Below are 57,434 nucleotides of genomic sequence, written 5' to 3'. Positions count from 1 at the left end.
CCCCGGCGGCAGCGGCAGTACCGCGAGGACCAGGGCTCCGAGCAGCGCGCACACGCCCGCCGCCGTACGGCGGTCGGGCCGCCCGCCCCCCTCGCGCCGGTCGGTTCGGCGTCTCATCGTTCGTCCCCCTTGCGCCGGGCCCGGCCGGCCAGAGCGCGGGCCACGACCGGCGGGCCCACGACCACACCGAGCAGCAGGGCCGCCGAGAGGGCCATCAGCGCGCCGCGCAGTCCCATGGATCCCCCGGACGCCAGGGTGACCGGCGTGCCGACCACGCTCGCGTCGCCCGTCCCCGCCTCGCTGCCCAGCGGTTCACCCGTATCGGGGTCAACCGCGCCCCCGGTCCCCGTCCCGCCGGACGCCGCGGCGCCCTCGGAGGCCGGGGAGCCGCCCGTGCCGTTCCCGTCGGCGTCCGCGGTGGCGCCCGAGCCGGAACTCCCGCCCGTGGCGGCCGCGTTGCCACCGCCCGTGGTGCCGGATCCCGAACCGCCGCCCGTACCACGGGAGTTGGAGTTACCGCCACCGTTCCCGCGGGCCGCCGGGACGACCGGTGTCTCCTCGCGGGCCGCGCCCGCCGTACCGGTGGAGCACTGCGTCGGCCCCCGCTTGTCGCACTCCTTGGGGTAAGGGGCCTTCTTCGCCAGCGTGTTGGAACCGTCGGAGGAGAACGTGGGGTTGCGGCAGGTGCTGATCTTGATGTCCGCGACCGGCGCGCCGGGGATGCGCCGGACCTGGTTGAAGCCGGCCTGCACCAGGTTCATCGGCAGCGGCGAGTAGCCCAGCTCCTCCGCCTGCTGCTGGCCGTCACAGAGGAAGTAGTTGGCGAACGTGCCCAGCGACTTGCCCTTGCCGGCCGTGAAGCCGAGTTCCGTGGAGGTCGGGATGATCATGTAGCTGTAGCTGGAGAGCGGGTACGACCTGCGGTCCCGGTTGACGTACACGCCGTCGAGGATCTGGGTGAGGTAGTTCGGCGAGTTCTTGTTCTCGTTGATACGGGCCTGCTGCAACGCCACCGCCACACTCGACGAGGTCGGCTCGACGTAATACCCCTCGCTGTTCAGCATCTTGGCGACCGGGAAGCCGGTCTTGATCGCGTACGAGTACTCCACGTACGTGATCGCGCCCTCGAAGCTGGACTGCTTGGTGAAGCCGGACACACCCAGCGAGCCGGACTTGGCGACCGTCGAGGACCCGGGGATCACCGGGTAGTACGACGTCATCCCGCACGGCGTGGACCGGCCCGCCCTGCGGCAGTAGTCGTTCCACAGCGCCCCGTGCTTCTTCGCCATCCAGGTGGTGAACTGGGCCGTCGTACCGGAGCCGTCGGAGCGCACCACCGGGACGACGCGGCGGGCCGGAAGGGTCAGGCCGGGGTTGTCGGCCTTGATCTCCGGCGCGTTCCACATGGTGATCCTGCCGGTGAAGAGCTTGGTGATCACCTCACCGGACAGCCGCAGATTGGTGACCTTCTTGCCACCGATCTTGAGGTTGTACATGAACGAGGTGCCACCGGCCACGATCGGCATGTAGGCGTAGCTGCGCTTGGTGGGCGGCACGTCCGTGGTCCGGCCCTCGGTCAGCCCGTACGGGATCTCCGAGACGCCGAAGTCCGAGACGCCGTTCTTGAACTCCTCCCGGCCCACCGAGGAACCGGACGCCGAGAAGTTCACGGTCAGCCCGATGTTGGCGCCGATGTTGCGCCGCCACTGGTCCAGCGCGTTCGAACTCCAGGTCGACCCCGAACCGCTGAGCTTGGTGTACGACTCGGCCCACGCCGGTGGATGGACGGCGGCCAGCGCGCAGGCCAGCGCCGCGAGGAGCACGAGCGTACGGGTGAGCGGTACGGCTCTCACTGGGAACTCCCTGGATCTGTAACGGATTTCGGGGCGGTGTGCGCCCTGTCACGCGCGGCGAACCGCTCGGCGTCCTTGCGGGACGCCTGGACGCGGCGGTGCTCCTGGCCGCGGCTGAGCCGGCCGGAGTTACGGCCGCCGATCACCCGCGCGAGGATGAACAGCAGCAGGACCAGGCTCATGAGGGCCGCCGCCGTGCCGAAACCCCGGGCGATCATGGTGGGTTCCGGCGACTTGACGAACTCGAAGACGGCCAGCGGGAGCGAGACCTGCGCCCCGTTGAAGGGGTTCGCGTTCAGCTCGGCGGTGAACCCGGCCGTCAGCAGCACCGGGGAGGTCTCCCCGACACCCCGCGCCGTACCGAGGATCACCGCCGTGGTCAGTCCCGACCGGGTGGTGGGCAGGACGACGTGCCACACCGTGCGCCAGCGCGACGTACCGAGGGCGTACGACGCCTCGCGCAGGGTGCCGGGGACGAGCCGGATGACCACGTCGGAGGCCCGGATGATGATCGGCAGCATCATCACCGCGAGCGCGAGCGAGGCCGCGAACCCGGACCGGCCGAGGCCGAGCGTCAGGATCACCGTGGCGTAGATGAAGAGGCCGGCGACGATCGACGGCAGCGCGGTCATCGCCTCCACCACCGTCCTGACCAGCCGGGCGAACCGGCCGGGCACCTCGTTGAGGAAGACCGCGCACACCAGGCCGACGGGGACGGTGAAGGCGAGCGCCAGGGCGATCTGCTCCAGCGTCCCGACGACCGCGTGCAGGACACCCCCGGCGGACAGCGGGTCGAGCGGGCCGGCCGTGCGCATGTCCTCGGTGTAGAAGTTCAGGTGCGGCAGCGCCTCGCGGCCCTCGAAGAGGGTGTAGACGACCACGAACACCAGCGCCACGAGCATGAGCAGCGCGAGGCTCTGGATCACCACCCCGGCCACCTTGTCGCGGACGGCGGGTCCCGACTCGTCGAAGGACACGAGCAGCGCGTAGACCCCGAGGAACAGGAGGTACGCGACCACGACGAAGCCCACGAGGCCGTTGAAGGGCAGCAGCCGCGTGAAGAGCAGGCCGGTGAGCGCGAACGACGCGGCGGCGGCCCCGACCAGCGCGTACACGTCGCTGCCGCGGGTCAGCGACGTGTCGCGGCGGCGCTCGCCCAACGGGTCTGCGGGCGGCGGGCGTTCGGCGGCCAGGGTGGTGCGCGGGCGCGGAGGTGCTGTGGTCATGACGGGGATTCCCTACTCGCTCGCCGCGCCGGAGCGGCTGCGGGCGACGATGGAGGACGCGGCGAAGTTGACGACGAGGGTCATCAGGAAGAGCGCCAGGCCGGCGGCCATCAGGGCGGACATGCCGAACTCGCTGGCTTCTCCGTACCGCAGGGCGATCAGTGAGGAGATCGAGCTGGTACCGCTCTGGAGCACGTGCCACTGGATGTCGAAGATCGGCGAGATGACGAGATAGACGCCGATGGTCTCGCCGAGCGCCCGGCCGAGCCCGAGCATGGTCCCGCCGATCATGCCGCCCTTGCCGAACGGCAGGACGACGCTGCGGATCATCCCCCACCGGGTGGCGCCGAGCGCGTACGCACCCTCCCGCTCGCCCACCGGGGCCTGCGAGAACACCTCACGCATCACCGAGCAGACGATGGGCGCGACCATGAGCGCGACGACGATGCCCGCGATCAGGGTGGAGGAGGCGTAGACGGTCGCGTTGGCGAGCGGGTCGCGCGGGTCGGCGCCGTCGACGGTGAAGAAGGGGATCCAGCCGAAGTACGTGGAGATCCAGCGGGCCGTGCCGAGAACCTGGTTCTGGAAGAAGAACAGCCCCCACAGCCCGTAGACCACGGAGGGCACGGCGGCCATCAGGTCGACCACACCGATGAGGGTCTGCCGGATGCGGGGCGGGGCGTACTCCGAGATGTAGAGCGCGCCCCCGACCGCGAGCGGTACGGCGACCAGGATCGCCACCAGGGCGATGAGGACCGTTCCCACCAGGACGGCCGCGATGCCGAAGCGCCCGGCGTCCGGCTCCCAGGTCTCGGTGGTCAGGAAGGACCAGCCGGCCCGGGAGAGCGCCTGCCAGGCGCGGTAGAGCAGGAAGCCGCCGACCAGGAGCATCACGGCGAGCACGAATCCACCGCCGGAACGGGCGACACCACGGAAGATCCGGTCCGGCAGCCCCGGATCCACGTACAGCCGTCTGGGCCCCTCGGACCCCTCCCCGGGGCGCTCTTCGATGTGTGTCGTCACACCGGTCACCCTCGGGGCGCGTCATTGACACGTGTGCTCCGGTGTGTGAACGAGGTGTGCCCTAGGGGCAACTTCCGTTCACATCGCCCACTTCGCGTCCCCGGAGCGCTTCAAATCCCTCATCCTCAATCCCTCGCCTGCCCCAACTCCTGCTCGGCAGCCGCGAATTGACCAAGCAGCCCGACAAACCGGCCCAGCGCCGCACGGCAGGTGGAGTACCTCTCGTACGTACGTGAGGACGCCGCGACGGCCGTTCCGTCGGGCATGCGTAACCACCAGGCCCACCCGTCACCGCCCGGTCCGTGGTGTACGCCCCCGGCCGCCTCGTCCGCCCGGGCGCACATCTCGCCGAACGCCCGGGCGCAGGACCGGCTGTCCGTGAAGCTGCCCGCGGACACCCCCACCACCCGGCCGTTGTGCGCGATGAGCCGCCAGCCGAACCCGCCGGCCGGGTCGGTGTCGATCTGACACCGCGCCCCGCCCACGGCGGCTCTGCCTAACTCGTCCGATCTCTTCATGACCTTCAGCTCCCCCCGCCCTTCCCGGGGTTGGGAACGGCAGGAGCAACTTATTGAGACGAACGGGACGGTTGCGGTTTCAACGGATCACCGGCCGAACACTTCACTCGAATGTTGCCCCTATGTCCCCCCGGAGACCTCTGACGCCGGGCCGGGGAACGTCACGGAGGCGCGGCCCGCGCACGAACACGCCCTCGTCAGCGCCGGTTCGGCGAGGATTCCCGCCGGCCGTCCCGCCGCCCCTTGCCGCTCTCGGGGCGCCGCGTCAGCACGAGCGGGCCGGTCTCGGTGATGGCGACGGTGTGTTCGGAGTGAGCGGTGCGCGAGCCGTCGGCCGAGCGGATCGTCCAGCCGTCCGGGTCATAGACGATCTTGTTGGTGCCGGCCGCGAACCAGGGCTCGATCGCGAGCGTCAGGCCGGGCCGCAGCTTCCAACCACGGCCGGGGCGGCCGTCGTTGGGGATGTGCAGGTCCTCGTGCATCGTGCGGCCGATGCCGTGGCCGCCGAACTCCAGGTTGACCGGGTACCCGTACGCGGCGGCGACCCCGCCGATGGCCGCCGAGATGTCCCCGAGCCTGTTGCCCGGCCGCGCGACCTCGATCGCGGCCTCCAGGGCGACCTCGGTGGCCTCGATCAGCCGCAGATCCTCCGGGGCCGGGGTGCCGACGACGACGGAGTGGGCGGAGTCCGCGGCCCAGCCGTCCACCCGTACCGCCATGTCCATGGTCAGCAGATCCCCGTCGCGCAGCTTGTAGCTGTGCGGCAGTCCGTGCAGTACGGCGTCGTTGACCGAGAGGCACACCACGTTGCGGAACGGGCCCTTGCCGAACGAGGGCGCGTAGTCCCAGTAGCAGGACTCCGCGCCGCGCTCCTTGATCCGGCGGCGGGCGTGATGCTCCAGGTCCATCAGGTTGACCCCGACGGCGGCCAGGTCACCCAGTTCGGCCAGCACCTGGCCGAGGAACTGTCCAGTGACGTGCATACGCTCGATGTCCTGGGGAGATTTGAGCTCGATCACTGCGTTCCTCGATTTCTCCGGGGCGGCCTCCGGCTCTCCGGGGCACCCTCCGGCCCACTGACAGGTATATTTATACCAGCCAGGAGGACGGTTGCCGCCGCACACCCGCCCCCCTAGCATGAGCGCATGGTTCGCTACCCGCTCGCCCCCGAACAGATCGAGGCGGGCCGACGCCTCGGAGCGGCGTTGCGCGCCGCCCGAGCCGGACGCAGCCCCGTCGAGGTGGCCCTGGCGGCGGAGATCTCGCCGGAGACCCTCCGCAAGATCGAAACGGGCCGCCTGCCGACCCCCGCGTTCGGCACGATCGTCCGCCTCAGCGAGGTACTGGACGTCCCCCTGGCGGACCTGGCCTTCGTCTGGCGCACCGACCCCGCACTGAGCGAGGCCTCCTAGGACAATCCCGCGGGTATGCCTCCTGAGAGGTTCCCGTAGGGCGGTCGCCTCACTTGCCGGTCTACCTTCTGGTAGGTAGCGTGAAGGCATGAGTACGACCACGCGCACCCAGCTCCTCGACGCGGCCACGTCCGTGGTGCGGCGCCGGGGCTACGCCGCGTTCAGCTACGCGGATCTCGCGGAGGCGGTCGGGATCAGGAAGCCGAGCGTCCACCACCACTTCCCGGCGAAGGCGGATCTGGCGCTGGAGATGGTGTCGCGGTACAGCGGCGACTTCCTGGCCCGGCTGCGGTCGGCCCGGCAGCACGCCGCCGAGCAGGGCGGACCGGGCACGGTGGGGCTGCTGGAGTTCTACGCGGGCCTGTACCGCGAAGGACTCCAGGACGGCCGGGCGTGCCTGTGCGCGACGCTGGCGGCGGAGGCGGAAGCGGTTCCGGAGGAGGCCCGCCGGGCCGTGGCACGGTTCTTCACCGCGAACGTCGACTGGCTGACCGGTCTCATCGCCCAGGGCATCGCCTCCGGCGAACTGGCCGCGACCACGGATCCCGGGCGGGCGGCGCGCGGATTCCTCTCCGCGGTGCAGGGAGCGATGTTCACGGCCCGCGCCCTGGGTGACGTGTCCTACTTCGACGGGGTCGCCGCCTCGGCCGTCGAGGCGTTGCGCCCCCGCGCGGCGCGCTGACGGGCGGCGCACCGACGGAGCGGAGAGGACGGCGGGCCGTGAACATCGAAGCACTGCGGTACGCGCGAGCGGTCTCCCAGACCCGGTCGTTCAGCGCGGCGGCCCGCGCCTACGGGGTGACCCAGCCCGCGCTCTCCAACGGGATCGCGCGCCTGGAGGAGGAGTGGGGCCTGAAGCTGTTCGACCGCTCCCCGCGCGGGGTCAGGCCGACGGCGCACGGGGCACGGATCCTGCCGCTGGTGGAGCGGGCCCTGGCGGCCCTGGACTCCGTCGGCGCGGAGGCCCGGCGACTGGCGGACCCGGCACCGGAGAGCATCCGCGTGGGCGTCTCGCCCCTGATCGGCCCGGACCTCGTCGCCCGCGTCTTCGCCGCGGCCCGCGCCCCAGGGGGTGCCGCCGTGGTCCTGCGCGAGGCGGACAGGGAAGTCCTGCTGGCCGGACTGACGGCCGGGGAGCTGGACGTCGTCCTGCTGCCGGCGGTGGAGCCGCTGCCACGGTTCCAGCACCGGGTCGTCCACCGCGAGCCGGTCGTGGTGGTCGACCCCGCGTCCACGACCACGGGCACGCCGCTGGAACTGGCGTCCGCGGTCGACGCCTCGTACATCCTCGTTCCCGACACCTGCGGCCTGACGGCCTTCACCATCGCGCTCTTCCACGACCAGGGCCTGCCCCTGCGCCGGTATCCCGGCGAGGCGTCGAACGTCCGGGTGCTGGAGGAGTGGGCCGGTCTCGGCCTGGGCGCCGCCCTGCTCCCGGCGTCGAAGGTCTCCGGTGCGCACGTACCGTGCCGGCCGCTGGTGCGCTCCGGCAGGCCCGTGGAGATCCGGTACGAAGCCGTGTGGAGCGGCGACACACCGCTGAGCGCCGACCTCGGCCGGCTGGTCTCGCGGCTCGCCTCTCCACTCGCCGCCGCCGAACAGGCGCCACCGGACCCGCCCCTCCGTAGAACCCACGGCCAGTAGCGGCCGCTATGGCCCCATCACCGAAGAGCGTCTACCCGGGCGGGGACGGACGGCGTAGCGTCGAGCCGTACCAGCTTCGCCTACCTACTAGTAGATAGAGAACCCTCATGAGCCAGGATTTCGACGGCAAGAAGCTCATCGTGATCGGCGGCACCAGTGGGATGGGGCTGGAGACGGCGCGCCTCGTGATGCGGGAAGGCGGCACGGCCGTCGTCGTCGGACGTGACCCCCGGGTGGCGGCCTCGGCCGCCGGGGTGCTGGAGAAGCTCGGCACGGTGCACACCCTCACCGCCGACCTCACCGGCGCGGAGGACGTCGACGCCCTGCGCGAGCGGCTGGCCCGGGAGCACGCCGACGCGGAGCTGCTGGTGAACGCGGCCGGCGTCTTCACCCCGAAGCCCTTCTGGGAGCACACGGAGGAGGACTACGACCGCTACCACGCCTTCAACAGGGCGGCGTTCCTCCTCACCCAGACCGTCACCGCGAACATGGCGGCCAGCGGTGCCGGGGGCGCCGTGGTCAACATCGGTTCCATGTGGGCCCATCAGGCCGTCGCGGCCACCCCGTCCTCCGCCTACTCCATGGCCAAGGCCGGGCTCCACTCGCTCACCCAGCACCTGGCCATGGAGCTCGCCCCGCACCGCATCCGCGTGAACGCGGTGGCGCCGGCCGTCGTCAGAACCCCCATCTACGAGGCGTTCGTCCCCCAGGACCAGCTGGACGGGGTACTGGACTCGTTCGACGCCTTCCACCCCGCCGGCCGTACCGGAACGCCGACCGATGTCGCCGGCACGATCCGCTTCCTCCTCTCCCCCCACACGGCCTGGGTCACCGGCGCCGTCTGGAACGTGGACGGCGGCGTGATGGCCGGACGCAACTGACCCACCGGGCCGCCCCCGGGCCGCTTGTGCTGCTCCGTCAACGGCCGGCGGTTCGGCGGCTTCCGGCGCGGAGCGTCTCGCGGAGCAGGTCGCCGAACGGGGCCGGGTGGGTGGTCAGGCCGATGTGACCGCCGGGGAAGTGCACGAGGTCCGTGCCGAGGCGGTCGGCCAGGAAAGCGGCCGGACGGTACGCCAGTTCACCGCGCGAGTCCTCCCCGGCGGCGAGGACGAGCCGGTCCGACAGCGCCTCCAGCCGGTCCAGGTCCGGGGTGTAGGACATGAAGGCGGGAACGATGCGCCCGACGAAGTAGGGCAGCCCCGCCATGGTCTGTTCGGCCCGCGCCGCCGCCTCCGGCGGAAGCCCGACCTCGGCCTCGACCTTCACCTCGGCCTCGACCTTCACCTCGGCCTCGACCTTCGCCTCGGCCTCCGCCTCCGGCCCCGCGGGGTCGTCGCCGTCCCCCTTCAACCCCGCGGCGAACACCGCCATCGCCGGCATGAGTCCTTCCGTACGAAGCGTCTCCCCCACTTTCGCGAGGAGCCGGCGATGCTCGGCGGCGTCCGGCAGCACCATCACCACCGGAGGCTCGTGCACCACGACCCGCTCGACGCGTTCCGGACGGGCGGTCAGCAGGTGCAGGGCGGCGATCCCGCCCGAGCTGGCGCCGAAGACGCGGGCGGGCTCGCCGGGCGACAGCAGTTCCAGCAGGCGGAACGCGTCGTCGGCGTGCTCGGCCACACTCTGCCCGGCCTCGGGGTCGTCCAGCGTGCTCCGGGCCATGCCGCGCGGATCGTACGTGGCGACGGTGTACTCGCCGGCGAGTCCGGACGCCAGGCCGGCGAGGGAGGCCGCGCCGCCCGTCCCGCCGGGGATGAGCAGCAGGAGCGGGCCGTGGCCGCGGACTTCGTAGTGCAGGGTCGCGCCGTTCACGCGCAGGCTGCCGGCGGTCGGGGCGGTCATGAGGGTTCTCCTTCGAGGGGCGGCCAGTGCTCCAGGAGGACGTGCAGGGCGTCGAGGGCGCGGAGCCAGGACCGCTGCGGCGCGCGCCGGTGCGCGAACCCGCCCGCGGCCTCCAGCGCGACGAACCCGTGGAACGTGCTGCGCAGCAACCGGACGGCGTCGGTCAGGTCCGGCTCGGCCAGTCCGTACCCGCGCAGCATGTTGTACGTCAGCTCCACCGCACGCCGCGGTCCCGGCGCGGCGGCCGCCAGCTCGGGGTCGATCCGGATCGAGGCCTGCGTCGCCGCGTAGCGGCCCGGGTACCGGTGGGCGTACTCCCGCCAGGCGTCGGCGAACGCGACCAGCGCGTCCTTGCCCGACCGCCCGGCGGTCGCCTCGGCGATACGGATGGTCTTCTCGTCCGCCGCGAGCAGCGCGATCCGGCCGCGCAGATCCTCCAGACCCCGGACGTACGTGTAGAGGCTCGCGTCCTTCACACCGAGCCGCCGCGCCACCCGCGACATGCTCACCTGGTCGAGCCCGACCTCGTCCGCCACCTCGGCGCCCGCGACCGTCACCCGCTCCACCGTCAGCCCTGCCCGCGCCACGCGCCGCCCCTCCCCGCCTTCCATGTCTTCCTAGGGGTCCTAGTTTTAACCTAGGACCCCTAGGAAGAGCAAGCGGTTCTCTCCGGTCACGGACGACGGGCGCCCGGGGCGGCCGCCTCCAGGTCGGCGACGCTCCCCGACATGATCGTCCGCACATGCTCGGTGAGGTGCTCCGCCGGCCAGTCCCACCAGGCCACCGCGAGCAGCCGGGCCACGTCGTCCTCGCTGTACCGCAGGCGCACCAGACGCGCCGGGTTGCCGCCGACGATCCCGTAGTCGGGCACGTCCTTGGTCACGACCGCGCCGGCGGCGATGATCGCGCCGTGCCCGATCCGTACGCCGGGCATCACCGTCGCGCCGTACCCGAACCAGACGTCGTTCCCGACCACGGTGTCGCCCCGGTTCGGCAGCCCGCTGAGGAGGTCGAAGTGCGCGGCCCAGGAGCCGCCCATCGTCGGGAAGGGGAACGTGGACGGGCCGTCCATGCGGTGGTTGGCGCCGTTCATGAGGAACCGCACGCCGGTGCCCAGCGCGCAGAACTTGCCGATGACCAGCCGTTCAGGACCGTAGTGGTAGAGCACGTTGCGCGTCTCGAAGGCGGTCGGGTCGTCCGGGTCGTCGTAGTAGGAGTACTCCCCGACCTCGATCAGCGGGGACGTCACCAGCGGCCTGAGCAGCACCACCCTCTTCTGGCCGCGCATCGGATGGAGCACGGACGGGTCGGCGGGCACGGACGCGGGCGGAGGCGTGGTCATGGTGAACGTTCCCCAGGGGTCGCGGGTCGGTGACCGGCCCCATGATCGCGCCACCGCGCCGGGGAGGACACCGATTTACGCGGCCCGTCAGTCCCTGCCGCCTCCGCCGTCGCTCGGCCAGGTGCCCGTCGCCCGCTCGATCGCCTTGGCTCCCGACCGGTCGACCGCACTCCGTACCACCGCGAAGATCGCGCCCTGGACCGCGGCCGCCAGCAGGACCTCGCCCCAGCCGCGATCGCGGTCCAGGGCGTCCGGGGCGTCGTCCTCGTGGCGCAGGACCTTCCAGGTCTGCTGGAAGGCGAGTCCCGCCAGGGCGCCGCCCGCCCAGCCGAGGACAAAGCCGACGGGCTTGTACGCGAGGGTGAGTTTCCGCTTCTTCTTCGTCACACCGGACGGATGCCCGCGCGGAGCGGAAGCACACGGAGCGGAAGCACACGGAGCGGAAGGAGACGGAGCGGCCCGTCGTGAACCGGGAACACCCCGCCATGAACCGGCGGCGGACTCCGCCCGTGCCATCAAGTGACATGCTCATGGCCACGATGAGAGGGACCTCACCCGCTATGAACAGACCGCAGTCACTCCGCCGCGCCCGCCGCGCGAGCACCCTTCTCGCTCTGACGCTCACCGCCGCCCTCGCGACCCCGGCCGTATCGCAGGCGGAATCGCGGTCCGGGCCGGGGACCGCGTCCCGGACCGCGTCCGCCGCGGCGACCACCCAGGTCGTCACCTGGGGCGCGAGCGCCGACCGGCTCGACGCGGCGGTGGCCGGGCGGACGCACCGCCTCATCATCCGCACCAGCACGGGCGGCAGCGCCCTGCGGATCCGCCTCTCCAACGCCTTCGGCGAGCAGCCGGTCACCTTCGGCCGCGCCTACGCCGGGGTACGGGCGTCCGGGGCGGCCGTCGCGGCCGGCACGAACCGGGCCCTGACCTTCGGCGGGGCGGCGGCCGTCACCGTACCGGCCGGAGGGTCGGTGTACAGCGACCCGCTGCCCGGTACGGTGCGGGCACAGGCCGATCTCGCGGTCAGTATCTACGTCCAGAGCGCGGCCGGTACCGCGACCGGCCACCAGATGGGCCGTCAGACCTCGTACATCGCACCGGCGGGCAACCACGCGGCGGCCGAGGCGGCGACGGCCTACACGCAGACCACCGGCTTCCGTTACTACCTCGACGCCGTGGTCGCCGACGCCCCGGCGGGCACCGGGGCGGTGGTCGCCCTGGGCGACTCGATCACGGACGGTTCGAACTCCACGCCGGACACCAACCGCCGCTGGCCGGACCTGCTGTCGGCCCGTCTCCAGGCCACCACGGGGACCACCCTCAAGGGCGTGGCCAACGAGGGCATCTCCGGCAACAAGGTGCTGACCGACGGCGCGGGCGTGAGCGCGCTGAAGCGGCTGGACCGGGACGTCCTGTCGCAGCGGGGTCTGCGTACGGTGATCCTGCTCGAAGGCGTCAACGACATCAAGGCCAACCCGGCCCCGACGGCCGCCCAGTTGATCACCGCGTACCGGCAGATCATCGACCGGACCCGGGCGCGGGGGGCGTGTGTCGTGGGCGCGACGGTCATGCCGTACGAGGGCTGGCCCGAGTGGAACGCGAACGGTGAGGCGATCCGCCAGGAGGTGAACCGCTTCATCCGCAGCGGCGCGTTCGACGCGGTGGTCGACTTCGACGCGGCGATACGGAATCCCGCGGCGCCGACGAAGATGCTCCCCGCGTACGACGCGGGCGATCACCTGCACCCGAACGACGCGGGGATGAAGCTGATGGCGGACACGGTGAACGTGAACGCCCTGAGGTGCTCGCGCTAGGGCTTGTTCGCTAAGCCCTCCCGCGGCGGGGCGGCGGCGTCCACCGGCACGGTCGGTCCGGGCCGGCCTGATCCGGACTGATCCGGCCCGGTCCGGCCCGGTCCGGCCCGGTCCGGCCCGGTCCGGCCCGGTCCGGCCTGGGCGCCGCCGCCCCCACCCCGGCCGAACGGCTCCCTACGCTCCTCAGGGCGTGACGACCGCGCCGTCGTAGACGTGGTCGGGGGTGGCGATCGCCGTGACCGCGCGGGCGAGGAGGGTGGACGGCTCCTGGCCGTCACTGGTCGCGTCCGTGTTGATCATGATCACCAGGGTGGCCTTCTCCGAGGGCAGATACACGGTCACCGTCTCGTACCCCGGGATGGAACCGTTGTGCCCGATCCATCCGTTGGTCTCGAAGATGCCCAGACCGTACGTGGTCCCGGGGAAGCCGGTCGGCAGCGTCTTGAGGCGTTGCGCCTGGGTCTCCGGGCTGAGCAGTTTCCCGGTGGCGACGACCTCCGCCCAGCGGCGCAGGTCACGCAGGTTCGAGATCATCGCCCCGGCCGCCCAGGCCCAGCTGGGATTCCAGTCCGTGGCGTCGGCGACCGCTCCGCTCAGCGTCTGGTCGGTGTACCCGCGCGGGTGCGGTTCCGGGAACTCGGTCCCGTACGGGAACAGCGTCGCGCGCAGGCCCGCCGGGCGGATCACCCGCCGGTCGATGACGTCCGCGAGCTGGTGGCCGGTCACCTTCTCGATCACCAGGCCGAGCAGGACGAGGTTGGTGTTCGAGTACTCGAAGCGCGTACCCGGCGCGGAGGTGTTCGCGTGCCGGAAGCCGTACGCGAGCACCTCCCGGGGGGTGAAGGTACGTTCCGGGTCGCTCAACAGGTCGTGGATGAAGTCCGGGTCGGAGGTGTACGGGAACAACCCGCTCCGCATCTCGGCCAGTTGACGGAGCGTGATCCGGTCCCCGTGCGGCACCCCGTGGACGTAACGGGAGATCGGGTCGTCCAGCCGGATCCTGCGGTCGTCCACGAGCCGGAGCAGCGCGGTGACGGTGAAGGTCTTGGTCTCGCTGCCGATCCGCACGAAGGGGTCGACGGTCATGGGCTCACGGGTGACGGTGTCGGCGACGCCCGTCGCGCGGACGTAGCTTCCCCTGCCCGGCATCCACAGGCCGACGACCACACCGGGAATGCCCGCCTGCTCGCGGGTGTCCTCGATCGCCCGGTCGAGCCGGGCGGTCAGCTCGGGACCGTGACCGCCGGCCGGGTCCTGATCGCCCGTGGACCGGCCGGCGGTCACGGCCTGGACGGTCGCGGCGGGGGCCGCCGTCACCGGAATCAGCACGGATGCCACGAACAACGTCGCGGCGAGCAGCCGGCGGCGGGAGGTACGTCGCATACGGTGGCACCTTTTCCAGTCGGGTCTTCGCGTCCGGGCTCGAACGCCCTCACATCACCACCGCACGAGTTGCCAAAGGTCGTATTTACTGACGTGTCATCTGAATCCACCCGTTCGGAGCCGCGAGGCCGCCGCTACCAGGGCACTTCACCGTTCTCGTCCTGGAACGTCCCCGTCGGACCGTCCGCGCCGAGCGTCGCGAACCGGACGACGACCCTGGCGCTCTCCTCCGGCGCCCTTCCGATCCCGAACGCCGCGGTCAGGTCGGTCGCCGTGGTGCCGGGCTCGACGGCGTTGAACCTGATGCCGGGCTGGGACTTGGCGTACTGGACCGTGAGCATGGTGGCCGCGGCCTTGGACGCCGAGTAGAGCGCCAGCGGCAGGTGGAACTCCGGCCGGTCCGGATGGGTCACCGCCCAGAAGGACCCGGCACTGCTGGAAACGGTGACCACGGTCGGGTTCGAGGACCTGCGCAGGAGGGGCAGCGCCGCTTCCGTGACCCGTACGATCCCCACCGCGTTGGTGTCGAACGCCCGGAGCGCCGTGGGGCCGTCGGTGACCCCGTCCTCCAGGATGCCCGCGTTGTTCACGAGGACGTCGAGCCGGCCCTCGGCCGCGTCGATCGCCGCCAGCGCGTCGCGCACGGACGCGTCGTCGGTGACGTCGAGCCGTACGAATCGCGCGCCGAGCGCCGCCGCGGCCTTCTCGCCGCGCTCGGCGTCGCGAGCGCCGACGTAGACGACGTGGCCCAAGGCGATCAGCTGCCGGGCGGTCTCGAAGCCGATGCCCTTGTTGGCCCCGGTGATCAGTGTGATGGTCATGCGTTTCCTCACGAGGTAGGTGGTACGGGTGACCGATACGAGGTAGGTGGTACGGGTCGCCGGGCGGCCGACGCCGGTCAGGAGGGCCGGCCGGCCAGCTGCCGGAGGAGTTCACCGGCGTCGTGCAGGGCGGTCATGTGGGCGAACCGTCCGTCGCGCACCTGGTAGATCGCGTACTCGACGATCTCGAACGAAGCGCCGGTGGGGGTGACGCCGAGCCATTCCTTCACCGGGGTACCGGTGTTGACCAGGCGCGCGGCCAGCCGGTCACCGTCGAAGAGCAGCTCCTTGAGCTCCCAGTGGAGGTCCGGGACCGCGTCCACGTCCCGCTTCTGTACGGCGAGGAGATCGTCCCGGGTGGCCGGCTCACCGTTCAGGGTGGTCCGGTCGCCGATGAACGCGTCCATACCGTCGAACTCGTGTGCGTTGAGCGCCTCGATGTAACGCAGGTAGAAGGCGCGCAGACCACTGTCGGACATGAGACAACCCTTCGAATTCCGCAGCGATCGCTACGGAACTCGAACGGTAGCACTTCTGTAGCGATCGCTGCGGAAGAGGTACGCTTCAGGTGTGGAGACGAAACAGACCGGCCCCATCGGCCGCCCGCGAGGATTCGACGCCGACGAAGCCCTCGAGCGCGCCATGCTCTTCTTCTGGAAACACGGCTACGAGGGGGCCGGCACGGCCGGCCTGACCAAGGCGATGGGCATCTCCACCACCAGCATGTACGCGGCCTTCGGCAACAAGGAGCAGCTGTTCCGCAAGGCCCTGGAGCGCTACACCGAGGGCCCGAGCGCCTATCTGGCCCGCGCCCTGGAGGAGCCGACGGCCCTGGGCGTCGCCACCGCGATCCTGGCCGGCACCATCCGTACCACCACCCGCCCGGCCCACCCGCACGGGTGCCTGGGCGTCCAGAGCGCCCTCACCACCAGCGACTCGGGTCAGGAGGTACGCGACCTCCTGGTCGCCTGGCGCAACGACGGCTACGCCCGTGTGCGAGACCGCTTCCAGCGCGCCGTGGACGAGGGCGACCTCCCCGCGCGAACCGACCCGGCCCTCCTGGCCCGCCACCTCACCACCTTCGCCAACGGCCTGGCCGTACAGGCCGCGAGCGGCGTCACCCGCGACGAACTCCAGTCCCTGGCCGACGCCACCCTCCGCAACTGGCCGCTGACCTGAGACCGGGCGCGGCCTCTCGTGGTCCCGCGTCAGCCGGCCGCCGGGGCCGTACCGACCTGTTCCCGGTACGCGCGGGCCGTGGCCATCAGCCCGTCGAGGGCGTCCCTGGTCCGCAGCAGGTCGGCGATCCGCTCGGAGAGCCGGTCGCGCTCCAGCTCCATCCGCTCCAGCGCGAAGTCGGAGTTGGCCTCGCTGGGAGCGTCCACGCAGGGCAGCAGCTCGACGATGGTGCGACTGGACAGGCCCCCGGCGTACAAGAGCTGGATGAACACGACCCGTTCGACCGCGGTGTCCGGGTAGTGGCGCTGCCCGCTGGCGCTTCGGGTACTGGTGAGCAGCCCCTGCTCCTCGTAGTAACGCACCGACCGCACGCTGACGTGGGCCCGAGCCGCAAGCTCCCCGATCCGCACGAAGTCCTCCTGACTGTGTGTCCCGCGTCCCGCGTCACCACGGCTTGCCTCTGACATCAATGTGAGGTTTTAGCGTAGTGGCCGTGCCCGGGGTCCGGGCGCGCGGACTACGAAGGAGCCCCGCATGTCAACCCTCTTCACCGGCTACCGGCTCGGCGCCCTGGCCCTGCCCAACAGGGTGGTCATGGCCCCGATGACCCGGGTCCGGGCGGCCGCCGGCGGTCTGGCCACGCCGTCCATGGCGGCCTACTACGCCCAGCGGGCCACCGCCGGACTGATCGTCAGCGAGGGCGTGCAGCCGAGCGCGATCGGGCAGTCCAACCCCGGTACGCCGGGACTGCACACCGACGAACAGGTCGCCGCGTGGCGGCCCGTGACCGCGGCCGTCCACACCAACGGCGGGCGGATCTTCGCCCAGCTGATGCACGGCGGCCGGGTCTCGCACCCCGACACCATCGGCGTACGGCCGGTGGGGCCCTCGGCGATAGCCGCGGTCGGCGACGTGTTCACCCCGACCGGCCCCCAGGCCGCCCCGACGCCCCGCGCGCTGGACACCGTCGAAGTGCCCGAGCACGCGCAGGCGTACGGCCGGGCGGCCCGGCGCGCCGTCGAGGCGGGCTTCGACGGCGTGGAACTGCACGGCGCCAACGGCTACTTGATCTCGCAGTTCCTCTCCTCCAACGCCAACCGGCGCACGGACCGCTACGGAGGCCCGGTCGCCGGGCGGATCAGATTCGCGGTCGAGGCGGTAGCCGCCACGGTCGAGGCCGTCGGCGGAGCCAGAACCGGCATCCGGCTCTCACCGGGAGGAACGTTCTGGGGCATCGAGGAGACCGACGTCCTGGAGCTGTACACCGCCCTGCTGACCGAACTGGCCCGCCTCGAGGTGGCGTACGTACACCTCGAAGCCACCACCGACGAGGAAGTGCTCCTCGCTCTGCGCCGGGCCTGGCCGGGCACGCTGATCGTCAACCCCGTGCTCCCGATGGGCCCCCAGCAGACCGGCCGGGACGACGCCGACCACTGGCTGACCCTCGGCGCCGACCTCATCAGCTTCGGCCGCGCCTTCATCGCCAACCCCGACCTGGTCGAACGCCTGCGGGCCGGACTCCCGATCGCCCCCGTGGACGAAGCGACGTACTACCAGGGCGGCGACGCGGGCTACCTGACGTACGCGACACACCAGTACGCGCGTTGACTCCGCCGCGCGGAGAGCCGGGGTATCCCACCCCAAACGAAGTCACCCGTCACAGCCTCACGACTTCAAGGCCAGGAACCCCCACTGCACACAGGCGTCGGCCCCCTCCGGAGCCGATCTGTCCAGGCGTACGAGCCATGTACGCCCCCTCCGGATCGGCCTGCACAGCGTGGACAGGGCGAGCAGCACAACGGGCTTGTCCAGGTCCAGGTTCTCCGCCGCGTCCTCCAGAACGGCACCGACATCACGAGAGTCCCGCCGAAGACCACGGACCACGCCCTCGGGCGAAACTCCTCAGCGCCCCGGCCCGGATGCGGGGACTGGCGGCCGGGCAGGCTAGTTTGCTCGGATGAGTCTCCTTGATGATGTGGCCGAGCGCGACGGCTGGCGTTGCTGGGTGTGTGACGAGGCGGTCGACCCCGACGAGTCGGTGAACGACCCGCGGGGACCCAGCGTCGACAGCCGGACCGCCGACCGGAAGGCCAAGGTCGCCGAACGCCTCGCACACCGCGGATGCAACACCCGCAAGGGCGCGGTCAAGGTGGTCATCCCCTGGCCGGACCGCCTGTACGTGGTCGAACCCGCACCGCTGATCACCGTCGCCGGGAGGCTGGAACGCAAGGGGGGCCGCGAAATGGTGGGCCGCTGTCCGACCAAACGGGACGCCCAAGAGGCGGCGGACTGGCTGGTGGACCGCTTCTCCCGACTCACTCCGGAGCTACCGGTAACGGCCGACATCGCCCCAGGCGCCGGCCAGTTCCTCATCACCCTGACCACTACCCGCCACTGACCAGCCGCCTCCCCACCCACCAAACCCCCAAAGGTCAGATTGTCCAATGAGTCCCGTACCCCTGTCCGCGGGTGGCAAGTGCGCCAAACGAGCGTCACGGTCAACAAGATCATCCTTGTTCGGACCAGGCGGGTGCTGCTATCCACGCCCCAAACCTCCTGGTGCCACTCCACTCGGCAGATGACATACCTGGGGGACACCGTTCCCCTCGTTCGGCCTGGCCACAACAGCAGCGGGCACTCCTGACCCGTCTGAGGTCGCTCTCCGTCCCGCCCATCTATCTCGCCCCTCCATGATCCTCACCGGCCGCGCCCCGACCTGGCCACCGCCACCGTCCGACACAGACACGGCGGCGTACGACACGACCCAGCGCGGTGTCGCTGCGGACAGGACGGGGTTGCTGGCGAGCGGGGCCGTGGTGATCGTGAGGCGATCCCGGCTGAGGCTGCCCAATCGTCACCCGCTGACCGAAAAACCTGACAGAAGTCGGACAGTAGGTCAGAACCTGCTGGGGCGTAATGCGGCTGTGCCTAATGTGACCTCACCTCATCAGCGACTCGGAAGGTGCACGTGAGCTCGGAACACACCATCGCAGTCGACCTCACCCTCGTCGACGAGGGCAGCCGCAAGATCGACACCGCCCCGGACGGCGTCCGGATCGGGGCCGTATCCCTGGGGATGTGGCAGGAGGATGTCATCAGCACCCCGTCGGACATGTCCGACGACTGGGATACGTATCTCATCAGGATCAACTACGAACTGGCTCTGGAGCCGGACCTCCCCCCACTGCGCTGGTTCGAGATCGGGGCGGACTTCGCCTCCGACTCACCCGAGCCGGCCTTTGTCGTCGACGCCTTGCCCCATGCCACGTCGGCGCCGCGGGCACCGACGTCGTACGCGCTCAACCGCTACTTGGCGCTGGTCCCCACGGACTTCGATTCCTCGGCCGCCGCTCACGTTCCCGGCACGACGGACGTCATCAACGTCTTCGGTATCGGTCGTGGCGCGGTCCGGTGGCAGCACAGTTCCCCCGCAGGCGGAGTCTTACAGGGCGCACGCTCCGCCTGGGCGGTGCTGGCGGTACCGAAGGGCCGCGTGAAGCAGACGGTCGAGTTCTCCGTTCGCTATGCCGTCGAGTCGGACAAGGCGGTGGACTACCGGCCGACCCAGCAGCCGGTCTCCTTCACCCTGACTCTCTCCGCCACCGCTCAGAGCCGGGAGGCGGTGGAAACGCAGGATTCGACCGACCCCGCCGAGCCGCCACCGGCCAGTCCTCCATACGTCTTCATCTCCTACGCCCATGACGACGCCAGGCGCAAGGCGAACGCTCTTCGTTTCGGCGAACTCCTGCGCCGGTGCGGCATCGACGCTCATCTGGACCAGTGGGACTGTGACGAGCGGGGGGACTGGAGTCTCTGGGCGATCCGGCACACTCGCGAAGCGGATTTCGTCATCGTTCTCGCGTCACCTATGTGCAAGGCCGTGGGCAACGGGGAGGTGGACTACAAGACCCACCGCGGTCTGCAGACAGAGCTGGGTCAGCTACGGGAACTGCTGCACTCCGACAGTGAGCAATGGGTACCGAAGATCCTGCCGGTCGTCCTTCCTGGCGAACGTGTGGAGGATCTTCCTCTCTTCCTGCGGCCCTACACGATGGACCACTACCTCGTCGACGAATTCACTCGCGAGGAAATCGAAGAGCTCCTACGTGTACTGACCCGACGGCCCCGGCGTCCTCGACCGCCCCTCGGCCCAGGAGCGTGAGCGCCCCCGAGGCGTCGAGCACCGTCGAGTCCTGACATGGGCGACGAGGACCGATCAGTCCTCGTCGCCCATGTCCTCCGCGGAGGCGCGGTACTCGGGGTGGTCCTCGTCGATGACCGTGGCCAGATGCAGCGGTCCCGGCAGCGTCGTCCGGTCGTCCCAGGACACGGATTGGTCGCACAGCCTCGCGGTGAGTGCCACCAGCGATTCCGGCAACCATGTTCCGCTCTGGACGACGAGAATCTCGCGGGCCGTGTACGCATGCCAGGGCACCCGCAGCTCCGACCTCAGTTCCGGCGGCAGTGTCCATCGCGTGTAGCGCGCACCTCGGTCGCCGCCCTTGGACTTGATCGTCACCGATCTCCCCGCGAGCAGCCAGGAGTTCGCCGTGCTGTCCGTCAATCGGTAGACCTTGCGGTCGGGGGCGGCCGGCTGAAGCGGGTCCTTCGGCATGTTAGCCCTCTCCCGGCGTGTGACCGGTCTGCCGATCTCCTTGACGTCGGTGCTCAGACGGACCACAGCCACATCCCCGCCCCGCGCACGGAGTCCGTCCCCCGGCAATGGTCCCGCGCCCAGTTTGCTGTCCTGCAGCCCGGGCCACACGGTCCTGGTCGAGCGGGTGTCGGCGAAGATCACCACGGGGATGTCAGCACCGTTCGTGGCGCACAGAGCCAGTAGCCTGTCCTCGATCTCCTCGCGTGTGCGTTCCGCCTTCTCCTGGGTACGGCCGAGACGGGTCGTGCCGATGGGCCCGGCATAAAAGTCCGCAGTGCCCTCGGCGGCGCGCACCCACGCCCGGCGCCGGCCGCTGTACACCAGTACCCGCCACGGCTCCAAGGCGTCCGGGTCCACGTACATGGCCACCATGACCAAGACGAACGGCGCGCTGCTAGCCCCGGTCTGCTGCCGCCTCATGTGGATGCCGACGAGAAGGGCTTTGCGGTCGAGTGGGTTGGCCAGCCGTTCACCGGTGAGCGCGACAAGCAGCCGATCGTCCAGTACGCCCGAAGATCGGAGCAGATCGCGCAGGGCCGCACGGGCGGCATACTTCTTCGTCTCGGCGCTGCGGGGACTCACGTCGTCCGGCAGTTCCAGGGGATCGGTGGCGAGAAACTGAGTGGGCATGCCCAGGTGTCCCAGCAGCCGTCGCAGATGCGGTTTGGCGTCGAGTGCTGGCCGTTCCGCGGCGGGGTGGAACTCGGTCTCCAGCCAGGCAGCGACCAGATGTCCGGGTCCTGCGGACAGCCGTAGCGAATCAAGAAGGGCCGCGCGGTTCGCCGTCTCGTGGGCGAGCAGATCCGGACAGTGCCGGGCGACCACGTCGAGTCGGTCGTTGATCGCCACCGGGGCGGACGAGTCCGGGTCCGGCGACACTGGACGGCCCGCCAGTTCACCGAGTTCGTCGAGCATGCGCTGCCTGGCCTCGGACGTGCTGTAGACGCAGGCCAGCGTCACTCTGTCGTAGCCGCTGGACCCCACTCCGGCGGCCGGCAGGCCGCCCGCCGGATACTGCTTAACCGGGTTCAGCAACTTGATGCGTCTGTCGGTCTCATAGGTCAGCGGCACGAGCCTGGGCAGCATGCGCACGATGTGTTCGTGCAAGCGGAGCATGAACCTCGGTCCTGGCCCACTGCCGAGGGCGTGGAACCGGCTGCCCGCCATGTGAGGCCGGACAAGGTGGGGGACATCGGGGAGTTCGTCGGGAATCCTCAATGGCTGCAACTGGCAGGCTTCGAGAATCTTCGCAATGGCCGGGTTCAGATCACTGCGCCAGTGTTCGGTCTCCTTGTCCAGACTGCGCAGCAGTGGAAGCCGGAGGATCGGCGTGCCGGCATCGCCCCGATCGATCCAGACGTTCTTGGCCCAGTGGCCCTGAGGCGAGACCCGAGACAGATGAGCGTCGAAGCACACCACCGCGTCGTCCACGCCCGCACGGGTGATCAGCCGGGCGCTCACCCTGGCCATGCTGAACGCCGAGCCGCTTCGGTTGACGATCAGGTCGCGTCGGTCCCACGCGAGCAGGGACCCGTCCGTGTCCATTCGCAGAGTGAGGGGCGAACGACGCTCGTCCAACAGGATGGGTGCGCACGCGAGCTGCTTCATGATCTGCCAGGCCGCCGTGCGAAATACCCAGTTCGGAGCGGTAGGGACCATCCCGGACCGGAAGGTGATGAACTCGGCGAACGAACGGTCTCCGTCCGGCTCCGGAAGGAAGTCGGCCAATCCGGAGGCGCCCTTCCCCTCTCGGATGTGCCGTTCCCACGCCCGTACCGCCACCCTCAACCGGTAGTCGAGGGCATTGTCCGTGGTCAGGAGCAGCATACGGCTGCCCGTTGCCCGCTCGTCGTCGGCGAGTTCTCCTTCGCCGAAGAGACGAACGGGCTGTCCCGTGGCTGCGACGAGGCCGGTGGCGAGGGCCGCGTACGGCTGGCGGCGATGTCGCTTCGTGTGGGGCAGATCGTCCCACGCCGCGGCGAACTCCTTGGTCAGGGGGTACGCGGTCACGGTGCCGAGCAGGGTTTCCAGGTCCGTCCTGGGGATGCGGTAGGCAAGAGTTATCAACACGAGGACGCTCCAGGGGTCTGTTCCGCGGCGTACGTGAGGAACGCCTCCAGCGTCGTTCCGTAGTACGCGCGCATGTCGTTGAGAACGCCGTCCCTGCGCCACTTCTCCCGCAGCTGAAGGATCAGCGTGGCGAAGTCGGTTCCGGCGTGTCCGTCGTGGAAGGCTCCATCCACCAGGTGGAGGACGGCGGGAGTGCCGCCCCGGCGCGCACGACCGATGAGCTGGACGGCTCCATTGATGATCTCAGCGACCACCCCGAGCTTGACCTCGTCCGGCTGCGCCTGGAAATAGGGTGGTCTGCGGACGATCTCGTCCAGATATGTGCCTGCGGTTCTCCTGCGCGCGGCGAGCAGGGCCAGCGGATCGCTGGACGGTCCGCTGTGTTCGGCGAGTGCCTTGGCCTGGATGTGCGCCAGCAATTCGGGGGGCTCGTCGATCAGCGGGATGGGTCGGACGATCAGCCATACGGAGCCCAGGGCTGACCGGTCGCCCTTGCCGATGATGTTCACCCCTCGCTGAACCCGGGCGAGCGGGGCTATGAGAATGTCTGCGTCTTTCAACTGCGGAAAGTTCTCCAGACGGTCGGCGGGCAGTTCCCGCCAGCGTCCGTTGCCCATGTCTGTGAAGGCACCGCCCTCATCCTTGCTGGGGTGGACCGCGAGGCAGATCCGCGACGCGTCCACGCCTGCCGAGAACAGCCCCTCCGCCACCTGGCGGGCCGCCAGATATGAGGTGGTGGCGAGCAGGACGCGCGCCCGGTCCGGGTCATCGACACGTAGCCGTTCCAGTTCCGCGCGGAGGTACGTACCCCAGAGCGATCCGGCGATACGAGTGATCGCGTCGTCCCGCGCGCCTCCCTCCAGGCCGGAGACCCGACGCGGCCGGTTCTCCTCGTCCAGGATCGGCGCTGGCAGGATGCGCACCATGCCGGGTGTGTCGTCCGCGACCCACCAGGTGGGCCTGGTGTGCACATGATGGTGCGGAGCGCCGGGAAAGTACGAGGTCGCGGAGAGGCCCAGGACAATCCTGCGGGCCCCGGCGTGGGCGAGGGCGGTCGTGTCACCGAGCCCGACGACGTAGGAGTGCGGGTCGCCGCCGAGCGCCGTGGTCATCAGCTGAGCGGGGTCGGCTCCCGTGTCGTCGAAATACTCGGTGAAGGCGAAGACGAGTCTGCCGAGCGGCCCGGTCGGGGTGAGCTGCCACCGGTTGTAGCTGCCCAGGGCTTCCGCGATCTCCTGGGCGGACTCCACGCCCACATCGACGAGTTGCGCGTTGTTGGCCATGAGGCTGTGCAGGGAGATACGGATGCGTTCGAGCATGACCCGGCGGAGGATCCGGTTGACCACTCGGGCACGATCCTCCTCGGGCACTGCCGTGGTCAGGCGATCGAGGGCCGCGCGGGCCGCCGCCACCGCGAGTCCTCCCGCACCGGGGGTGACCACGAGGGCGAGCTGGCGGCGGGCCTCGGCGAAGCCCTTCGGCGCTTCAGAGGCGATGTCGGGCCCATCCGGGAACAGGGATCGGAAGGTGTTCATCTGGCTGACACTCACGTCGTCGGGTTCGACTCCGAGCAGCTTTCCGGCCAACCAGTTGTCCCACCGCCTGGGCACCATCCAGAAGCGACCGGGTCCACGGGGGCGACGGCGTCCGGGCCGGCCGGCCGCCCCGAGGCGCGCATAGGTCAGATGACTGACATAGGTCTCGGACAGATAACGCAGATTGACGAAGGCGTCCCGCACACTTGCGTCGGTCTCGTCGTGGAGGCGTCCGAATGCCTCGCCGAAATCCCGGTCGAAGTTCCGCAGCGGGGTATTCGTCCGCCCCGCCCGATCCAGTACGAGTCCCCGCCCCGCTCGCTCGATGGCGAACTGCTGGAAGAGGTCGACTTCGTCGATGACGATGATCTGGCAGCGGCGCAGCACGAGTTCCTCGACGGTGAGCCGGTCGCTCTCGCCGCCCCCGTCGTCCACCGGTGTCTGAAGCAGGCCGAGCAGCAGATTGGCATGTGTAGTGACGACGATGTCGGCGGTGCATGCCTCCCGAGCCGGTCGAGAGCGGTCACAGGTCGAACGCCAGGGACAGGCAACCCTTTTGTCCCTGCCGCGCGGACGCGGACTGCGCAGCTTGGCGCACGGTTCACGGCCCGGCTGCCAGTCGTCTCCGGTACCACTCGATTCGGCCAACGCGGCAAGTGCACAGCCGTATCCGAAACGGCGCCAGATCCAGTCGGCGTCGGGGCCCGGCTCCGAGGCTCGCGCGGACGAGGTTTCAGCCACCTTGATCAGTGCGCGGGGAGACACGAGCGGGACCACGCTCCGGTCCGTGTCCTCGCCCAGCAGCTGCAGCGCACGCTCGACAGCGTGGGTGACCCTGACGACATCCGCGTTGGTGGGCAGCACGAACGCCATGACGATGCCCCGAATCGCGGCCCAGCAGGCAAAGGTCTCGACCAGGATCACCGATTTTCCGAAGCCGGTGTAGGCGAGAAGCTGGTTGAGGGTGCCGGCGGTGAGCTGTAACCCGGTCACGGACGTCCCCTCCCGTGACCGGATCCGATCGGCGAACTGATCCACCGACTTCTGCCGGAAGGTGGTGCCTCCGGTGCTGTCCACGCCACGGTCGATCCGCGAGGCGATGTCCCGCAACTCGGAGAAAGGTACCCAGCGATCGAGTAAGGCAGGCGCGTCCGTCAGGGTCGGTGCGGCGGTGGTCCGGGCCACATGGTGCGGCCGGATCTCGTAGCGGAAGTCGACGTACTTCTGACTGATGCCGTCCGGTCCCGGAATCAGCGTAGTGGTGCTGTGCGGTCCCGCCTCGGCCGACGGCAGGCTGCGCCGGCTCCCCGTATCGAGTACGTCGAGGTCGCGCAGGAAGCCGTCGACGTACGTGGGCAGGGGCATCCCGGGTTCCACCAGGATCCTGCCCTTCTCGTCTCCCGTGTAGTCGTCGGCCACCCGGCAGCCAGGGATCTCCCCGCCGACCAGCAGGCGGTCCAGGACCTTGCCCGCCGCCTCGGCGTTGGCCAGTTGGTTGGGCCGGCGGCGGAGCAGTTTGGTGAACCGCCTCGCGTCGCCGTCGGGCAGTGTGGACCAGCCGGACCAGTCCGCGATGTGGCCGTCGAGGACGAACAGAACGTCAGCGCGTGTGATCGTACGACTTTGGCCCGCACCGATATCAACGGGGAAGAAGCTCGCGGCAAGTCCGGCCGCGGCCCCCATCAGTCTCGGGAGTGTGCGCGTCCCAGGCGCATTGTTCATGTTGTCCCGCCCTTTTTGAGTGCTCGCCGGACCTCAGCACGAAATCGTGTCTCGGTCGTGACGGCGAGCGACGGCAGTGCCGACTTGACTGCGTCCAGTTGGTGCTCATGCGTCTGGGGCAGCAGGACACGCGCCTGCGGCTGCTTCGCCCGCAGGTCGGCGATCAGCCGGTGCACGGACCGGTACTCCTTCACATCGATCCGGAACTTGTCCGGGCCCGCCAGGACATGCAGGTCATAGCTGTCAAGGTCGGGCCACAGACGGACCCGAGCGCCTTGCTTCTCCAGCGCGCGGCAGAGTCTCAACTCACTGGCGCCGGGGACAACGACGAACCGCCACACACCCGCGTCCAGACAGACGGCATCGCGCACAGGCCGGGCCTCGGGTCTGGCCACCCGTGGGCCCTCGTCGACAGGGGTCAGGCCGGGGCGGGACAAAGGCGTCTTGCCCGATACGATCCGGAAGACGGACGCGTGCGGCCGATAGCGGCATCGCACGGTCAGTCCTGTCACCTCCATGGGCCAGGCGCAGACCGGACACGGCCACCACCACTCCGTATCAGGGGTGACGTGATACCGCCGCTCGGCGGGGATCTCGGTGTACCCCCGGGACACGACACGGACACCGGTCGTGCTCACGAGCTCGGCGAGTTCCTCGCGGCTTCCGGCCGGGTGGTCGATCAGGAACTTCCGGGACGCGACGTAGTCCTGCTGACTCCGCGTCTCGATCAGGGCGGCGAACGCCTGCTGACGGATGTGGTCCGCGTGCATACGGGTCCAGGTCGGAAGCCATGCCTCGGCTTCGAACGTCCCGGCCAGGGGGCGGGCGTATTCACAGACCAAGTCGTGTACTTCCGGGGTCAGTCGATCGTGGGAATCCAGCAGGACCGCGTCGGCGATCGCCGAGTCCTCGCTCTCGCCAGATCCGTCGAACGCCGGCAGCTCACCGAGTGGGGAACGAAGGCAGTCGATCAGGGCGCCAGGGGACGCAGGGCCACGACCGGGACCATGCGCCTCCATGACGACGCCGGTCATCATGGCGACCTCGCGCATGGCCGTGGGAAAGCGGCGCCGTACCGACCAGGCGTAGGCGGCACGCAACGCCGCGGCAACCACACGGCGCCAGCGCTCGTCCGCGTCGTCCCGTGGTCCCGTGATCCATTCGTTCACTCGGCGCTCTTTCCTGCCCGGTCGGGGCACCACTGGCTGACGGGGCAGGTCCCACAGTGTTTGCCCGGTCTGGCCACGTATTCCTCGTCCGCGTGCCACGGGGTGGCGAGGTCGGTGACGATCCGCCGCGCCTGCGCCAGCAGTTCACCGTCGTCGCCGTCGAGTTCGGTCAGTACCGGCCCGCTGCCCGTCAGCCGCTCCAGTTCCACGCGGCAGCCGGTGGTCCCGCCCTCCGTCGTGCCCGGCACCGCGCCCTCATGGGCGAGCAGCAGTGCCAGAGCAAGCTGGGGGTAAGTGACGAGAGGGTCACTCGCATCCAGGGAGCGGGTGGTCTTGGTCTCCCGGACGTACCAGCTGTCCGTCCGCCGGTAGAGGAGATCGGTCTTGGCTACGACAACCACGTCGGCCTCCGGGTCGTGGACCACGAGCGACCGCTCCGGGTACACCTCCGCGTCACCGGGCAGTCTGTGCAGCGGACAGACGAGGGCGTGATCGCCGACCATCTGTGTGCCGAGCCTCGCCTGGATGCCGCTCACTTCCCATCTGCCGGCCTGCCAGCGCTCCGGTGTGGTCGGTGCGTCGGTAGATGCACACGCACGGATCGGTCGACGGCTGTGCAGGTCCTCGATAGCTTTGTGCACGGCTTGCCCTCGTACGGTCGCCGCTGTGTTGTCAGCCGCCTCGGTCCTGGGGAGAAACAAGTCCCTGAGGTACGCCTGTGCCGGGCAGGTCCGGTAGTTCCGCGCAGTCGTCATGGACCAAGAACGGCGCTGTGCGGGCGGGAAGTCGACGCCGAGGAAGCCGGGGCGCGACGGGACGGCGGGACAGACGTCGACGAGCTCGCAGGTGCCGCACTCCTGTCCCGGGTGATAGTCCCCGCCCGATCTCACGGCGCGCACACGTGCGTCCGCCGCGCGGACGTAGCGGTGGTACGCCTCCTCCGGCGTTCCTTCGAACAGGACGTTGCGGGATGCGTCGACACAGCCGATCTCGACGACCCGGAGATGGACGGCAGGGGTGAACCGCCCCAGGGTGAGCGGCTGCTGAGGTTTCCAGTGGGAACTGAGCACCGGCCTCGCGTCCGCCAGCACCGCGGCAGCGAGTGCGGTCTCCGCCAGTTCACCCTCCGCGGGATCCCCTGTGCGTCGATCGACAGACTTGATCCGCGGAATGCGCAGTTCGCGTATTCCGTCGCCTTCATAGCGCCGCCCGGTCACGGTCTCCTCGTGCACGAAGGGAACGCCGTCCTCAAGGTCGGTACACTGCCGGGCCCACTGGCGGGACACCGGTGCCAGCGACACACTCTCCGCTGCGGCCGCCAGATATCCGCGTACGGCGTGCTCAGTCCACTGGATGAGGCCGGGGTGTGGTCGGCGCTTGGCGCCGTGCCGCCATTTCGACAACGCTTCTTCCAGCGAGACCTGATCGAACTCGATCAGGTCGAGAACTGCGTACAAGGGACTGAGGGCCGAGGTCTTGGACGTGCGACGGGATACGGGTCCATCGTCCACCCTGGACACTCCAGGGCGGACCTTCAGCGCAAGACGCTGAGCACACTTGCCACTTTTTGCCCCGATATCGGACGGGCGGATGCGCACCAGATTCCCGTCGCCGCCGACACCGCTCGGGACCTGCCAATCAGCCATGCCCTCCCCCTTCTCGAAATGCGAAACGATACCCGGGCACCCTATTTACCCCCGGAGCGCTCAATCAGATCGACCGACCATGCCATACTCTCTTTCCCTCGACAACAGAACTTCCGGAGGACGGATGGCATTCCACGGCTTGTTCATCGGAGTAGACAACTACCAGAAACCAGGATTACCGACACTGAAATTTGCCAAGCGGGACGCCACCGCGCTCCATGCACTGTTCTCGGACAACTACCAGGGGCGGACCAGCCTAGTTCTGGACAGCGACGCCACCAAGGACAGATTGCTGACAGAAATGCGACAGCTCGGACGCGACAGCCACCCGGACGACTTCGTCGTGATCACTTTTTCCGGCCACGGTACGCGCACCGCCGAGCTGGTCACCTACGACGCGGACAGGGCAAGGCCGGCTGAAACAGCCCTGCGTCTGGACGAGTTCACGGATCTGATCGACGCGATCCAAGCGAAGAGACTGCTGGTGGCACTGGACTGCTGCTTCTCGGGTTCGGCCCTTGCCAAAGTGCTGCCGGAGCCACAGGGCAGCTACACGAGCCGCTCCACACAGCCTTCCCCCCGGGATGTGCTGCATGAGATCACCGGTAGTGGTCGGCTCATTTTCACCGCAACCAGCAAGGACCAAGAAGCCCAGGAGAGCGCCGAGTTGCGTCACGGTCTGCTGAGCTACTACCTTATTCGTGCTCTCATGGGCGACAAGGGTCTGTCCAGTGAAGGCAAGATCCCGTTGACCAAGCTGACCGAATACCTCTTCACGAGCATCAGTTCCCATAGACTCGAACTGAAGAATGAATCCCAAGAGCCGCACTTCGGTGGTTGGGCAGCGAACATGAGCCTCCCCGTCCTGAGGCCCGGTCGGGGCTACCTCGAGGTCGATGACTTCTGGCAACCTCCGCGTATCACTCGCGCCTTGTCGAGTCTCGGCGCCTACGGAATCCACGAGGACGTCATCGCCGCTTGGCGCCGGAAGATCATCAAACTGAACCACCTGCAGGTCGACGCCGTCAACGAGGCGGTGCTTCTGGACGGAAACAACATTTTGGTGAGCGCGCCCACGTCCGCGGGGAAGACGATGATCGGCGAGATCGCCGCGATGCGTGCCGTGGCCCAGGGCCGAAAGGCCGTCTTCCTGCTGCCCACCCGTGCCCTTGTCAACGACCAGTACGAACGGTTCACGGACCTGTACGGCGCCGCGGGAGTCAGGACGATCCGAGCCACAGGCGAGTTGCGGGACGACATCTCCAAGCTTTTCAAGGGCGACTACCAGCTGGCGATTCTGACCTACGAGAAGTACATCGGCCTGCTCTCCGGACATCCCCACCTCCTGGACCGTGTCGGAGTCCTGGTGGTGGACGAGATCCACGCGTTGGGGTTGCCCGAGCGCGGGCCACGGTTGGAGATGCTGTTCACCTGGATGAAGATGCGCAAGCGCAGTGCACACGTGCCCCAGATCGTCGGTCTGTCCGCTGTACTCGGCGATGCCGACGGACTCGCCGAGTGGCTCGATGCCACGCTGGTCCGACGTGAGAAGCGGGAGACTGTCCTGGTGGAAGGCGTCATCGGAACGGACGGCCGATTCGTCTATCGGGCGGATACGGGAGACGACGGACAGGACGACGGAGAAGACCGGACCGAACAGCTTCTGCCGCACGCTGTCCCTTCCTTCGACCAGTTGCCGGTGGAGCTCACGGCACGACTGGTCGAGGAAGGCGATCAGGTCATCGTCTTCCGTGCCACCCGGAGTGACGTCCGTACCACCGCCCTGAGCCTCGCCCGACGCCTCGGCCTCCCACCGGCCGAAACCGTGATCAGCAAACTGCCCCAGGGGGATGACGGGCAGGTCAACGATCGGCTGCGCGAATGCCTGGCGAGAGGCGTCGCCTTCCACGTCTCCGACCTGAGCGACGAGGAGCGACGCCTGCTGGAGGAGTCGTTCAAGCAGCCCGGGAACGAGCTGCGGGTACTCGTCTCCACGACGACGCTCGCCCAGGGGGTCAACCTGCCGGCGGACTCCGTCGTGATCTGCGAGCTCGATCACCCCGGCGATGGCGAACGCAAGTACTCCGTGCCCGAGTACAAGAACATGGCGGGTCGCGCCGGGCGCAAAGGATTCACCGAACGAGGTCGCTCCTTCGTCCTGGCCGAGGGTCCCCTGGAGGCCCAGCGCATCCAACGGGAGTACGTTCTTGCCGCGCCCGGCCCGATCCGGTCCGCGCTGCCCGATTCGGCGACTGATCTGCGATCGTCAGTACTCTCTGCGTTCGCCGGCCCGGTCGCACAGCTGGGGCGGTTGAACGACGCCGGCATCGAGGAGTTCTTCGCCTGGACCTTCGCGGCCCACCAGCACCGGGCCGCCCCGTCGACGGCGCCCTTTCCGGGACCGGGCCTGAGCACGGCCCTAGCACAGTTGACAGAAAGCAAATTCCTGGAAAGGTCGGACTCCCGACTCTCTCTGACACCGTTGGGAGAGATCGTCATCCGAAGCGGTCTGGGTGTCGACTCGGTCGACGCCGTCGTCCAGGCACTACGAGCGGTACCTGCCGATGGCATCAACCGGATGACACTCATCTGCGCGGCTCATCTCACCGCGGAACTACATGACGTCCGCTTCGAGCATCGCGGCCCCATGGCGAGCGTCGAGCGTAAGTCCTTTGAATCCATGCTCAAGGAGCAGGGCGCGCACGAGGCTCTGGTCGCCCGGGTGCTGGGCGACCAGCACCGGAACGGCACTGGGCACGGTCGCGCCCGCAGTGCCCTCGCCTGCCTGATGTGGACGAAGGGCCTGCCGCTGTCGGGGATCGAGAAGGCGATCACCTTGAAGCAGCGCGTCACTGGGCGTACCGGCCCGATCCGCCAGGCGGCCCAGCGGACGGCGGACGTCATGGGCGCGGTCCTGGACATCGCGGCGCATGTGCATCCGACGGCAGATCTCGGCGACCTGCCGGACCTGCTGCCGGTCCAACTCGAACTGGGCATTCCCAAGGGGTTCGTGCCGCTTGCCCGGTACACGGAACGACGGATCCCACGCCCGGTGTATCTCAGACTTCTCAGCGGTGGGTTCGGGACCATCGACGCGATCGTCACCGCCGACCGCGCCCTTCTGTTGGCCGCGGTCGGCGATGACGACTCCTTGCTGCACACCCTGCTGAACGCGGCCGACGCTGCCCGGACCGAGGCCGACCAACCTGACCTCAGTGATCTGCTTCCGCTGCCGGAGGACTGATCAGCGAACGCTGTTCCTACTTTTCCGAGTGCACGGGCAAGTGCAGTCGGAAGGGTGCCAGCTCCCAGCCGAGACCGTACGAGCGGTTCGGTTCCAGGTCGGTGAACACAGCGCGGACCTCTCCCACCGCGTTGACTTCAACCGCACCGCGGCAGAGCGAGGTATCTCCGGCCTCCAGCGGGAGTACGTCGTCGAGACGCCATACCCGGTGTGGCGGGGGACATCCGTCGAAACGGACCGTGAGATCGAACCGCTCACACGGGAATCTGGGCGTGCACACGTAGTACGGTGCGAACGCCTTCCCGCCAGGCGCCGAGGTGCGGAACGTCAGTGCATGACTGTGCCCCGCGTCGAGCGCGTGAGGAAGTCGTACGCGAAGCCCCAGTCTGGTGGCCGACAGCCGGGCGAACCCGGACGACGTACCGCCTTGGAGCACGGCGATGTCAACGTCCCTGAGGTCGGCCGCGCGCGTCTCCATGCTCGTTGCCACGAAGGTGGACGAGTGGGAGATGTCCGTCAATCCGTCCCGGTGACTCACAATGCGTCGTTCCTCGATGACCTCAGTGCCTCGGAGGCCGAGGAGGACAAGCGTCTTCATGCTTCTGAGATGCCAAGGTGTTCCGGGGCGCGGGGGTGGTGGCGGCACCACTGCCGCCATTACCTCCTCGGCAAGGCGCTCGAACGCCTCGTCGACCCGCCGACGCGCCGTACGTGCATCACGGTCGAGTTCTACAGCGATCCTTCGCAGCCTGCGCTCGAATCGCTCGGTACCCGAGCCATCGAGGGCGAGGGCAACCCTGCTGTAGAAGGACAGATCGAAGGGAAGCGCGCAGGTCCACTTCAGCAGAGACGATTTGATCTTCTCACGCTGTCTGGCCGGATCATCCTCGGCGGCCACGCCCGCGACGTACCGCAGTCCACTACCGGCACGCGCCAGCGCATGGGGGTCCTCCATACCGAATCCTCTACGAAGGTTCTTGAGTTCCGAAAGAATCTCCGCCGCGCTGAATTCCATCTTGCACCCTCACCTTTCCGCACCAGCTCCCTAATTCCGCATCGACATAGCAGGCCACGCCATACGTACCCGCGCTTCCCCCACCATGACGGGCGACAGCGGAGAAAGGACCTCATCGGCATGCGCCCATTGCTCAGCCGCTTCGGCATGCCGTCCGGACGCGGCGTGGACATTACCCAGTCCGACCAGCGCCCGGGCCCTCTCATAGCAGCTCCCGAATCGCTCGGCCTGGATAGCGGCAAGGTCGTAGTGGAAGGCAGCGCCCTGATATTCGCCAGCCCTGAAGTGCGCCCAGGCGATGCAATTGGTCGACATCACTACATCCAACCGGAGATCCAGAGTGCGAAATACTTCGCGAGCCTGCTTCGCGTGGTGAAGCGCATCCAGGTACAGACCGAGCTGCGACTCCGTGAGCGCGATACCACGGAGCGTGATGGCCGCTTTCCTGTCGTCTCCCATGCGCCGGTAATGGCTCAGCGCCACACGCAAGCCGCACAGCGCATTCTCGGGTTCTCCTCGGTAAAGATCCGCCCACGCCAGGTTGCACAAAGCATCGACGATGCCACGCTCGTCATTCAGCTCCCGGAAGATCTCCAGGGCCTCTTGATGCCTCTCGACAGCAGCAGCCAGATCCCCTCGGTCCACGTATCCGATTCCTAGGTTGCTGAGCGACATTGCCAACCCCTGTCGATGTCGCGACACGCGGGCCGCGTCAACCGCGACCAGATGGGTCTCGATCCAGGGATCCCACAATTTATTGAGAAAGAAGTACTCCCGTAGCGCAAACGCCAACTGCCAGCACCGACTGTGCAACCCCCGCTCGGCAGCCAGATGACACATCCCCACCAGACCGACCCACTCCACGGCGATCCAGTCAAGCGCGGACTGACGGTCGGCGAACTTCTGATGGTCCGCAGGTTTCGCCGCAGAATGGGCCATTCGATAGCGATGGGGGGTGAGAAGCGCGTTGCTCTCCCCGATCCACAGCAACGCGTGATCGAGCAGCCGTTGCACGGAAACGTCCTGGGCCTGCTGCGGCACGCCGGGAAGAACGAAGCTGCGGGCGAAATCACGGACGAGGTCGTGGAGGGTGATCCGATCGACCGCGACATACGTCACCAGATGCGCGTCACCCAGTCGATCCATCAGGCTCCGCGCCAGCAGCGGATCGACACCCGCGAGAGCGGCTACGCTCCCGACGGACACCTCGGGCCCCGGATACAAGGCCAGCAGGGCGAACAGACGCCGCTGCTCACCAGTGAGCGCACGACAGGAAACCGCCAAGGCCGCTGCGACACTGCGCTCACCGTCGTCGAGCACGCCCAGCCTGGACTTCTCGTCGGCGAGCAGTGCCTCAAGGTCCCTGGGAGTCCAGGCCGAGTTGCCCCGGAACCTGGCCGCCGCGATACGGATCGCCAGTGGCAGCCCGCCGCAATGCGCCACAATACGAGTCACGGTGTCGTGGTCCGCGTGATCAGCACGATGACCGCCGGCGGAACGGAAGAGCGCGATTCCCTCTTCCGCCGCAAGCGCATCCATTGACAGATACATCGCATCATCGAGGGCGTGAAGCCGGCTCCGGCTGGTGATAATCACCCTGCACTTCTGTTCCGCCGGGAGCAACGGAATAACCTGTGCAGCACTGCGAACATTGTCGAAGAAGATCAGCATGCGCTTTCCCCGCAGAGCACTCCGGTACAGATTTGCCCGGGCATCGACACTCGAAGGAATACGCTCGCCCGCAACTCCGAGCATTCTGAGCAACGCATCGAGTGCAGCGTGGGGTGTGATTTCTCTCCCGCCCGGAGTGCCCCCACCGAGGTTAAGAAACAGACATCCGTCGGAAAATGACTCCGCCGCATTCCAGATTCCGCGCAACGCCAGGGAAGTCTTGCCCACTCCCGCCATACCGCTAATCAGGCACACGTTCTCGCCAGTATCTTCATTGACGAACGAAGAAATATCATCAAGCTCCTTCGACCGCCCGATGAAATGACCCGTCACCGGCGGCAGCCCATTGAACCCGAAAGCAGTCGGTAAAGTCGACTCCTCATTCCGCTTATTGGGTGCCAACTCGGCCAACTCTCCACCGGCTCCCAACTCCCTGTCACACGCTTGGGCAAGACCAAGACTTCCAGCGGACCTGCCGGTCTCCACCTTGCTCAGGTATCCCTTGCTGTAGTGGACACGCCGAGCCATTTCAGAGATCGAAATCCGAGCTTCCCTGCGCCTGCGCCGGAGCGCAGTACCGAAATTGATCGGATCATCCATCACGGGAATTTCAGCCTTTCTCTCAACACTTGAGGGCGCATTTTCCGATTTCAAAGGACAGGACGATCACCGCGACGATGAGTGTGCATGAAAAACTCCCCTCACAACCGAATAGATCGAACGGAAAGTCGAGAACACCCACGCCCCCGACGCAGAACCCAGCATCCCGGCATCCAGCCGCCAGCGGAATAGGTTTCCTGTTTCTTGCGACGACAGGAAACAGCCAAAGCGCTATAAATTAGGGAATTGTGCAGAAAATGCCACAGATTGCCCGATCCTGGAGGCGGGCGGTCCACTTCGTCGCGCCCGGCAGGAGGCCCGCACCGTAGCGAAGCCAGGTCCATGGAGGCGCAGCGTGATGCCTTGGCGCAGATTGGCGCAGAGAGCCCCTGCATGATGTGCCGGTCCTGAACGCTGTCCGCAGGATGATTTGCCCGGTATCACCTTTGACCGGAACGGCCAAACCGTCGAAACTCGGCACCGGAAGCCGCAACGACCTTTGAGTACAACGCCCCCCCACCTACATCAGTGTCCCGGCCACCAGCGAGCGCACCCTTGGACAGCCGCTCCCCCGCCCCGGCAAGGTCCCGTCGTCAACACAGACCGCCGGAGGCCGCCTGGCCCGGGCGGCGCCCCTCGCCGAGCGGGATGGCGACCGACGCGACGCCGCTGTCAGGACGTCGCTTTCTGGGTGCCGACCGGCACCCGCTTCAACGCCGTCGCTGCCCTCGAGCCCTTACCTCGGTCGCCAAACCGCAGATCAGACCGGCCACGGTGACCTCCGCCGATTTCCCTTTGTATGCCTGGAGACAGGTCGAGTGAACTACCGACACCGTAAATTGCAGGTCAGACCGTCTTCTTCACCGGCTCCAGGATGGCCACGCACTCCACGTGGTGGGTCATTGGGAAGAGGTCGAAGGCTCGGAGTTTGCGGGGCTTGTAGCCCGCCTCTCGGAAGTAGGCCAGGTCTCGGGACAGGGCTGCCGGGTCGCAGGCCACGTAGGCGATGCGGCGGGCGCCGAGGGTGGCGAGGTGTTTGACCACCTGTTTGCCGGCGCCCGCGCGTGGGGGGTCCAGGACGATCAGGTTCGTCTCCGTGATGTGCGTGCGCGGCAGGACCTGGTCGACCTTGCCCTGTTCGATCCGGACCCGGGGCAGGTCCTGGAGGTTGTGGCGCGCGTCCTCCACCGCTCGTTTGCCCGACTCGATGCCCAGCACCGCGCCGGTCTCGCCCACCCGTTCCGCGATGGCGCCCGCGAACAGGCCCACCCCGCAGTACAGGTCGAGCGCCGTGTCGCCCTTCCTCGGCATCAGGCCCTGCATCACGGCCTCCACCAGCAGCTGGGGTGCCTCGGGGTGGATCTGCCAGAAGCCGCCCATGCCGACGCGGTACGTACGGCCGTCCGCCCGCTCGCGGACGAACGCGCGGCCGTGCACCCGGTGCACTCCCCCGTCGTGCTCCTCGACCCGCAGCACCGACACCGGCTTGTCCAGTTCCACCAGCGGCAGCCTCCCGCCCGGCCTCGGCGCCAGGACGACCTGGCGGTCGCCGGAGCCCGACGCGCCGATCGCCTCGACCGTGGCGATCTGCGGCCAACCGCGCTTCTCCACGCCCAGTTCGCTGACCGCCTCCGAGGCGATCATGCAGTGGTCGACCGGCTCGATGTCGTGCGAGCGGTGCTTGCGCAGGCCCGCCCTGCCGTCCTCGTCCACCGCGTACTGCACCCGCGAACGCCACGCCGGCACCTCGCCCGCCGGCAGTTTGTCGCCGGGCGCGGGCATAACGGTCCCGTCCCAGCCGGCCTCCTCGGGCGTCAGGCCCGCGAGCCGCTGGAGCTGTTCGGTGATGACCTCGCCCTTGAGCCGCCGCTGCGCGCCCGGCTTGGCGTGCTGCCAGTCGCAGCCACCGCACCGGCCGGGGCCCGCGTACGGACACGGCGCCTCGACCCGGTCCTTGGACGCGTCGAGGATCTCCACCGCGTCGGCACGCAGGAAGCGCGAGTCCGCCTCGCCCTCCGTCACGCGTACCCGGACCTTCTCGCCGGGCAGCGCGTGCCGTACGAACAGCACTCGGCCCTCGTCGGTACGGGCCACACAGTGGCCGCCGTGCGCGACAGGGCCGACCTCGACCTCGTACTCCTCCCCCACCAGCGACGCCTGCTCGGAAGAAGGCTGCGGTTCTGTCTGCATGAGGGAGTGGCTCCAAGTTCAAGGGGAGATCAGGGGGGAGGGGGGAAGGACGTGAGGGGGAGACACGCCCGTGCTCCTGCTCAGCCCACCAGTGTACGGGCGCCCCGTCCCGCCGCCCGCCACCCCGGAAACCCTCAGCCCTTGTTCGTCGGCTCCTTCGGCCGCTCGTCCACCGGGCCCCGCCGCACCGCCCCCGGTGCCTGGTACACCGCCCTCTTCTTCGCGCGCTTCTTCGCCCGCTCCGAGGACTCCAGCTGGTACGGCACCGAGGTCACCATCACCCCCGGCGTGAAGAGCAGCCGGCCCTTGAGGCGCAGCGCGCTCTGGTTGTGCAGCAGGTGCTCGTACCACCGGCCCACCACGTACTCGGGGATGTAGATGCTGACCGCGTCCCGCGGGTTCTCGGTGCGCAGGCCGCGTACGTACTCGATCACCGGGCGGGTGATCTCGCGGTACGGGGAGTCCAGGATCTTCAGCGGTACGTTGATGCCGCGCCGCTCCCACTCCTCCCGCAGCACCTTCGTCTCCGCCGGGTCGACGCTGATGGACAGCGCCTCCAGGGTGTCGGAGCGCATCAGCTTCGCGTATCCGAGGGCGCGCAGCGTCGGCTTGTGGAGTTTGGAGACGAGGACGATCGAGTGCACGCGCGACGGCCTGACGCTGTCGTCGGACGGGCCCTCCGCCGCCGCGATCTCCTCGGCGACCCGGTCGTAGTGCCTCCGGATCGCGGTCATCACGGCGAAGAAGATCACCATGCCGAGCAGCGCGACCCAGGCGCCGTGGGTGAACTTGGTCGCCAGGACCACCACGAGCACCAGGCCCGTGAAGAACGCCCCGAAGGCGTTGATGGCCCGGGAGCGGACCATGTGGCGGCGCTTCGCCACGTTCTTCTCGGTCCTGAGGTGGCGGTTCCAGTGCCGGACCATGCCGGTCTGGCTGAGGGTGAAGGAGACGAAGACCCCGACGATGTAGAGCTGGATCAGCCGCGTCGAGTCCGCGCCGTAGATCCAGACGAGCAGCGCCGCCGCGCCGGCCAGCAGGACGATGCCGTTCGAGAACGCGAGGCGGTCGCCGCGGGTGTGCAGCTGGCGGGGCAGGTAGCGGTCCTGGGCGAGGATCGAGCCGAGGAGCGGGAAGCCGTTGTACGCGGTGTTCGCGGCCAGGAACAGCACCAGCGCCGTGGCCGCCGCGAGCACCACGAACAAGAACGTTCCGTCGCCGAAGACCGCGGCCGCCACCTGGGAGATCACCGGGTTCTGGACGTACCCCTGGCCGACCGGGACGCCGCTGCTCCGCAGCAGGTCCGTCTCCGGGAACTCCGCCATCTTCACGTGCGTGGCCATGGCCAGCCCGATGATGCCGCAGAACATGGTCACGGCCAGGCCGCCCATCAGGGCGAGGGTCGTGGCGGCGTTCTTGCTCTTGGGCTTGCGGAACGCCGGGACGCCGTTGCTGATCGCCTCCACGCCCGTGAGCGCGGCACATCCGGAGGAGAAGGCGCGCAGGAGCAGGAAGACCAGCGCGAAGCCGGCCAGCCCCTGGTGCTCCGCCTTGATCTTGAAGTCGCTGGTCGGCGAGTGCATGGTCTCGTTGAGGACCAGACCGCGGAACGCGCCCCAGAGGATCATGAGGAAGACGCCGCCGACGAAGACGTACGTCGGGATCGCGAAGAGCTTGCCCGACTCCCGTACCCCGCGCAGGTTCATCATCGTCAGCAGGATGATGATCCCGACGGCGCACGCGACCTTGTTCTCGATGACGAAGGGGATCGCCGAGCCGAGGTTCTCGACCCCGGACGAGATGGACACGGCCACGGTCAGGATGTAGTCGACCAGCAGCGCGCTGGCGACGGTGAGGCCGGCCTTCGGCCCGAGGTTGGTGTTGGCGACCTCGTAGTCGCCGCCCCCGCTCGGGTACGCGTGCACGTTCTGCCGGTACGAGGCGACGACCGTGAACATCAGGACCACGACGGCGGCGGCGATCCACGGGCTGAAGTGGTACGCCGACACACCCGCGACGGACAGGACCAGGAGGACTTCTCCCGGCGCGTACGCCACCGAGGACAACGGGTCGGAGGCGAAGACGGGCAGGGCGATGCGTTTGGGGAGGAGGGTCTCTCCCAGCCTGTCGCTACGCAGCGCCCGCCCGATGAGAATCCGTTTGGGCACGTCGGTCAGTTTGGACACGCAAAGGATCGTATGCGTTCGAACGATGAGCTGTGCAGGCAGCACCGCCTACTGAGATGGCGGCAACGGCGGCGTTGCCGCATAAGCTCAGGTGCAGGGGACACGGTATACGGTGTCCCGCCGGTGGCGCGTATGCCGAGAAGGAAGAGTGAACAGGGTGTTTTCGCAGGTCAGCGAGATGACCAGGACTGCGGGGTAAGCGCACGTGCACATCGTCATCATGGGATGCGGCCGGGTCGGAGCCGCACTCGCGCAGACCCTGGAGCAGCAGGGGCACACGGTCGCCGTGATCGACCAGGACCCCACGGCCTTCCGTCGGCTCGGCTCCGGTTTCGGTGGCCGCCGGGTCAGCGGCGTCGGATTCGACCAGGACACCCTGCGGGAAGCGGGGATCGAGGATGCCGGCGCCTTCGCGGCGGTCAGCAGCGGCGACAACTCGAACATCATCGCGGCGCGCGTCGCCCGGGAGATGTTCGGCATCGAGAACGTCGCGGCCCGCATCTACGACCCCCGCCGCGCCGAGGTCTACCAGCGCCTGGGCATCCCCACCGTGGCGACGGTCCGCTGGACCGCCGACCAGATGCTGCGGCGGCTGCTGCCGTCCGGCGCGGAGCCGCTGTGGCGGGATCCGAGCGGCGGGGTGCAGCTCGCCGAGGTGCACACGTCGGCGCACTGGATCGGGCACAAGATCAGCACGCTCCAGGAGGAGACGGGCGTCCGCGTGGCGTTCCTCACGAGGCTGGGCGAGGCCATGCTGCCGACGTCGCAGACGGTGCTCCAGGAGGGCGACCTCGTCCACGTGATGATGCGTACGGACGAGATCGAGAAGGTCGAGGCGTCATTCGCCGAGGGCCCGGACGAAGGCGGGAACTGATGCGCGTCGCGATTGCCGGGGCCGGGGCGGTGGGCCGTTCCATCGCCGGCGAGCTGCTGGAGAACGGTCACGAGATCCTGCTGATCGACAAGGCACCGACCGCCATCTCGGTGGAGCGGGTGCCGTTGGCGGAGTGGCTGCTGGCCGACGCCTGTGAGATCACCTCGCTGGACGAGGCCGCGCTGCAACGCTGCAACGTGGTGATCGCCGCGACGGGCGACGACAAGGTGAATCTGGTCGTCTCGCTGCTCGCCAAGACCGAGTACGGGGTGCCGCGGGTGGTGGCCCGGGTCAACAACCCGAAGAACGAGTGGCTCTTCAACGAGTCCTGGGGCGTCGATGTCGCGGTCTCCACGCCCCGTCTGATGTCGGCGCTGGTGGAGGAGGCGGTGAGCGTCGGCGATCTCGTACGGCTGCTGCGTTTCAGCCACGGGGACGCGAACCTGGTCGAGCTGACGCTGCCGCCGGAGTCCGCGGTGACGGGCACGCAGGTCGGGGACGTGGTCTGGCCCGAGGACACCTCGCTGGTGACGATCATCCGCGGGACGCGTGTGCTGACGCCGAATCCGGAGGAGACGCTGGAGGCGGGCGACGAGCTGCTGTTCGTGGCGGCGCAGGCGCGTGAGGAGCAGCTGGAGGACCTGCTGTCGGTGCTCCGCGAGGAGACGGACTGACCGGCGGGTCAAAAGAAGTCAAGAAAAGAGAAAAACGGCTTCGGGCGCCGGACCAGTCGTGGTCCGGCGCCCGAAGCGTCTCCGGTACGTCAATCCCGTACGGAGCGGGCCCTACGCCTCGCGGCGGTGGCTCACCGGGCCGTCCGACGTCCCCGCGGCGGCGGCCTTGCGGGCCTTCTCGGCCTCCTCCTCCGCCTCCATCTCCGCGAACACGTCGATGGGCGGCGGCGCCTTCGCCAGGAAGACCCAGGTCAGCCAGACCGCCAGCAGGAACGGCGGGATCTTGAGCGCGACCAGGACCCAGCCGAGCTGCGCCGTGTCCGCCCACCAGTACAGCGGGAAGAGGATCGCGCACTTGGCGAGGAGGATCAGGCCCCACGCCCAGCTGGCCTTCGCGTAGGCCTTCTTGCGGCCGGGGTTACGGGTGCGCCAGGACAGGTTCTCCTTGAAGACCGGGCCCAGGATCAGCCCGATCAGCGGCACTCCGGCGGCGGCGGTCGCCAGGTAGGCGACGGCCAGGCCCAGCGTGTAGAGCATGCCGGGCAGGTAGAAGTCCTTGGCGTTGCCGGTCATCATCGCGAAGACGACACCGAAGGCGACCCCGAAGACCCCGCTGAACGCGTGCTTCACCGTGTCGCGGCGCACCAGCCGGACGACGAGGAGCACCAGCGAGACCCCCACGGCGGCGATGGCCGACGTGTGCAGGTCCTTGTTGATCGTGAAGATCGTGACGAAGAGCAGTCCGGGGAGGACCGTCTCCACCATGCCGCGCAGGCCGCCGAAGGCCTCGAAAAGCGCCGCTTCTGTGACGGCCTTCGCGTCGGCCGCCTGCTGGTCCGCCGTGGCGGGAGAGGCGGGTGGGGCTGTCGAGGCGGCGGGCTTGTCGAGTGACGTCACCGGCTACTCCTGTCCGAGCGGTCGGATTTCGTATTTGGGATTGAACAGCACCCGGCGGCCGTGGCTCATGGAGATCCGGCCGGAGGCGATCAGCTTGCGGCCCGGCTCTATGCCCACGATGGAGCGCCGGCCCAGCCACACGACGTCCAGCGGCGCGGTGCCGTCGAACAGCTCCGCCTCCAGAGCGGGGACTCCCGCCCGTGGACGGAGGGTGACCGTCCGCAACGTACCAGCCACCCGGACGATCTGGCGGTCGCTGCACTCGGAGATCCGCGTGCAGCCCGACGCCTGCGTGTCCTCCCGCAGCTCCTCGGACTCCAGATCCTCCTGGGAGCTGGACAGCCGTTCGAGCATGCGGCGGAAGCGGCCGCCCGGCTTCTCAGCACTCATACCTTGAGGGTACCGGGCCCCGGGCTCCGCGTTCGCGGGTCCCGCGCCAGGTTTTCGAACCCGGTTTCGAGCCGCGACACGCCCGCCGCCCGGCCCGCGCTCGCATCACCGTTCGAAGCGGTAGCCCATGCCCGGCTCGGTGACGAAGTGGCGCGGGTGCGAGGGATCCGCCTCCAGCTTCCGGCGCAGCTGGGCCATGTAGACCCGCAGATAGTTGGTCTCCGTGCCGTACGAGGGCCCCCAGACCTCCTGGAGGAGCTGTTTCTGGCTCACGAGCCGGCCCGTGTTCCGTACGAGGACCTCCAGCAGGTGCCATTCGGTGGGCGTGAGCCGTACGTCCCGTCCCTCGCGGTGGACCTTCTTCGCGGCCAGGTCGACGGTGAAGCCCTCCGTCTCGACCAGCGCCACCCCCTCGTCGCCGTCCCCGCCGACCGGTTCCGCCCGCCGGACGGCGGCGCGCAGCCGGGCCAGCAGCTCGTCCATGCCGAAGGGCTTGGTGACGTAGTCGTCGGCGCCCGCGTCGAGCGCCTCGACCTTCTCGTCCGAGGTGTGGCGGGCGGAGAGCACCAGGATCGGGACACGGGTCCAGCCGCGCAGGCCCTTGATCACCTCGACGCCGTCCATGTCCGGCAGCCCGAGGTCGAGGACGACGACGTCGGGGTGGCGGGCGGCGGCGAGTTCGAGCGCGCCGGCGCCGTCGGCCGCCGCGTCCACCTCGTACTTGCGCGCCTTGAGGTTGATCACGAGGGCGCGCACGATCTGCGGCTCGTCGTCGACCACGAGCACCCGGGTCATAGGGGTCTGCCTTTCTGCGGGCCCGGTCATGAGCTGACGCGGGCGGGTTGTCCCGAGGGGGCCGGCGCGGGTCCGGGGGCCGCTCGGAGCGTGAGGACCATGGTCATGCCGCCGCCGGGGGTGTCCTCGGCGGCGAGGGTGCCGCCCATGGCCTCGGCGAAGCCGCGGGCGACCGCGAGTCCGAGGCCGACCCCGGCGCCGCGCGGGGCGTCGCCATGGCGCTGGAAGGGTTCAAAGATCCGGTCCTTGGCATCGTCGGGGACACCGGGGCCGCTGTCCACGACGCGCACCTCGACGCGGGAGCCGAGGGTGCTCGCCGCGACGGTGACGGGCTGTCCGTACGGGCTGTACTTGACGGCGTTCTCCACGATGTTGGCGACCGCCCGCTCCAGGAGGCCGGGGTCGACGGCGACCATGGGCAGCGATTCGGGGACGTCCAGGACGACGCTGCCGTCGGGGACCCCGCCCAGCGCCATCGGGACGACCTCGTCGAGGTCTATCTCGCGGATCAGAGGGGTGACGGTTCCGGTCTGGAGCCGGGACATGTCCAGCAGGTTCCCCACCAGGTGATCCAGCCGGTCGGCGCCGTTCTCGATGCCCTCCAGCAGTTCGGCCCGGTCCTCCTCGGACCACTCCACGTCGTCGGAGCGCAGGGAGGTGACCGACGCCTTGATCCCCGCCAGGGGGGTACGGAGGTCGTGGCTGACCGCCGCCAGCAGCGCCGTACGGATGCGGTTGCCCTCCGCCAGGGCCCGCGCGTGCTCCGCCTCCCCCACGAGCCGCTGCCGGTCCAGGACGACCGCCGCCTGGGCGGCGAAGGCGGCCAGCACCCGCCGGTCCTCGGCCGGCAGCATCCGCCCCGAGAGCGCCAGCGCCATGTGGTCCCCCACCGGCATGTCCACGTCGGCGGCCTCGGGGCGGTCCACGGGAGCCGGACCGACGCTGCCCGCGCGGGTCCAGGGCTCGACGTCGCCGCCGCGCTCCAGGAGGGCGACCGACTCCATGGCGAAGGTCTCCCGTACCCGCTCCAGCAGGGCGTCCAGGGTGGTCTCCCCGCGCAGGACACTGCCCGCGAGGAACGACAGGATCTCCGACTCCGCCCGCAACCGGGCGGCCTGGTGCGTACGGCGGGCCGCCAGGTCCACCACCGACGCGACGGCCACGGCGACCGCGAAGAAGATCGTGATGGCCACGAGGTTCTTGGGGTCCTGGATGGTGAGGGTGTGGGTGGGCGGGGTGAAGTAGAAGTTCAGCAGCAGGGTGCTCACGGCGGCGGAGGCGAGGGCCGGCCGCAGGCCGCCGAGCAGCGCGGACAGCACGGTCAGGAAGAGGAAGAGCAGGACGTCGTTGGCGAGTCCGAGCGTGTCGTTCAGGGCCGTGAGCAGCAGGGAGAGCAGGACGGGCGCGACCACCCCGACCAGCCAGCCCCAGATGATCCGCTGGCGTCCGAGGCGGGCCCCGCGCGCCACCGGCAGCCCGCGCCCCTTGGCCACCTCTTCGTGCGTGACGATGTGGACGTCGAGGTCGGGCCCCGACTCCCGGGCGACGGTCGTGCCGACGCCGGGGCCGAACACGTACTGCCAGGTCTTGCGGCGGCTGGAGCCCAGCACGATCTGGGTGGCGTTGACGCCCCGGGCGAATTCGAGCAGCGCGGAGGGGATGTCGTCGCCGATGACGTGGTGGAAGGTGCCGCCGAGGTCTTCCACCAGGGTGCGCTGGACGGTCAGTTCCTTGGGCGACACGGCGGTGAGGCCGTCGCTGCGCGCTATGTAGACGGCGAGCACCTCGCCGCCCGCGCCCTTCTCGGCGAGGCGGGCCGCGCGGCGGATGAGCGTACGGCCCTCGGGTCCGCCGGTCACGCCGACGACGATGCGTTCGCGGGCCTGCCAGGTGGAGCGGATGTTGTGCTCGCCCCGGTACTCCTGGAGGTATTCGTCCACCCGGTCCGCCACCCAGAGCAGCGCCAGCTCACGCAGCGCGGTCAGGTTCCCCGGCCGGAAGTAGTGGGAGAGGGCCGCGTCGACCTTGTCGGGTTTGTACACGTTGCCGTGGGCCATGCGGCGGCGCAGGGCCTGCGGGGACATGTCGACCAGCTCGATCTGGTCCGCCCGCCGCACCACCTCGTCCGGTACGGTCTCCCGCTGCCGTACGCCCGTTATGGACTCGACCACGTCACCGAGTGATTCCAGGTGCTGGATGTTGACGGTGGAGACGACGTCGATACCGGCCCTGAGCAGGTCCTCGATGTCCTGCCAGCGTTTTTCGTTGCGGGAGCCGGGGACGTTCGTGTGGGCCATCTCGTCCACGAGCGCGACGGAGGGGTGCCGGGCCAGGACGGCGTCCACGTCCATCTCGGTGAAGAGCGTCCCCCGGTACTCCAGCTCCCGGCGCGGGACCTCTTCGAGGCCGTGCAGCATGACTTCCGTACGGGACCGGCCGTGGTGCTCGACGAAGCCGACGACGCAGTCCGTACCACGCTCGACCCGGCGGTGGGCCTCGGAGAGCATCGCGTACGTCTTGCCGACCCCGGGCGCCGCACCCAGATAGATCCTCAGCTTGCCGCGTCCCATGGCCCCATTGTCGTCTTCCGTACGCTCCGGCGCGTCCGGCCCGTGGTGGTCGCCGCGGGCCGGACGGCCGTGAGGATGTCCTGGCGCGGTCAGCCGGCCAGTTCCTTCAGGGCGGTGTTGAGGGCGAGGACGTTCACCGTGGGCTCGCCGATGAAGCCGAGCGCGCGCCCGTCGGTGTGGTCCGCGACCAGCCGGCCGACCTGTGCGGCGGTGAGGTGGTTGCGCTCCGCCACCCGGTTCACCTGGAGCCTGGCGTAAGCCGGTGAGATGTCCGGGTCGAGGCCCGAGCCGGAGGAGGTCACCGCGTCGGGCGGCACCTCGGAGGGCTTGACCGGGTGGCCGGGGACGGAGTTGTCCTTCACCACGGCGGCCTTGGCGTCCTTGACCCACTGGATCAGCTCTTCATTGTCGCCGGAGCGGTTGGTCGCCCCGGACAGGATCAGCTTGTACTGGGTGTTGACCGAGTTGGCGCCCAGGCCGTTGGAGGGGCGCGGCTGGAACCACCTGAGGTCCGGCGCGGGGGTCTCCTGGCCCTTCTTCAGCGGCAGGTCGTAGCGCTGGCCGATGAGCGAGGAGCCGACGACCCGGCCGTCCGAGGTCACCTCGGAGCCGTTCGCCCGGTGGGGGAAGAGGCCCTGGGCGACGCCGGTGACGGCCAGCGGGTAGAGCACCCCGCACAGGACGGTGAGGACGAGGAGGGCGCGCAGGGCGGCCCCGAGGAGCCGTGCGCCGCCGCTTGCGGAGCTGTTCATGAGAGACATGCCGTTCACCCGATGCCGGGGATGAGGGAGAGGAGCAGGTCGATGATCTTGATCCCGACGAACGGGGCGATCAGCCCGCCGAGGCCGTAGATCCCCAGGTTTCTCCTGAGCATCCGGTCGGCGCTCGTCGGCCGGTAGCGCACGCCCCGCAGGGCGAGCGGCACCAGCGCCACGATGACCAGCGCGTTGAAGACGACGGCGGAGAGGATCGCGGACTCGGGCGAGGACAGGTCCATGACGTTGAGCCGGTCCAGGCTGGGGTAGGCGACCGCGAACATCGCGGGGATGATCGCGAAGTACTTCGCGACGTCGTTGGCGATGGAGAAGGTCGTGAGCGCGCCGCGCGTGATGAGCAGCTGCTTGCCGATCTCCACGATCTCGATGAGCTTGGTGGGGTTGGAGTCCAGGTCCACCATGTTCCCGGCCTCCTTGGCGGCCGAGGTGCCGGTGTTCATGGCCACCCCCACGTCGGCCTGCGCCAGCGCCGGGGCGTCGTTCGTGCCGTCGCCGGTCATGGCGACGAGCTTGCCGCCGGCCTGTTCCCGCTTGATGAGGGCCATCTTGTCCTCGGGGGTGGCCTCGGCGAGGAAGTCGTCGACACCCGCCTCCTCGGCGATGGCCCGTGCGGTCAGCGGGTTGTCGCCCGTGATCATGACGGTTTTGATGCCCATGCGGCGCAGCTCGGCGAATCGTTCCCGCATGCCCTCCTTGACGACGTCCTTGAGGTGGATCACCCCGAGGACCCGGGGGCCCGCGGCGTCCGCCACGGCGACCAGCAGCGGGGTGCCGCCGGCCGTGGAGATCCGCTCGGTGAGCGTCCTGGCCTCGGCGGAGGCGCGGCCGCCGCTCTGCTCGACCCAGGCGACGACGGAGCCGGTGGCTCCCTTGCGGATACGGCGGGTGGCGCCGTGCTCCGTGAGGTCGACGCCCGACATCCGGGTCTGGGCGGTGAAGGCGACCCACTCGGCGCCGGCCAGCTCGCCCCGGCCGCGCTCGCGGAGCCCGTACCGCTCCTTGGCGAGGACCACCACGGACCGGCCCTCGGGGGTCTCGTCGGCCAGCGAGGAGAGCTGGGCGGCGTCCGCGAGTTCGGCGGCCGTCACTCCGGCGACCGGGACGAACTCGGCGGCCTGCCGGTTGCCGAGGGTGATGGTGCCGGTCTTGTCCAGCAGGAGTGTGGAGACGTCCCCCGCGGCCTCGACGGCCCGGCCCGACATGGCGAGCACGTTGCGCTGCACCAGCCGGTCCATGCCCGCGATGCCGATCGCCGAGAGCAGGGCGCCGATGGTGGTCGGGATGAGGCAGACCAGCAGGGCCGTCAGCACGATCAGGGACTGGCCGGCGCCCGCGTAGACGGCGAACGGCTGGAGGGTGACGACGGCGATCAGGAAGACGATCGTGAGGGACGCGAGCAGGATGTTCAGCGCGATCTCATTGGGCGTCTTCTGCCGGGCCGCGCCCTCGACCAGCTTGATCATGCGGTCGATGAAGGTCTCGCCGGGCTTGGTCGTGATCGTGATGACGACCCGGTCGGAGAGGACCTTCGTACCGCCGGTGACGGCCGAGCGGTCGCCCCCGGACTCGCGGATGACGGGCGCGGACTCACCGGTGATGGCGGACTCGTCCACGGAGGCGACCCCCGCGACGACGTCCCCGTCCCCGGGGATGATGTCCCCGGCCTCGCAGACGACCAGGTCACCGATGCGCAGCTCGGTGCCGGGCACCCGCTCCTCGGCGGGGCTCGCGGGGTTCCTCTCCACAAGCCTGCGGGCGACGGTCTCGGTCTTGGCCCGGCGCAGGGTGTCCGCCTGCGCCTTGCCGCGCCCCTCGGCGACGGCCTCCGCCAGGTTGGCGAAGATCGTGGTCAGCCAGAGCCAGGCGGCGATGGCCCAGCCGAACCAGTCCCCCGGGTCGGTGAGGGCCAGGACGGTGGTGAGGACGGAGCCGGCCTCGACCACGAACATCACGGGCGACTTGACCATCACCCTTGGGTCGAGCTTGCGCACCGCCTCGGGGAAGGACGTGATCAGCTGCTTGGGATCGAACAGACCCCCGCCGACGCGGCCGTCCCCCGGGCCGTGGCCGCCGGGTATGTCGCTGTGCGGCGCACGGGTCGGAGTGGCAGTGGACATCGGATCCTCGTGCTCGGGACGGGCGCTCATGACCCCAGCCCCTCGGCCAGCGGGCCCAGGGCCAGCGCCGGGAAGTAGGTCAGAGCGGTGACGATCAGGATCGTGCCGACGAGCAGCCCGACGAAGAGCGGCTTGTGGGTACGGAGGGTGCCCAGCGTCTCGGGCACCGGTTTCTGTTCGGCGAGCGAACCGGCCAGGGCGAGGATGAACACCATGGGGAGGAAGCGGCCGAGCAGCATGACGATGCCGAGGGTGGTGTTGAACCACTGGGTGTCGGCGTTGAGCCCGGCGAACGCCGAGCCGTTGTTGTTGGCCGCCGAGGTGTACGCGTACAGGATCTCGGAGAAGCCGTGCGCGCCGGAGTTGGTCATGGAGTGGCCCGGGGTGGGCAGGGCCATGGCCGCGGCGGTGAAGCCCAGGACCAGCGCCGGGGTGATCAGGATGTAGAGCGCGGCGAACTTGATCTCGCGGGTGCCGATCTTCTTGCCCAGGTACTCGGGGGTCCTGCCGACCATCAGCCCGGCGAGGAACACCGCGATGAGCGCCATGATCAGGATCCCGTAGAGGCCGGAGCCGACCCCGCCCGGCGCCACCTCGCCCAGTTGCATGCCGAGCAGGGCGATGCCGCCGCCGTAGCCGGTGAACGAGGAGAGGAAGGCGTTGACCGCGCCGGTGGAGGTGAGGGTGGTGGCCACCGCGAAGATTGACGAGCCGCCGACCCCGAAGCGGGTCTCCTTGCCCTCCAGGGCGCCGCCCGCGTCCTGGAACGCGGTTCCGCCGTGGTGGAACTCCGTCCACAGCATCAGGGCGGTGAAGCCGATCCAGATCACCACCATGGCGGCGAGGATCGCGTACCCCTGCCTGACGCTGCCGACCATGCGGCCGAAGGTGCGGGTCAGGGCGAACGGGATGAGCAGGATCAGGAAGATCTCGAAGAGGTTGGAGATCCCGTTGGGGTTCTCGAAGGGGTGGGCGGAGTTGGCGTTGAAGTAGCCGCCGCCGTTGGTGCCCAGCTCCTTGATGGCCTCCTGGGAGGCGACGGCGCCGCCGTTCCACTGCTGCGAGCCGCCGGTGAACTGGCCGACCTCGTGGATGCCCGCGAAGTTCTGGATCGCGCCGCAGGCCACCAGGACGATCGCGCCGACGACGGCGATCGGCAGCAGGATCCGTACGGTGCCGCGCACCAGGTCCGACCAGAAGTTGCCCAGCTCACCGGTGCGGGAGCGGGCGAAGCCCCGTACCAGCGCCACCGCGACGGCCATGCCGACGGCGGCCGAGAGGAAGTTCTGGACGGCGAGGCCGCCGGTCTGCACGACGTGGCCCATGGCCTGTTCGCCGTAGTACGACTGCCAGTTGGTGTTGGAGACGAAGGACGCGGCGGTGTTGAACGCCTGGTCCGGGTCGATGGAGGAGAAGCCCAGCGAGCCGGGCAGTCCGCCCTGGACCCGCTGGAGCAGGTAGAGGAAGAGGACGCTCACCGCGGAGAAGGCGAGGACGCCGCGCAGATAGGCGGGCCAGCGCATCTCGGTGGTGGGGTCGGCGCCGATGATCCGGTAGACGGCTTTCTCGACCCTGAGGTGCTTGGACGAGCTGTAGACGCCTGCCATGTAGTCGCCGAGGGGGCGGTACGCCAGACCGAGGGCGACGGCGAGCGCGACCACCTGGAGCACGCCGGCGGGAACGGGACCCATCACTCAGAACCTCTCCGGGAAGAGGAGGGCGAGGACGAGATAGCCCAGCAGGGCGACGGCCACGACCAGGCCGGCGATGTTCTCGGCGGTCATAGCTTCGCGACCGCCTTGGCGATGAGGGCCACCAGCGCGAAGACCGCGATCGTGGTGACGACGAAGGCCACGTCGGCCATCGTGTGCTCCTAGATGATTTCCGGGAAATGTGACTTCCTGAGGAAACCTCCTGTGCGGAGCGGTCCCGCGATTGTTGACGGCTCCCATACGTCCCCGGGCGCCGGCTTGACGGACTCCTTACGGACGCGCCCGTGATCGCCGGGGAAGGACCCGGGACCGGCATCCGAGAGGCAGGGGAAAGGCCGGTGGGCCGCACCCCTGGGAAGGGGTGCGGCCCACCGGCCACACGTCGGGCGAGCTGGTACGGCGGAGGTCAGCGCACCTCGGTGATCTCGGGACCGCGCTGGAGCGAGCCCATGCCACCGGAGAAGCGGGATCCTTCCTGCTCCTCCTGCTGGACACCCTCGGCGACCATCTGCGCGTCGTCGGGCAGCTTGAGGACGATCGGGTCACGCGGCGCCATCGGTCCGTCACCGCGCACGACGACGGTGTCCCGGAAGATCTGCTCCAGGAGGCCCGCCGCCTGGGGCTGGACGGCACCCTGGCCGGAGATCACCCCGCGCAGGAACCAGCGGGGGCCGTCGACCCCGATGAAGCGCACCAGCTGGATGCCGCCGGTGCCGTCCGGCAGCTGTACGGGCACCTGGGCGCGCAGCTCCCAGCCCAGGGGGCCCTCGACCTCGTCGATGACGCCGCCCTGCTGGGTGATGCCGGAGGCGATCTCCTCGCGCACCTCGCCCCAGATGCCTTCCTTCTTGGGCGCCGCGAAAGCCTGGAGCTGGACCGCGCTGTCGCGCAGGACGATGGTGGCGGCGACGATCGCGTCACCGGCGACCTCGACGCGCAGCTCCATGCCGTCGACCCCGGGCACGAAGATGCCGCCCAGGTCCACCCGGCCCTCGTCGGGCTTGGAGACCTCCGAGATGTCCCAGGGGCCGTCGGGGCGGGGGGCCGGGGGAAGATTCACCCGGCGGGAGCCCGACGCGGCCTCGCTGTCGTCCGCGTCGGCGCCGTCAACGCCGCCAACGCCGTCGAACTGCTCGGCCTCGCCTGCCGCGTCCGCCGCGTCCTCTGCGGAACCACTCTTCTTGCGACCGAACACGTTACTGTCCTTCCCGGTCTGATACGACCGAAGCGTATCGATTCCCACCCTGTGCGCCGCCCACGGAGGCGTGGCCCCCGGTGGACCCGAAGCCCCCTTCGGCCCGCGCGGAGCCGGGAAGCTCCGCCACCTCGTGGAAGCGCACCTTCTCGACCTGCTGGACGACCAATTGGGCAATCCTGTCCAATCGTTCGAACCGCACACCCTCGCGCGGATCGAGATTGACGAGGATCACCTTGATCTCTCCACGGTACCCGGCATCCACGGTCCCCGGGGCATTCACCAGGGCGACACCGCAGCGGGCGGCGAGCCCCGAGCGCGGGTGCACGAAGGCCGCGTACCCGTCGGGCAGGGCGATCGACACCCCCGTCGGCAGCACGGCCCGCTCACCGGGGGCCAGCTCGGCGGCCTCGGTGGTCACCAGATCGACCCCGGCGTCGCCGGGATGCCCGTACGCGGGCAGCGGGACCTCGGGATCGACCCGGCGGATCAGGACGTCAACGGGGGGACGGCTCATGGGTTCACCTCGGCGGCGCGGGGGGCGCCCGGCGTGGTCCGCCGGTGGCGGAACAGCGGCGGCACGTTACTCACAGCCGCAGACCTTACCCGCGCGGTGGTCCCCGGACAGCACCGTGCCAAGCTTGCGCCCATGGAGCCATCCGCCACGCGCTACGACGAACGTCTGACCGCGCCCCGTTCCTGGTGGGCGATCGCCGCCCTCACCGGGGTCGCGGGCGGTCTGATCCTGCTGCCTCTCGGACCACTGCCGCTGCTGGGCGGAGTGATCGTCGCGGGGGCCTTCGCCGCCGTGCTGGTCAGCTCGTACGGGTCCGTGCGGATCCGGGTCGTGGCGGACTCCCTCGTCGCGGGCGACGCCCGGATCCCGGTGACGGCGCTCGGCGAGGCCGAGGAGCTGGACGAGGAGGAGGCGCGCGCCTGGCGGCTGCACAAGGCCGATCCGCGGGCCTTCATGCTGCTCCGCAGCTATGTGCCGACCGCGCTGCGGGTCACGGTCACGGATCCGGACGACGCGACTCCGTACCTCTACCTGTCCACCAGGAACCCGCGGGCGCTGGCGGCGGCACTGGAAGCGGTACGGACGGGCTGAGCACCGCCACCGGGGCCGGCCGGCTCGGACGGCCGGCCCGGGGCCCGGGCGGCGGGCTCAGGGCCCCAGCTCCTTGGGCAGCTCCGGCGGCAGTTCCCTGGGCTGCTCCAGCGGCGGCAGCTCGGGCAGCGCGTCCCACGGCACCTGCCGGGAGCGCAGGTCCTTGCGGACGCGCCCCGCGACCTTCTGGGTGTCACGGCGGTTCATCATCGCGCCGACGGCGGCGCCGATCATGAACGGGACCAGGTTCGGCAGGCTGCGGACGGTGCGCTTCATGATCTGCTGGCGCAGTTCGCGCTTCATCCGGCCGCTCAGCGCGCTGTTGATCGTCGACGGACGCGTGACGTCGACACCGCGCTCCTCCGTCCACGCGGTCAGATAGGCGACGGCGCGCTCCTTGGTGGTGCCGGGCGGGCGCTGTCCGTAGACCTCGTGCAGCTCCGCGATGAGCTTGAGCTCGATCGCGGCGACGGCGGTGATCTCCGCCGCCAGCTCGGCGGGCATCGCGGGCGGCACGGGCAGCATCGCCGCCGCGCCGATGCCCGCGCCCACCGTCGAACTGCTGTTCGCGGCGCCCGCGATCAGCTTGTCGGCCAGTTCCTCGGGTCCGAGACCCGGGAACTGGCGGCGAAGCGTCGCCAGATCGCGGACCGGGACCCGAGGAGCGTTCTCGATGATCCGGTCGGCGAGATGGCCGAGCGCCGCCTTGGCGCCCACGCCTCCTTTGCGTACTCCCCGTGTGACGGCTGCCAGGCGCCGGCCCTTGGTCCTGGGGCCGTCGTGGTCGTCCTGGGCCGCTTCGAGCGAGACCCGGGGGTCTCGCTCGTCGTCGTCCGGGCCCGGAAGGGGCAGGAGAGCGGAGTGCTCGGCGGGAGGCTGAGGGCCTCCTGCCGGGCCTGAGCCGCTCTCGAACGCCTCCGGTGGACCCGCAGGGCCGAAGCGCCGTTTCCAAGACGGTGAGTCGCCTGTCACGGCCGGCCCTCCCTAGTCGCAGTCGCGGCAGATGGGCTGACCGTTCTTCTCCCTGGCCAACTGGCTGCGGTGGTGCACCAGGAAGCAGCTCATGCAGGTGAACTCGTCGGCCTGACGGGGCAGCACACGGACGGAAAGCTCCTCGTTGGAGAGATCCGCGCCGGGCAGCTCCAGGCCTTCAGCCTGCTCGAACTCGTCGACGTCGACCGCCGAGGTCGACTTGTCGTTCCGACGGGCCTTCAGTTCCTCAAGGCTGTCCTGATCGACGTCGTCATCGGTCTTGCGTGGGGTGTCGTAATCCGTTGCCATGTCGCTCTCCCCCTCTGGGTTTCTGTGGTGTCTCCAGCGCACGTAACGCGTGAGAGGCCGGACTTGTGCCCGACCTGAGGCGGAGATTTTGCCTCACATCAAGGTCTGTTACTCAATCGACACCCAATCGCACTCCTGCTGAGTGATCGACTGCGGGTGGCGAAGGGGACCGTACACGGTCCTGAGGTCGTGCTACACGGGCGCCACCCCGTGTACTTCCCGTGATCCGGGGCCCTGGAAACCCGGACTTTACCGGCTTTCCGAAGGTGGCTTGATCACAGAGAGTGGATGGGCGTGAATTCGACCCTGTGATCGATCACACAACCCCCAACCGGGCAGGGGCCCCGAAAATTCCGCGCAAAGCGAACAAAAGCCAGCCTCGTCCGGAATGCCGCGAGCAGCATCTCAGACCGGGAGGGTGACCCGCATCACGAGGCCACCGCCCTCGCGGGGCTCCGCGATGATACGGCCGCCGTGGGCCCGGGCCACTGACCGGGCGATCGACAGGCCGAGGCCCACGCCCTTGTCGCTGCCGGTCCTTTCGGTACGGAGCCGGCGGAACGGCTCGAAGAGATTGTCGATCTCGTACGCGGGAACGACCGGCCCGGTGTTCGACACCACCAGGACCGCCTGTCCCGGCTCCAGCGCGGTCGTGACCTCCACCCAGCCGTCCTCCGGCACGTTGTACCGGACGGCGTTCTGGACCAGGTTCAGCGCGATCCGCTCCAGCAGGACCCCGTTGCCCTGGACGACCGCGGGCGCCCGCTCCCCGCGGATGACCACGTTCTTCCCCTGGGCCTCGGAGAGGGTCTGGTCGACCGCGCGCGTGGCCACCTCGGCGAGATCGACCGGTTTTCGCTCCACGAGCTGGTTGTCGCTGCGGGCGAGCAGCAGCAGGCCCTCCACCAGCTGCTCGCTGCGTTCGTTCGTGGCCAGCAACGTCTTGCCGAGCTGCTGGAGTTCACTGGGCGCGCCCGGGTCCGAGAGGTGGACCTCCAGCAGGGTCCGGTTGATCGCGAGGGGCGTACGCAACTCGTGGGACGCGTTCGCGACGAAGCGCTGCTGCGCGGTGAAGGCGCGCTCCAGCCGCTCCAGCATCTCGTCGAACGTGTCGGCGAGCTCCTTCAGCTCGTCGTCCGGGCCGTCCAGCTCGATCCGCCGGGAGAGGTCGGAGCCGACCACGCGGCGTGCGGTACGGGTGATCCGGCCCAGCGGCGAGAGCACGCGGCCCGCCATCGCGTACCCGAAGGCGAACGCGATGATGCTCAGGCCCACCAGGGCGAACAGCGAGCGGGTGAGCAGGTCGTCGAGCGCCTGGGCGCGCTGGTGGTTGACGCAGCTGTTGATCGCCGCGTTGAACTCGTCGGGGGTGGGCCGGTCGTTGGGGAACGTACAGGTGTCGCTGCTCACCGACCCGGAGACGATCTTGAAGGGGAGGTTGCTGCCCACGTGCAGGGCCTGCGCCGCGAGCAGATAGATGATCGAGAGCAGCAGGATCCCGGCGATCAGGAACATCCCGCCGTACAGCAGCGTGAGACGTATACGGATCGTCGGACGCACCCACGGCAGCGTCTGGTCGGGCCGCCTGGGGTCCCAGGTGGGCTTCGGAGGTGCCGAGGGCGGCACCGGGTTGGTCGCCACCGGCGTCAGATCCGGTAGCCCGAACCGGGGACCGTGACGATCACGGGCGGTTCCGCCAGCTTGCGGCGCAGGGTCATGACCGTGACGCGCACGACGTTCGTGAACGGGTCCGTGTTCTCGTCCCACGCCTTCTCCAGCAGCTGCTCGGCCGAGACGACCGCGCCCTCGCTGCGCATCAGGACCTCCAGCACCGCGAACTCCTTGGGGGCGAGCTGGATCTCCTTGCCCTCCCGGAAGACCTCGCGGCGGTTCGGGTCGAGCTTGATCCCCGAGCGCTCCAGGACGGGCGGCAGCGGCACCGTCGTCCGCCGGCCGAGCGCGCGGACGCGGGCGGTCAGCTCGGTGAAGGCGAAGGGCTTGGGCAGGTAGTCGTCCGCGCCCAGCTCCAGGCCCTCGACCCGGTCGCTGACGTCGCCCGAGGCGGTGAGCATGAGGACCCGGGTGGGCACCCCCAGCTCCACGATCCGGCGGCAGACGTCGTCGCCGTGGACCAGGGGGAGGTCGCGGTCGAGCACCACCACGTCGTAGTCGTTGACCCCGATCCTCTCCAGGGCGGCCGCTCCGTCGTACACGACGTCGACGGCCATGGCCTCCCGGCGCAGTCCGGTGGCCACCGCATCGGCGAGCAGTTGCTCGTCCTCGACGACGAGTACGCGCACGGCGCTGTTCCTTCCTCTGGTCGCCCGTCACCTGGGATCAGGGCAGGTCGTCGCACTGGGTGTGCGCCCCCATCCTGCCCGCTACGCCCGTAAACCGGCGGTAAGACGAGACCGGGCCCCCGCCGCCGCACGGCCGGGCGCCCTCACCGGCCCCCACCGGGGACGACGGGAATACTCAGGATTCTTTGAAGAGTTGAGGTTTCTTGAAGACGGAGCCTGGGGAAAACGACTTCACATCCCGAGATCACGCCCTGTTTGTGGCATGTCAGGTCCCACAACTGCCCCCCAGAAGGCAGTGGGCGCGTGATCACCCGCCGTCGGCACACCCCCGTGCCATCGACCACGACGTCGGCACACCCCCGTGCCACTGACCCACGACGAGGGGGCGCAATGGACGCATTCACCGCAGGGCTGCTTCAGCGTATAAAGGCCACGGAAACCGATCTCACCCATGCCCGGGAAGCGGGAGACGACTTCCTCGCGGACGTCGAGCAGGAAGAGCTGGACGATCTGCGCCGGCTCGCCGCGGAACATGGCGTGGAGGTCGGCGCGGCCATCGTCTGACCGGCCCGTACGACAAATCGCGTACGACAAACCCCGTACGACGAATACCGACGCATACCACTGATGAACACTTCTGAGAAAACACACGAACCACACGCATCACATTGATGAACACACCAGAGAACAGCCCCGGTGCCGAGGGGACGGCGCCGGGGCTGTTCCGTGTGTCCGGGCGGCTCAGTCGTGCCAGGCGCCGTACTCCTCCAGCAGTGCCTGGAGCGGCTCGAACACACCGGGCGGGGCGGCCACCGTCAGGTCCCAGGCCGGCCGCTCGCCGGGCCGGCCGCCCGTGAGCGCGCCCGCCTCCCGCGCGATCAGGTCCCCGGCCGCCAGGTCCCACGGGTGCAGTCCGCGTTCGTAGTAGCCGTCCAGCCGGCCCGCCGCGACGTCGCAGAGGTCCACGGCGGCCGAGCCGC

The 57,434-nt window shown here is 69.3% G+C and carries 51 protein-coding genes (2 of these 51 running past the window's edge); 14 read left to right on the top strand and 37 right to left on the bottom strand.

Annotated elements, in window-relative coordinates; translation table 11 throughout:
* The 6 genes from ACIODU_RS16500 to map all read right to left on the bottom strand — a co-directional run.
* Positions 1-117 carry the start of a hypothetical protein gene (locus ACIODU_RS16500; RefSeq protein WP_401768088.1) on the bottom strand. It extends 2,400 nt beyond the left edge of the window, so only the first 117 of its 2,517 coding nucleotides appear in the window; the start codon lies at positions 115-117; its stop codon lies beyond the left edge, outside the window.
* A complete protein-coding gene (locus tag ACIODU_RS16495; protein ID WP_401768087.1) occupies positions 114-1,853 on the bottom strand; it encodes a phosphate ABC transporter substrate-binding protein PstS in 1,740 nt (579 codons plus the stop codon). Before ACIODU_RS16495 ends, ACIODU_RS16500 begins: the two co-directional genes overlap by 4 nt.
* Positions 1,850-3,079 (bottom strand): phosphate ABC transporter permease PstA, encoded by a 1,230-nt coding sequence (gene pstA / locus ACIODU_RS16490; RefSeq protein WP_401768085.1) that lies wholly within the window; start codon positions 3,077-3,079, stop codon positions 1,850-1,852. Before pstA ends, ACIODU_RS16495 begins: the two co-directional genes overlap by 4 nt.
* A 12-nt stretch (positions 3,080-3,091) precedes the next feature.
* The gene (pstC, locus tag ACIODU_RS16485) at positions 3,092-4,102 is read right to left on the bottom strand and encodes a phosphate ABC transporter permease subunit PstC (protein WP_401768083.1); all 1,011 of its coding nucleotides are present in this window, start codon (positions 4,100-4,102) and stop codon (positions 3,092-3,094) included.
* Between the two features lie 125 nt (positions 4,103-4,227).
* Positions 4,228-4,620, bottom strand: coding sequence for a hypothetical protein (locus tag ACIODU_RS16480; RefSeq protein WP_356423344.1), 393 nt, complete (start codon positions 4,618-4,620; stop codon positions 4,228-4,230).
* 197 nt (positions 4,621-4,817) lie between these two features.
* Entirely contained in the window at positions 4,818-5,639 is an 822-nt protein-coding gene (gene map / locus ACIODU_RS16475; RefSeq protein WP_401768080.1) for a type I methionyl aminopeptidase, read from the bottom strand.
* A 126-nt stretch (positions 5,640-5,765) separates the two neighbouring features.
* Between map and ACIODU_RS16470 the strand changes: the two genes are divergently transcribed.
* From ACIODU_RS16470 to ACIODU_RS16455, 4 genes are all read left to right on the top strand, one after another.
* A complete protein-coding gene (locus ACIODU_RS16470; protein ID WP_356423338.1) occupies positions 5,766-6,032 on the top strand; it encodes a helix-turn-helix transcriptional regulator in 267 nt (88 codons plus the stop codon).
* An 88-nt stretch (positions 6,033-6,120) separates the two neighbouring features.
* The gene (locus ACIODU_RS16465; RefSeq protein WP_401768078.1) at positions 6,121-6,714 is read left to right on the top strand and encodes a TetR/AcrR family transcriptional regulator; all 594 of its coding nucleotides are present in this window, start codon (positions 6,121-6,123) and stop codon (positions 6,712-6,714) included.
* A gap of 38 nt (positions 6,715-6,752) precedes the next feature.
* Positions 6,753-7,676: a LysR family transcriptional regulator gene (locus ACIODU_RS16460; protein ID WP_401768076.1), complete on the top strand. Its 924-nt coding sequence runs from the start codon at positions 6,753-6,755 to the stop codon at positions 7,674-7,676.
* Between the two features lie 107 nt (positions 7,677-7,783).
* Entirely contained in the window at positions 7,784-8,557 is a 774-nt protein-coding gene (locus tag ACIODU_RS16455) for an SDR family NAD(P)-dependent oxidoreductase (protein WP_401768074.1), read from the top strand.
* A gap of 37 nt (positions 8,558-8,594) precedes the next feature.
* On the opposite strand, the gene ACIODU_RS16450 is transcribed toward ACIODU_RS16455, so the two are convergent.
* The 4 genes from ACIODU_RS16450 to ACIODU_RS16435 all read right to left on the bottom strand — a co-directional run bounded on the left by ACIODU_RS16450 (position 8,595) and on the right by ACIODU_RS16435 (position 11,247).
* Positions 8,595-9,518, bottom strand: coding sequence for an alpha/beta fold hydrolase (locus ACIODU_RS16450; RefSeq protein WP_401768072.1), 924 nt, complete (start codon positions 9,516-9,518; stop codon positions 8,595-8,597).
* Positions 9,515-10,105, bottom strand: coding sequence for a TetR/AcrR family transcriptional regulator (locus ACIODU_RS16445; RefSeq protein WP_401768070.1), 591 nt, complete (start codon positions 10,103-10,105; stop codon positions 9,515-9,517). Before ACIODU_RS16445 ends, ACIODU_RS16450 begins: the two co-directional genes overlap by 4 nt.
* Before the next feature lie 86 nt (positions 10,106-10,191).
* On the bottom strand, positions 10,192-10,860 hold the full coding sequence (locus ACIODU_RS16440; protein ID WP_401768068.1) for a CatB-related O-acetyltransferase: 669 nt from the start codon (positions 10,858-10,860) through the stop codon (positions 10,192-10,194).
* Between the two features lie 87 nt (positions 10,861-10,947).
* On the bottom strand, positions 10,948-11,247 hold the full coding sequence (locus ACIODU_RS16435; protein WP_327234021.1) for a DUF4235 domain-containing protein: 300 nt from the start codon (positions 11,245-11,247) through the stop codon (positions 10,948-10,950).
* A gap of 173 nt (positions 11,248-11,420) precedes the next feature.
* Here ACIODU_RS16435 and ACIODU_RS16430 point away from each other — a divergent pair, with 173 nt between their 5' ends.
* Entirely contained in the window at positions 11,421-12,677 is a 1,257-nt protein-coding gene (locus tag ACIODU_RS16430; protein ID WP_401768066.1) for an SGNH/GDSL hydrolase family protein, read from the top strand.
* A 183-nt stretch (positions 12,678-12,860) separates the two neighbouring features.
* Here ACIODU_RS16430 and ACIODU_RS16425 read toward each other — a convergent pair whose 3' ends face one another.
* From ACIODU_RS16425 to ACIODU_RS16415, 3 genes are all read right to left on the bottom strand, one after another.
* Positions 12,861-14,060, bottom strand: coding sequence for a serine hydrolase domain-containing protein (locus tag ACIODU_RS16425; RefSeq protein ID WP_401768065.1), 1,200 nt, complete (start codon positions 14,058-14,060; stop codon positions 12,861-12,863).
* 134 nt (positions 14,061-14,194) lie between these two features.
* A complete protein-coding gene (locus ACIODU_RS16420; RefSeq protein WP_401768063.1) occupies positions 14,195-14,881 on the bottom strand; it encodes an SDR family NAD(P)-dependent oxidoreductase in 687 nt (228 codons plus the stop codon).
* 77 nt (positions 14,882-14,958) lie between these two features.
* Positions 14,959-15,360 (bottom strand): ester cyclase, encoded by a 402-nt coding sequence (locus ACIODU_RS16415; protein WP_401768061.1) that lies wholly within the window; start codon positions 15,358-15,360, stop codon positions 14,959-14,961.
* Positions 15,361-15,451: 91 nt separating this feature from the next.
* Here ACIODU_RS16415 and ACIODU_RS16410 point away from each other — a divergent pair, with 91 nt between their 5' ends.
* Positions 15,452-16,060 (top strand): TetR/AcrR family transcriptional regulator, encoded by a 609-nt coding sequence (locus tag ACIODU_RS16410; RefSeq protein WP_401768060.1) that lies wholly within the window; start codon positions 15,452-15,454, stop codon positions 16,058-16,060.
* 29 nt (positions 16,061-16,089) lie between these two features.
* Here ACIODU_RS16410 and ACIODU_RS16405 read toward each other — a convergent pair whose 3' ends face one another.
* Entirely contained in the window at positions 16,090-16,470 is a 381-nt protein-coding gene (locus ACIODU_RS16405) for a MerR family transcriptional regulator (protein ID WP_401768058.1), read from the bottom strand.
* 124 nt (positions 16,471-16,594) lie between these two features.
* On the opposite strand from ACIODU_RS16405, the gene ACIODU_RS16400 reads away from it, so the two are divergent.
* From ACIODU_RS16400 to ACIODU_RS16390, 3 genes are all read left to right on the top strand, one after another.
* The gene (locus ACIODU_RS16400) at positions 16,595-17,668 is read left to right on the top strand and encodes an alkene reductase (protein WP_401768056.1); all 1,074 of its coding nucleotides are present in this window, start codon (positions 16,595-16,597) and stop codon (positions 17,666-17,668) included.
* Positions 17,669-18,017: 349 nt separating this feature from the next.
* A complete protein-coding gene (locus tag ACIODU_RS16395; protein ID WP_401768054.1) occupies positions 18,018-18,458 on the top strand; it encodes a hypothetical protein in 441 nt (146 codons plus the stop codon).
* Between the two features lie 570 nt (positions 18,459-19,028).
* Positions 19,029-20,222: a toll/interleukin-1 receptor domain-containing protein gene (locus ACIODU_RS16390; RefSeq protein ID WP_401768053.1), complete on the top strand. Its 1,194-nt coding sequence runs from the start codon at positions 19,029-19,031 to the stop codon at positions 20,220-20,222.
* Positions 20,223-20,276: 54 nt separating this feature from the next.
* Here ACIODU_RS16390 and ACIODU_RS16385 read toward each other — a convergent pair whose 3' ends face one another.
* The 4 genes from ACIODU_RS16385 to ACIODU_RS16370 form a co-directional block, all read right to left on the bottom strand.
* Positions 20,277-22,787 (bottom strand): RNaseH domain-containing protein, encoded by a 2,511-nt coding sequence (locus ACIODU_RS16385; protein ID WP_401768051.1) that lies wholly within the window; start codon positions 22,785-22,787, stop codon positions 20,277-20,279.
* Entirely contained in the window at positions 22,781-25,741 is a 2,961-nt protein-coding gene (locus ACIODU_RS16380) for a hypothetical protein (protein WP_401768049.1), read from the bottom strand. The genes ACIODU_RS16385 and ACIODU_RS16380 overlap by 7 nt, the downstream gene beginning before the upstream one ends.
* Positions 25,742-26,040: 299 nt before the next feature.
* Entirely contained in the window at positions 26,041-27,213 is a 1,173-nt protein-coding gene (locus ACIODU_RS16375) for a hypothetical protein (RefSeq protein ID WP_401768047.1), read from the bottom strand.
* Complete coding sequence (locus ACIODU_RS16370) at positions 27,210-28,859, bottom strand: PD-(D/E)XK nuclease family protein (RefSeq protein ID WP_401768045.1); 1,650 nt, start codon at positions 28,857-28,859, stop codon at positions 27,210-27,212. Before ACIODU_RS16370 ends, ACIODU_RS16375 begins: the two co-directional genes overlap by 4 nt.
* A gap of 124 nt (positions 28,860-28,983) precedes the next feature.
* Here ACIODU_RS16370 and ACIODU_RS16365 point away from each other — a divergent pair, with 124 nt between their 5' ends.
* Complete coding sequence (locus ACIODU_RS16365) at positions 28,984-32,103, top strand: DEAD/DEAH box helicase (RefSeq protein WP_401768043.1); 3,120 nt, start codon at positions 28,984-28,986, stop codon at positions 32,101-32,103.
* A 16-nt stretch (positions 32,104-32,119) separates the two neighbouring features.
* Here ACIODU_RS16365 and ACIODU_RS16360 read toward each other — a convergent pair whose 3' ends face one another.
* From ACIODU_RS16360 to ACIODU_RS16345, 4 genes are all read right to left on the bottom strand, one after another.
* Complete coding sequence (locus tag ACIODU_RS16360; protein WP_401768041.1) at positions 32,120-33,118, bottom strand: hypothetical protein; 999 nt, start codon at positions 33,116-33,118, stop codon at positions 32,120-32,122.
* 30 nt (positions 33,119-33,148) lie between these two features.
* On the bottom strand, positions 33,149-35,389 hold the full coding sequence (locus ACIODU_RS16355) for a tetratricopeptide repeat protein (RefSeq protein WP_401768039.1): 2,241 nt from the start codon (positions 35,387-35,389) through the stop codon (positions 33,149-33,151).
* Between the two features lie 846 nt (positions 35,390-36,235).
* Positions 36,236-37,579 (bottom strand): class I SAM-dependent RNA methyltransferase, encoded by a 1,344-nt coding sequence (locus tag ACIODU_RS16350; protein WP_401768038.1) that lies wholly within the window; start codon positions 37,577-37,579, stop codon positions 36,236-36,238.
* Between the two features lie 134 nt (positions 37,580-37,713).
* On the bottom strand, positions 37,714-39,765 hold the full coding sequence (locus tag ACIODU_RS16345) for an APC family permease (protein WP_401768036.1): 2,052 nt from the start codon (positions 39,763-39,765) through the stop codon (positions 37,714-37,716).
* Positions 39,766-39,970: 205 nt separating this feature from the next.
* On the opposite strand from ACIODU_RS16345, the gene ACIODU_RS16340 reads away from it, so the two are divergent.
* Together ACIODU_RS16340 and ACIODU_RS16335 are read left to right on the top strand one after the other, a co-directional pair.
* A complete protein-coding gene (locus ACIODU_RS16340) occupies positions 39,971-40,639 on the top strand; it encodes a TrkA family potassium uptake protein (protein WP_161308300.1) in 669 nt (222 codons plus the stop codon).
* A complete protein-coding gene (locus ACIODU_RS16335) occupies positions 40,639-41,313 on the top strand; it encodes a TrkA family potassium uptake protein (RefSeq protein WP_327234080.1) in 675 nt (224 codons plus the stop codon). Before ACIODU_RS16340 ends, ACIODU_RS16335 begins: the two co-directional genes overlap by 1 nt.
* Positions 41,314-41,424: 111 nt before the next feature.
* On the opposite strand, the gene ACIODU_RS16330 is transcribed toward ACIODU_RS16335, so the two are convergent.
* The 10 genes from ACIODU_RS16330 to dut all read right to left on the bottom strand — a co-directional run bounded on the left by ACIODU_RS16330 (position 41,425) and on the right by dut (position 52,282).
* Positions 41,425-42,210, bottom strand: a complete 786-nt coding sequence (locus tag ACIODU_RS16330; RefSeq protein WP_161308298.1) for a DUF3159 domain-containing protein — start codon at positions 42,208-42,210, stop codon at positions 41,425-41,427.
* 3 nt (positions 42,211-42,213) lie between these two features.
* Complete coding sequence (locus ACIODU_RS16325) at positions 42,214-42,564, bottom strand: OB-fold nucleic acid binding domain-containing protein (protein WP_388336682.1); 351 nt, start codon at positions 42,562-42,564, stop codon at positions 42,214-42,216.
* A gap of 141 nt (positions 42,565-42,705) precedes the next feature.
* Positions 42,706-43,395 (bottom strand): response regulator, encoded by a 690-nt coding sequence (locus tag ACIODU_RS16320; protein WP_356433116.1) that lies wholly within the window; start codon positions 43,393-43,395, stop codon positions 42,706-42,708.
* A 26-nt stretch (positions 43,396-43,421) separates the two neighbouring features.
* Positions 43,422-45,965 (bottom strand): ATP-binding protein, encoded by a 2,544-nt coding sequence (locus tag ACIODU_RS16315; RefSeq protein WP_401768033.1) that lies wholly within the window; start codon positions 45,963-45,965, stop codon positions 43,422-43,424.
* 89 nt (positions 45,966-46,054) lie between these two features.
* A complete protein-coding gene (locus ACIODU_RS16310) occupies positions 46,055-46,717 on the bottom strand; it encodes a potassium-transporting ATPase subunit C (protein ID WP_401768031.1) in 663 nt (220 codons plus the stop codon).
* 14 nt (positions 46,718-46,731) lie between these two features.
* Entirely contained in the window at positions 46,732-48,858 is a 2,127-nt protein-coding gene (gene kdpB / locus ACIODU_RS16305; protein ID WP_401768279.1) for a potassium-transporting ATPase subunit KdpB, read from the bottom strand.
* A 26-nt stretch (positions 48,859-48,884) separates the two neighbouring features.
* Complete coding sequence (gene kdpA / locus ACIODU_RS16300) at positions 48,885-50,549, bottom strand: potassium-transporting ATPase subunit KdpA (protein ID WP_401768029.1); 1,665 nt, start codon at positions 50,547-50,549, stop codon at positions 48,885-48,887.
* 3 nt (positions 50,550-50,552) lie between these two features.
* Positions 50,553-50,642 carry a K(+)-transporting ATPase subunit F gene (kdpF, locus tag ACIODU_RS16295; protein ID WP_167025832.1) on the bottom strand — a complete coding sequence of 30 codons (90 nt, stop codon included), beginning with the start codon at positions 50,640-50,642 and terminating at the stop codon, positions 50,553-50,555.
* A 334-nt stretch (positions 50,643-50,976) separates the two neighbouring features.
* Positions 50,977-51,765: a DUF3710 domain-containing protein gene (locus ACIODU_RS16290; RefSeq protein ID WP_401768027.1), complete on the bottom strand. Its 789-nt coding sequence runs from the start codon at positions 51,763-51,765 to the stop codon at positions 50,977-50,979.
* 1 nt (position 51,766) lies between these two features.
* A complete protein-coding gene (gene dut / locus ACIODU_RS16285) occupies positions 51,767-52,282 on the bottom strand; it encodes a dUTP diphosphatase (protein WP_327234087.1) in 516 nt (171 codons plus the stop codon).
* Positions 52,283-52,414: 132 nt separating this feature from the next.
* Between dut and ACIODU_RS16280 the strand changes: the two genes are divergently transcribed.
* Entirely contained in the window at positions 52,415-52,873 is a 459-nt protein-coding gene (locus ACIODU_RS16280) for a DUF3093 domain-containing protein (RefSeq protein ID WP_401768025.1), read from the top strand.
* 57 nt (positions 52,874-52,930) lie between these two features.
* On the opposite strand, the gene ACIODU_RS16275 is transcribed toward ACIODU_RS16280, so the two are convergent.
* The 4 genes from ACIODU_RS16275 to ACIODU_RS16260 form a co-directional block, all read right to left on the bottom strand.
* Positions 52,931-53,845: a hypothetical protein gene (locus ACIODU_RS16275; protein ID WP_401768024.1), complete on the bottom strand. Its 915-nt coding sequence runs from the start codon at positions 53,843-53,845 to the stop codon at positions 52,931-52,933.
* A 12-nt stretch (positions 53,846-53,857) separates the two neighbouring features.
* Positions 53,858-54,154, bottom strand: coding sequence for a DUF4193 domain-containing protein (locus tag ACIODU_RS16270; protein WP_030350183.1), 297 nt, complete (start codon positions 54,152-54,154; stop codon positions 53,858-53,860).
* A gap of 405 nt (positions 54,155-54,559) precedes the next feature.
* Positions 54,560-55,795 carry a sensor histidine kinase gene (locus ACIODU_RS16265; protein ID WP_401768023.1) on the bottom strand — a complete coding sequence of 412 codons (1,236 nt, stop codon included), beginning with the start codon at positions 55,793-55,795 and terminating at the stop codon, positions 54,560-54,562.
* Between the two features lie 5 nt (positions 55,796-55,800).
* Positions 55,801-56,454 (bottom strand): response regulator transcription factor, encoded by a 654-nt coding sequence (locus ACIODU_RS16260; protein WP_161312429.1) that lies wholly within the window; start codon positions 56,452-56,454, stop codon positions 55,801-55,803.
* 390 nt (positions 56,455-56,844) lie between these two features.
* On the opposite strand from ACIODU_RS16260, the gene ACIODU_RS16255 reads away from it, so the two are divergent.
* Positions 56,845-57,018 (top strand): hypothetical protein, encoded by a 174-nt coding sequence (locus ACIODU_RS16255; RefSeq protein ID WP_401768021.1) that lies wholly within the window; start codon positions 56,845-56,847, stop codon positions 57,016-57,018.
* Positions 57,019-57,195: 177 nt separating this feature from the next.
* On the opposite strand, the gene ACIODU_RS16250 is transcribed toward ACIODU_RS16255, so the two are convergent.
* A protein-coding gene (locus tag ACIODU_RS16250) for an inositol monophosphatase family protein (protein WP_356431394.1) crosses the window boundary here: on the bottom strand, positions 57,196-57,434 show its 3' end. 538 nt of this gene lie beyond the right edge of the window; the window shows 239 of its 777 coding nt (coding positions 539-777); the start codon falls outside the window, past its right edge; the stop codon is at positions 57,196-57,198.

This window comes from Streptomyces sp. NPDC088261 (assembly GCF_044740805.1).
Classification (GTDB): domain Bacteria; phylum Actinomycetota; class Actinomycetes; order Streptomycetales; family Streptomycetaceae; genus Streptomyces.
This window is presented reverse-complemented; position numbering and strand designations above follow the sequence as displayed.

Excerpts from the sequence above, each read along its gene's own strand:
- ACIODU_RS16350 (WP_401768038.1), bottom strand. The coding sequence starts at position 37,579 with ATGCAGACAGAACCGCAGCCTTCTTCCGAGCAGGCGTCGCTGGTGGGG.
- pstA (WP_401768085.1), bottom strand. The coding sequence starts at position 3,079 with ATGACCACAGCACCTCCGCGCCCGCGCACCACCCTGGCCGCCGAACGC.
- ACIODU_RS16395 (WP_401768054.1), top strand. The coding sequence starts at position 18,018 with ATGAGTCTCCTTGATGATGTGGCCGAGCGCGACGGCTGGCGTTGCTGG.
- ACIODU_RS16255 (WP_401768021.1), top strand. The coding sequence starts at position 56,845 with ATGGACGCATTCACCGCAGGGCTGCTTCAGCGTATAAAGGCCACGGAA.
- ACIODU_RS16450 (WP_401768072.1), bottom strand. The coding sequence starts at position 9,518 with ATGACCGCCCCGACCGCCGGCAGCCTGCGCGTGAACGGCGCGACCCTG.
- ACIODU_RS16270 (WP_030350183.1), bottom strand. The coding sequence starts at position 54,154 with ATGGCAACGGATTACGACACCCCACGCAAGACCGATGACGACGTCGAT.
- ACIODU_RS16280 (WP_401768025.1), top strand. The coding sequence starts at position 52,415 with ATGGAGCCATCCGCCACGCGCTACGACGAACGTCTGACCGCGCCCCGT.
- ACIODU_RS16355 (WP_401768039.1), bottom strand. The coding sequence starts at position 35,389 with ATGGATGATCCGATCAATTTCGGTACTGCGCTCCGGCGCAGGCGCAGG.
- dut (WP_327234087.1), bottom strand. The coding sequence starts at position 52,282 with ATGAGCCGTCCCCCCGTTGACGTCCTGATCCGCCGGGTCGATCCCGAG.
- ACIODU_RS16365 (WP_401768043.1), top strand. The coding sequence starts at position 28,984 with ATGGCATTCCACGGCTTGTTCATCGGAGTAGACAACTACCAGAAACCA.
- ACIODU_RS16325 (WP_388336682.1), bottom strand. The coding sequence starts at position 42,564 with ATGCTCGAACGGCTGTCCAGCTCCCAGGAGGATCTGGAGTCCGAGGAG.
- kdpB (WP_401768279.1), bottom strand. The coding sequence starts at position 48,858 with ATGTCCACTGCCACTCCGACCCGTGCGCCGCACAGCGACATACCCGGC.
- ACIODU_RS16360 (WP_401768041.1), bottom strand. The coding sequence starts at position 33,118 with ATGGAATTCAGCGCGGCGGAGATTCTTTCGGAACTCAAGAACCTTCGT.
- ACIODU_RS16415 (WP_401768061.1), bottom strand. The coding sequence starts at position 15,360 with ATGTCCGACAGTGGTCTGCGCGCCTTCTACCTGCGTTACATCGAGGCG.
- ACIODU_RS16425 (WP_401768065.1), bottom strand. The coding sequence starts at position 14,060 with ATGCGACGTACCTCCCGCCGCCGGCTGCTCGCCGCGACGTTGTTCGTG.
- kdpF (WP_167025832.1), bottom strand. The coding sequence starts at position 50,642 with ATGACCGCCGAGAACATCGCCGGCCTGGTCGTGGCCGTCGCCCTGCTG.
- ACIODU_RS16335 (WP_327234080.1), top strand. The coding sequence starts at position 40,639 with ATGCGCGTCGCGATTGCCGGGGCCGGGGCGGTGGGCCGTTCCATCGCC.
- ACIODU_RS16310 (WP_401768031.1), bottom strand. The coding sequence starts at position 46,717 with ATGAACAGCTCCGCAAGCGGCGGCGCACGGCTCCTCGGGGCCGCCCTG.
- ACIODU_RS16320 (WP_356433116.1), bottom strand. The coding sequence starts at position 43,395 with ATGACCCGGGTGCTCGTGGTCGACGACGAGCCGCAGATCGTGCGCGCC.
- ACIODU_RS16315 (WP_401768033.1), bottom strand. The coding sequence starts at position 45,965 with ATGGGACGCGGCAAGCTGAGGATCTATCTGGGTGCGGCGCCCGGGGTC.
- ACIODU_RS16455 (WP_401768074.1), top strand. The coding sequence starts at position 7,784 with ATGAGCCAGGATTTCGACGGCAAGAAGCTCATCGTGATCGGCGGCACC.
- ACIODU_RS16420 (WP_401768063.1), bottom strand. The coding sequence starts at position 14,881 with ATGACCATCACACTGATCACCGGGGCCAACAAGGGCATCGGCTTCGAG.
- kdpA (WP_401768029.1), bottom strand. The coding sequence starts at position 50,549 with ATGGGTCCCGTTCCCGCCGGCGTGCTCCAGGTGGTCGCGCTCGCCGTC.
- ACIODU_RS16465 (WP_401768078.1), top strand. The coding sequence starts at position 6,121 with ATGAGTACGACCACGCGCACCCAGCTCCTCGACGCGGCCACGTCCGTG.
- ACIODU_RS16400 (WP_401768056.1), top strand. The coding sequence starts at position 16,595 with ATGTCAACCCTCTTCACCGGCTACCGGCTCGGCGCCCTGGCCCTGCCC.
- ACIODU_RS16470 (WP_356423338.1), top strand. The coding sequence starts at position 5,766 with ATGGTTCGCTACCCGCTCGCCCCCGAACAGATCGAGGCGGGCCGACGC.
- ACIODU_RS16370 (WP_401768045.1), bottom strand. The coding sequence starts at position 28,859 with ATGGCTGATTGGCAGGTCCCGAGCGGTGTCGGCGGCGACGGGAATCTG.
- ACIODU_RS16480 (WP_356423344.1), bottom strand. The coding sequence starts at position 4,620 with ATGAAGAGATCGGACGAGTTAGGCAGAGCCGCCGTGGGCGGGGCGCGG.
- ACIODU_RS16430 (WP_401768066.1), top strand. The coding sequence starts at position 11,421 with ATGAACAGACCGCAGTCACTCCGCCGCGCCCGCCGCGCGAGCACCCTT.
- ACIODU_RS16440 (WP_401768068.1), bottom strand. The coding sequence starts at position 10,860 with ATGACCACGCCTCCGCCCGCGTCCGTGCCCGCCGACCCGTCCGTGCTC.